Origin of the sequence: Flavobacterium aquidurense (assembly GCF_031458035.1) — a bacterium.
GTDB lineage: Bacteria > Bacteroidota > Bacteroidia > Flavobacteriales > Flavobacteriaceae > Flavobacterium > Flavobacterium aquidurense_C.
This window is the reverse complement of record NZ_JAVDXR010000010.1, coordinates 115,344-173,014: the sequence shown is the minus strand read 5'-3', so window position 1 is coordinate 173,014 and position 57,671 is coordinate 115,344. Positions and strand designations below refer to the sequence as shown.

The following is a 57,671-nucleotide window of genomic DNA, read 5'->3' as shown; positions in this document are numbered from 1 at the left end:
ACAAGTAAAAAAAATGGGACAACTTGGATTTATGGGAATGATGGTTGATCCGAAATATGGAGGAAGTGGATTAGATGCTATTTCATATGTAATTGCTATGGAAGAAATCTCAAAAATTGACGCATCTGCTTCTGTAGTAATGTCTGTAAATAACTCTTTAGTTTGTTGGGGTTTACAAGAGTACGGGACCGAAGAACAAAAACAAAAATATTTACCAGGTCTGGCTTCAGGAGAAATTCACGGTGCTTTTTGTTTAAGCGAGCCTGAGGCGGGAAGTGATGCAACTTCACAAAAAACAACAGCGATTGATATGGGTGACCATTATTTGGTAAACGGAACAAAAAACTGGATTACAAATGGTAACACGGCTTCTGTTTATTTGGTAATTGCGCAAACGCATCCGGAAAAAAAGCATAAAGGAATTAATGCTTTGATTATGACTAAAGATATGCCAGGGTTTTCGATCGGGCCAAAAGAACAAAAAATGGGAATCCGTGGTTCTGATACGCACTCTTTGATGTTTAGTGATGTAAAAGTTCCAAAAGAAAACAGAATTGGAGAAGATGGTTTCGGATTTAAATTTGCGATGAAAACTCTTGCAGGCGGCCGTATCGGAATTGCTTCTCAGGCTTTAGGAATTGCTTCCGGAGCTTATGAATTGGCTTTGAAATATTCGAGAGAACGTAAAGCTTTCGGAACAGAAATATGCAATCATCAGGCTATCGCTTTTAAATTGGCAGATATGGCTGTGAATATCGAAGCAGCTCGTCATTTATGTATGAAAGCAGCTTGGGATAAAGATCAGGGTAAAAATTACGACGTAAGTGGGGCAATGGCGAAATTATTTGCTTCGCAAGTTGCCATGGATACTGCAGTTGAGGCTGTTCAGATTCACGGTGGTAACGGTTACGTAAAAGAATATCATGTAGAACGTTTCATGCGTGATGCAAAAATTACTCAAATTTATGAAGGAACATCTGAAATTCAGAAGATTGTAATTTCTAGATCAGTTATTGCAGGATAATTATTATGCTGTTTTTATAATTAAAACCCTTTCAGCTTTTTTAGCTTTGAAAGGGTTTTTTTACGATTATTTTTTTTACTTTTCAGAGGTTTATGCTTTAAATCAATCATTTACTTCTTGAAGATTATTAACGCAATTCTATTCTTATGAAAAAACTTTATTTTCTCCTTCCATTTTTTTTATTGGCTTGCAAATCGAATACTTCGCCAGTAAACAATAAGAATGCTTCGTCACCAGAAAAAACAGTATCGATTAGTTATAAGGTAGAGCAATCTGAAGTTTCCGATTTTCTGAAGTATCTTTCTTCTGATGAATTAGAAGGTAGGGATACAGGAAGTAAAGGCATTGAAAAAGCGGCTGTTTTTTTAGAAGATTTTTTCAAGAAGAATCATGTAAAACCTTATTTTAAATCCTATCGCGATACACTTACTAATTTCAAAACATCAGCTTATAACATTGTTGGTGTATTAGAAGGAACAGATCCGGATCTTAAAAAGGAGTTTGTTGTTTTAAGTGCGCATTATGATCATATTGGTTTAGAAAAAAAAGAACAGCCTGACGTTATTTTTAATGGAGCCAATGATGATGCTTCTGGTGTTACGGTTGTGGCACAAATGGCAAAATATTTTGCCGAAACTAAATCGAACAAACGCAGTATTCTTTTTGTGTTTTTTGCCGGAGAAGAAAAAGGTTTATTAGGTTCTAAAAGTTTAGTTCCGAAACTTCAAAAGCTTAATTTCAATTTATATACCCAATTGAATATTGAAATGGTTGGTGTGCCAATGAAAAGAGATTTTCTGGCCTACGTAACAGGTTTTGATAAGTCGAATATGGCTGAGAAAATTAATGAGTATACAGGTAAAAACACTATTGGGTTTTTACCTAAAGAAGCCGAATATAAATTATTCTACAGATCTGATAATTATTCTTTTTACGAAGCCTTCAAAAAGCCTTGCCAGTCTATAAGTACTTTTGATTTTGAAAATTATGATTTCTATCATCATGTTTCTGACGAATTTAAAGTAATGGATATTCCACATATGACTTCATTTATTCAAGAATTATTGCCGGCTGTAACGCAAATTTCATCGACGCCGACTGAAGAAATTACGATGAAATAATAATCTTTCTTTTTATTGGATTTGCTTATTTTTGCGTCATGAAAAATATTATTGTTACAGGAACGAGTAGAGGAATCGGATATGAATTGGCTTTGCAATTCGCAAATGCCGGTCATCAGGTTTTGGCTATTTCAAGAAAAATACCTCAGGCACTTTTAGAACATCGAAATGTGACTTGCCTCTCAGTTGATTTGGCAGATGAAAGTAGTTTGGATGTTGTAAGTGATTTTCTTTCATCAACATGGAAAAAAGTTGATGCAGTAGTGCATAATGCCGGTGCGTTATTGTTGAAACCTTTTGCAGAAACTACTCAGGCCGATTTTGAAAGTATTTATAAAGTGAATGTTTTTGCTGTTGCGAATCTTACCAGAATTTGTTTGCCATATCTTCAAAAAGGGAGTCATGTTGTAACAATCAGTTCGATTGGCGGCGTAAGAGGAAGTCTTAAATTTGCTGGATTGGCGGCTTACAGTTCAAGTAAAGGAGCTGTTATTACATTGACTGAATTACTTGCAGAAGAATATAAAGAAAAAGGAATATCATTTAACGTTCTGGCATTAGGTTCTGTTCAGACAGAGATGTTAAATGAAGCGTTCCCGGGTTATCAGGCACCAATTTCAGCTGAAGGAATGGCGACTTATATTTATGATTTTACTTTGAATGGGAATAAATATTTTAATGGAAAAGTATTAGAGGTATCTTCTACAAACCCTTAATTAATAATTATCTTGAGCGATACATTAGCTAAATATATACCTGAACATGCTGTAAAGCCTGTTTTTGATTTGATTGTTGCCAATCAGGTTCATCTTAAAATCGTCAATGAGCGCCAGACGCGCCATGGCGATTACAGGCGTGGGCATACTGGTAAGCATGAAATTACGGTAAATGCAAGTTTAAATAAGTATCGGTTTTTGATGACTTTAATTCATGAGATTGCACATTTGGTTGCTTTTGAAAAGTTTGGACGAAACATAAAACCGCATGGAGATGAATGGAAATTTACTTTTCAACGTTTGATGGTTCCGTTTATCAGACCTGAGATTTTCCCCGGGCAGCTACTTCCATTATTAGCGAGACATTTTAAGAATCCATCTGCAAGTAGCGATACTGATACGACTTTGTCCTTAGCGCTGAAGCAATACGATGCGCAAAACGATAAAAACTACGTCTTTGAGATTCCATACGGAAGTGTTTTCAGAATTAAAAATGGCAAAATATTTAAGAAATTGGCCGTCCGAACAAAACGTTTCGAATGTATCGAAATAAGTTCCGGCAAAACCTATCTTTTTAATCCAAATGCTGAAGTGGAATTGATTAATATTAATGAGAAATTCTAATAAAAGGAAATTCCAATCTTTTAAAAACTCCAAATTCCAACTTTAAAAAAACATAAAAAGTAAATTCCAAATACCAACCTTTGCAGTTTGGAATTTGGAATTCTTTTATTGGAATTTAAAAAGCTTCTAGCCTTTCAAATAAGCTTCTCTTACTTTTTTAAACAGATTTGAAGAGTAAACAAATTTAACGATGTCTTTGTTATCAGTTCTAAAGATTTCCTCTTTAGTTCCCTGCCAGGCTTTTACACCTTTTTTTAGAAATACAATATTCTCACCAATTTCCATTACCGAATTCATATCGTGAGTATTGATTACAGTCGTAATATTATATTCTTCCGTAATTTCCTTAATCAGGTTATCTATTAGGGTAGAAGTATTTGGGTCTAAACCAGAGTTAGGTTCATCACAAAACAAATACTTGGGATTATTTACAATAGCACGGGCAATAGCCACACGTTTTTGCATTCCTCCAGAGATTTCTGAAGGCAGTTTTTTATGCGCATCAACTAAGTTTACTCTTTCCAGAACAAAGTCAACACGTTCTTTAATTTTGGCTCTATTGTCGTTGGTAAACATTTTTAAAGGAAAAGCCACATTTTCTTCAACAGTCATTGAATCGAATAAAGCACTTCCCTGAAACACCATTCCGATTTCAGTTCGTAGTTCTCTTTTTTCATCCGGATTTAAATCAGAATAAACGCGTCCGTCAAATTCAATAGTTCCTGAATCAGGAGTATGAATTCCTAATAGACTTTTTAATAAAACTGTTTTTCCAGATCCACTTTGTCCAATAATCAAATTGGTTTTTCCAGTTTCAAAAACGGTCGAAACGCCTTTTAAAACTTTACTGTCGCCAAATGATTTTTCTAAGTTTTTTACTTCGATCATTATCCTAATAATAATTGAGTTAATATATAATTAAAAAGAATAATACAAACAGATGTCCACACAAATGATACTGTACTTGCTTTACCCACTTCAAGTGCGCCACCTTTCATATAATATCCGTGAAAAGATGGAATCGTTGCCAATAACATTGCGAAAATTAAAGTTTTGATGAAAGCGTATGTAATATGAAAAGGAATAAAATCCATTTGGGCACCCTGAATAAAATCCTGGCTAGTCGAAAACCCACCATATGCACAAGCAAGCCATCCGCCAAAAACGCCCAAAAACATACTAATCCCGATGACAAAAGGATACATTAATAAGGCTACTATTTTTGGGAAAACAAGATAGTTTAATGAATTAACACCCATAACTTCTAAAGCATCAATTTGTTCTGTAACGCGCATTGTTCCAATACTTGAAGTGATGTAAGATCCCATTTTTCCGGCCATAATTACCGAAATAAAAGTAGGGGCAAACTCCAGGATTACAGATTGACGTGTAGCAAAACCAATTAAATATTTTGGAATTAAAGGATTTGTTAAGTTAAGTGCTGTTTGAATGGCTACAACTCCTCCGATAAAAAAAGAGATAAAGCAAACGATGCCAAGAGAGTCGATTATTAAATCATCGATTTCTTTGAAAATTAATTTTTTCATAACAGACCATTTTGTCTGTTTATTGAAAATTTCTTTCAACATTAAAAAATATCTTCCTATTTGAGATAAATAACGAATTAGCATCATAATTTTTGAAATATTGGCTAAGGTAAAAAGAAGTTATGAGTTTTGGGTTATGAGTTATTGATTTTCGGCTGTTTTCCGAATCAAATTAACTTTTCTTTCATTTTCTGAAAACGATAATTTCTAATGAATTTCGCTTGTTCAGGTGTAACTAACAAAGGTGTTTTTGCTTTTTTAGCTTTCCAGAATCCTCTGATATAATCTAAAAACAAAAAAGGTTTTTTCTTCATCATGGCAAGTTTTGCCGAAGCAATTGCTGTAATCCAGAAACCGTAACCTAAGGTGTAAAAAGCTTCTCCTTGTTTGTAACGTGCTGTTTTGTTGTAATTTGCACCAGTTGGTTTAAGGTGTTTTACGTGTAACGATTCGTCTGTAACTATTTTCCAGTCGTAATATTTACAGAGTAATTCGTCAACGGTGTCCCAGCCCATGGCAGGTTTTAATCCTCCAATTTGCTTGAAAGTTTCGGCACGGTAAGCTTTTAATGCACCACGAATATGGTCTTTATCGGTTAAGTTTTCTAAAACCCAATCACCATTTTTTTCGATATAACAAAATCCTCCTGCCATTCCGACTTTTGGATCGGCTTGAAAATGTTTGATAATCGTTTCGAAATAGTTTGGAGGGAAAATTAAATCGCCGTCAATTTTAACCATAATATCGTAATCAGCATCTAAAGTTTCAAAACCTTTCTGAAAAGCCTGAATTACTTTGCTTCCCGGCATATGAATCGCGTCTGAAGTTTTGTTTACAACAGAAATATACGGATTGTCTTTAGCAAAACTCAACACGACGTCTTCAGTTTTATCCGTAGAATTGTCATTTACAACCACAATTTTTGAAGGCAAAACAGTTTGCGAAACTAAAGATTGTAAAGTCAGGCCAATTAAATCCTGTTCGTTGTGAGCCGGTATAACAATATAGTACTTCATGATTTTTAATTTAAATTCCAATTATTTAAAAGAAATTCGAATCTTTTAAAATCCCAAATTCCAATTTTTACCGATAGGGTTTAAATTGGAATTTGGAATTTGTTTTTTGAGATTTTCCAAATAATTGGAATTTGGAATTTATTTTTTTTGGAATTTGCCTTTAGGCTTTTTCCGCGTAGACAATATAATAACGGTTGGTAAAACTTCTTAAAAAAGGACGTAATCCAAACTTTTTAACCGGGTTTGTCCATTTTTGTCTGTCGATAATTTTCCAGCCTGTTTTTTCTAAAAGCCAGTCTAATTGCCAATCTTCAAATTCGTGGTAATGTCTGTCCCACATATCAGTTTTAGAACGATATGCCGGTGAAAACCATAAACGCATTGGAATTGAAATTAAAAGTTTGCCTGATTTAATTTCGTTTAAAATCGTAAACGGATTTAATAAATGTTCGAATATTTCGAAAGCAGTTACGACATCTTGATCATCAGACTTAAGAACATTCTGGTCTAAGTCTAAATCTTCGCCAGTGGTATTTTTTACTGAATAACCAGCCTCTTTCATAATTTTTGAAAAAGGATTTTCAACTCCTAAATCAAGAATAGTTTCAGAAGTTTTAATGTGTTTTTGTAAAAATTCTAAGGTAAGTTTGAATCTTTTATTTGGAAACGTTTTTTCGTACATAGCTATTTCGAGGAACGAGGCAATCTCTCGTTCTTGATTTTATATTAGGTCGCAAATATACAAAGATTACTTCTTTTTTACGTTTTTTAATTTGAATGAAAAAATGAAAAGTCCGCATTTAAAATGTTGTTTTTAAATGCGGACTTGTATGATTTTATGTGATTTAATTATAGCTCTGGAAGAGCGTAATATTTATAGCCAATTTGAGTACCAATTTTATAGCTCCATCGGAGCGATATTTTTTAGCAAACTAAGAGATGCCGCCCCGATGGGGCTTTTTAAAACTTAATCGTGTATTCTATAAATATAACGTCCCAATGGGACTTATTAATTATGGATTAATGGCGGTATACAAAAGCGTTAACGTTCATTCCGGCTCCAACTGAAGCAAAAATGATAACATCGCCTTTGTTGATTTCGTGACCTTCGATTTTTCCTTTTAGAATCAAATCGTATAAAGTGGGAACTGTGGCAACACTGCTGTTTCCTAAATCATGAATACTCATTGGCATAATATCTTGAGGGGCAGTCTTGTCGTATAATTTGTAGAAACGCTCGATAATCGCTTCATCCATTTTTTCGTTTGCCTGATGAATTAAGATTTTCTTCACTTCGTCAATTCCGATACCGCTTTTGTCTAAACAGCTTTTCATCGCACATGGAACCTGGCTTAATGCAAACTCGTAAATTTTACGACCGTACATTTTAATGTATTTGATATCCGGATCCAAATCTTGATTGTATGATTTTCCGAAGTAAAGGAAATTAGCTTCTTCATTTGCGAAAGTAGCGCTTTCGTACGATAATAATCCGGATTCGCCTTCTGTACCTTCTAAGATTGACGCACCTGCACCATCAGAATAAATCATTGAGTCACGATCGTGATCGTCAACTACTCTTGATAAAGTTTCTGCTCCGATTACCAGAACTCTTTTTGCCATTCCGGATTTGATGAAGGCATTGGCTTGAAGAACACCTTCGATCCAGCCTGGGCATCCGAAAAGAATGTCGTAAGCCACACATTTTGGGTTTTTAATAGCCAGTTTGTTTTTTACACGAGTTGCTAAACTTGGTAAAATATCAGTTTGGTGGGTTCCGGATTTTACATCTCCAAAGTTGTGGGCAAAAATGATGTAATCTAAAGTTTCACGGTCGATTCCAGCGTTTTCAATTGCTTTTTCAGCAGCAAAAAAGGCTAAATCTGAGGCGTTATGGTGAGTTTCGGCGTAGCGGCGGTTTTCGATTCCGGTAATGCCTTTAAATTTTTTTATAACAACTTCGTTCGGGTAAACAAAAGGAGTACCGTCTTCATTTAAAAAAACATGTTTATCAAAATCCGTATTTTTAACTTCTTTTTGCGGAATATAACTTCCGATACCTATAATTTTTATTTTCATTTTCCTTGATTGTCCAATAAATTTATTGCTAAATTATAAATAAATTAATGATAACCATCATAAAAAATACTATGCACGCATATAATTATGAAATAATAAATTTTTAAGGAAAATAATGTTTATTTTTTAATGAAAATTCATTTTTGTCGAGATTTCAAACGTTTGAGATTATTAGTTGCTTTGATTTTTTTTGTTTCAGGTTTCAAGTTTCAAGTTTTTGCATTGCGGGAATTTCACAAAGTATGTCATTCCGACGAACGAGGAATCCCCGCGAGAAGCTCGACAAGGATTGGCGAATTACTATGCGTAGAATAGATTGATCCCGAAGCTTCGGGACATCCCTGCAATATCTTTTGTTCCTCTGGAACAGCCCCAAAAAAAACTTAAGGATGATTTTACAAGTAAAGTATGTCATTCCGACGGAGGAGGAATCCCCGCAAGAAACTCGACAAAGATTGGCTATTAGCAACGGAGCTACTTGCGGGGGTTCCTCCTCCGTCGGAATGACAAACTTACTGTTTTCTTTGATTAGACCATTTGAGTATTTGATGAAAATATAAACGATATTCTTCTTTAAAACCTGTCGCTTCTTCCGCGTGAGGGATAGGAGTAAGCTACCGAAGTAGCATGGATAGCCCGACAGTCCCGAAGTCTCGGGATAAGAAAAGGCCTCATAAGCGCAAAGTTAATTAGGCCTTTTTTTAAATACTGGCACGCCCCGATAATTTTAGATTTTTAGATTTTAGATTTTAGATTTTAGATTTTAGATTTTTGGAATTTGGAATTTGGAATTTTAAAATTGGGATTTAAAGCACAAAACCCGACAAGTTTTGAGACCTGTCGGGTTTTGATGTAGTATAGAAAACTTATTTCAGTTTTACATGTAAGCTTCGATAGGAGCGCAGCTGCAAACTAAATTTCTGTCACCGTATGCGTCATCTACACGACGAACTGATGGCCAGAATTTATTTTCAGCAATGTATTCTAATGGATAAGCTGCTTTTTCTCTAGAGTAAGGGAAAGCCCAGTTATCAGTAGTTAACATTGCCAATGTATGAGGTGCATTTTTCAATACGTTGTTTTTATCGTCGGCTGTTGCAGCTTCAATCTCTTTTCTGATTGAAATAAGAGCATCACAAAAACGATCTAATTCTGCTAAATCTTCAGATTCTGTAGGTTCGATCATTAAAGTTCCTGCTACCGGGAAAGAAACTGTTGGTGCGTGGAAACCGTAATCCATCAAACGTTTCGCGATATCACCAACTTCGATTCCGTTTTCTTTAAACGAACGACAGTCTAAAATCATTTCGTGAGCAGCTCTTCCGCATTCTCCTGTATAAAGAATTGGGTAGTGTCCTTCGAAACGCGCTTTCATGTAATTCGCATTTAAAATAGCATGTTCTGTAGCACTTTTTAATCCTTCAGCACCCATCATTGTGATGTAACCGTAAGAGATTAAACATACCAAAGCTGATCCGTAAGGTGCAGATGAAATAGCTGTAATCGCTTGTTTACCACCAACTTTTAAGATTGGGTTTGTTGGTAAAAATGGAACTAGTTTTTCGTTCACACAGATTGGTCCAACTCCAGGTCCACCACCTCCGTGAGGAATAGCAAATGTTTTGTGTAAGTTTAAGTGACAAACGTCAGCGCCAATTGTAGCAGGATTTGTTAATCCAACTTGCGCGTTCATATTAGCACCGTCCATATATACTAATCCGCCATTGTCGTGGATTAATTTTGTGATTTCAATAATTGAAGATTCGAAAACTCCGTGAGTAGAAGGATATGTTACCATTAAACAAGATAAATCATCTTTATGTTCAATAGCTTTTTCTCTTAAATCTTCTACATCAATGTTTCCTTCCGGAGTTGTTTTTGTAACGATGATTTTCATTCCAGCCATCGCTGCAGAAGCAGGATTTGTTCCGTGCGCTGATGAAGGAATTAAACATACATTACGGTGACCTTCGTTTCTTGATAAATGGTAAGCACGAATCGCCATTAAACCTGCATATTCTCCCTGAGCTCCAGAGTTAGGCTGTAATGTTGTTCCGGCAAATCCAGTAATTACATTTAATTGCTCCTCTAATTTTTTAAGCAACGTGATATAACCTTCCGCTTGCTCTACTGGTGCAAACGGGTGAATGCTGTTCCAGTTTGGCATTGATAAAGGCAACATTTCTGAAGCTGCGTTTAATTTCATTGTACAAGAACCTAATGAAATCATCGAATGATTCAATGATAAGTCTTTACGCTCTAATTTTTTGATGTAACGCATTAACTGACTTTCTGAATGATGGTTGTTGAATACATCATGCGTTAAGAAAGAAGATGTTCTTTCTAATGAAGCAGGTAATTGACTTGAAGCAGTTAATTCAGAAACAGTGAAAGTTTCTTTTCCTAAAGCCTCAGCAAAAATTGCGATAATTTGATTGACATCGGCAATTGAAGTTGTTTCGTTGAATGAGATAGAAATGGTATCGGCATCAACATAGAAGAAGTTTACTTCGTTTTTCTCCGCTACAGCTTTTACTTTTTGAGCATCTGCTTTTACTAAAATAGTATCAAAGTAAGCAGTGTTAGTTTGGTAAACGCCTAATTTATTTAAAGCTTCAGCAGTAGTAACTGCCGATGCGTGAACTTTTCCTGCAATATATTGTAATCCTTTTGGTCCGTGGTAAACTGCATACATTCCGGCCATAACCGCTAATAAAACCTGAGCAGTACAAATATTTGAAGTTGCTTTTTCGCGTTTAATATGTTGTTCACGAGTTCCTAAAGCCATACGTAAAGCGCGATTTCCATTTACATCAATAGAAACTCCGATAATACGACCTGGCATAGATCGTTTGTATTCATCTTTAGTTGCAAAAAAAGCAGCGTGAGGACCACCATAACCCATTGGTACACCAAAACGTTGAGTTGTTCCAACAACTACAGCAGCTCCCATTTCTCCCGGAGAAGTTAAAGTCGCTAACGATAAAATATCAGCAGCAAAAGCAACCTTGATTTCATTTTCTTTTGCTTTAGCAACAAAAGCAGTATAATCGTTTACCTGACCATATTTTCCAGGATATTGTAAAATGGCTCCGAAGAACTCATTTGAAAAATCAAAAGTTTCGTGGTTTCCAACAACTAATTCAATTCCAACAGGAGTCGAACGTGTTTGTAATATTGATAAAGTTTGTGGTAAAATTTCTTCAGAAACGAAGAATTTGTTTGTATTGTTTTTCTTTTGATCACGTGTACGAACGTCAAAAAGCAAAGCCATAGCTTCTGCTGCAGCTGTACCTTCATCTAATAAAGAGGCATTGGCAATTTCCATTCCTGATAACTCAATAACAGTAGTCTGGAAATTTAAAATAGCTTCTAAACGACCTTGAGCAATTTCTGCCTGATAAGGTGTGTAAGCTGTATACCATCCTGGATTTTCGAAGATATTTCTTTGAATTGGAGCCGGAACAATAGTTGGATGATAACCCAAACCAATATACGATTTGAATACTTTATTTTTCTTTCCTAGTTCCTGAATATGATTTGCGAATTCGTACTCTGTCATTGCAGGATCTAAATTCAAAGGTGCTTTTAAACGAATGTCATCCGGAAGGGTTTCATAAACAAGTTGTTCAATCGATTCCACTCCAATGGTTTTTAACATGTGTGGAAGATCTGTTTCTCTTGGGCCAATGTGTCTTAAAGCAAAAGCATCTGTTCTCATTTGTAGCTATCTAGTTTTTTAAAGTGAATGTAATTAGCTCGGTAAATTCCCAATTAATCAGGAATTACAAAGGTTTATTACATTTTATAGTAAATGTGTTGTTTTTTTGTCGCGCAAAATTAAGTATTATTAATAATTTAATGGGTATTTTTAACTTCAATTTTTATGAAATTTATAACCAAAGAGTTGATTTGTTAACAATTGATTAGATTTGAGCTATGAAATTTTTAAAACAGATATTAGATTTTTACCTCAATAGCAGTATTCATGTGGCTTTATCGTGTTACGCTTTGGTCAGGGTTACGTTTCATGTGTTTAATATTCAGTATGATGAAGCAATGGCTTTGTTCGTTTTTTTTGGAACAATTGTAGGATATAATTTTGTTAAATATGATGCTTTGGTTCGGGTTAAAAAGAAACCGATAGGAGTTCAGTTAAAAATTATAGCCTTTTTGAGTTTTATTTCACTCGTTTTAGTGGGCTATTATTTTTTCCATTTAAAGCGAATTACTCAAATTGTTTCTGTTGGAATATTTTTAATAACAGCACTTTATACCTTGCCGTTTTTCCCAAATCGAAAAAATGCCAGAAACTGGGCAGGCGTAAAAATTTATATTGTAGCACTTTGCTGGGTGGGAGCGACGCTGGTTTTACCTTTAATAAATGCCGAAATTCCGTTTACAGCAAATTTCTTTATCAAATGTATTCAGCGTTTTGTATTGGTTTTTGTCCTGATATTAGTCTTTGAAATTTTAGATCTGGCGAATGATGATCCGCATTTGCAAACGGTTCCACAAACTATTGGAGTTAAGAAAACTAAGGTTTTAGGCTTTTCACTTTTGGTTCCGTTTTGGGTGGTTGGGATATTGTCATTTGATTTTCATGATTTGATCATCAATCTCATAATGGTGATTATGCTCATGTTATTTATTCTGTTTGCAAACCCAAATCGCTCTAAATATTATACGTCTTTCTGGGTGGAGAGTGTTCCGGTTTTTTGGTGGTTGATGATTGAGTTTCTTTAAATTAATTTTGGGCGTGCCACTATTTAAGAAAAGGCCTAATCAACTTTGAGTTCATTAGGCCTTTTCTTAAATAGTGTCGGGCTATCCGTTCCGCCGCGGCGGATTACTCCTATCCCTCATGCAAACCGTACAACGAGAAAATTCACGTTACTCAATTAAATATTTCCGTTACCAATGTTTTCAGAAACTTTTTTTAAAATTTTATTTCGTTCTAAAAGAAATTGAATTAAATGTTTTTTCAAAAATAAGAAATCAAATAATCTTCCGAAAATTCCAAACGGAGTTTCGTATTGTATTTTATCTTTCATAATTGTGAAGCCATTTTCTTCTTCAAAAAAATGTTCGTGTTTGAATGTTTTGAATTTTCCACGTTCCATTTCATCTACAAAATAATCGTGCAAATTCATTGTTGTGATTCGGCTTTGGTGAGTCAAATAAAAACGAAAATGTTTTCCCCGCCAGGTAACCGTTTCATTTAAATTGATTAATCCTGAAGTTACTCCCGCAATTGCTTTTTCATTTGATTTACTTGCAGATTTTTGATGGATATCTATATTTCTTGAAGCGTCAAAAACGAGTTGTTTTGATGCTTTTATTTTTGTTGTTAGGTTTATGGTTGTCATGATTTATTTTCTGCTTTTTAATATTAATCTGCGCATTTTTGTCATTCCGACGGAGGAGGAATCCCCGCAAGTAACTCCGCAACGGAAATCTAATCTTTGTCGAGCTACTTGCGGGGATTCCTCCTCCGTCGGAATGACAATCGTTGTGGTTATTTTTCGAGAAAGATTTTTACTTTAATAAATTCTGAAAAGCCTCATTAATAGCTCCAAACTTAAATTTAAAACCATTTTCTAAAAGTCGCTTCGGAATCACATTTCTACTTTTCAAAACCAATTCAGTTTCTGTGCGAATAAAGAAAGATCCAATTTCAAGAAAAAAGCTGCTCATTGGAATTCCGAAAGGAAAACCAACTGCTTTTCGAAGTTTTTTCATAAAATCAGAATTACGAATTGGTTCCGGAGAAACAATATTAATTACTCCGTTGATTTCTTTTTCAATTATAAAATCAATAGCATTGGCAAAATCTTCTTCGTGAATCCAACTTATAAATTGATTTCCTTTTCCTTGTTTTCCTCCAAAACCAATTTTTGCTAAGGTCTTTAACGGAATAAAAGCACCTCCATTTTTTCCTAAAACAATTGATGTTCGCAAAGCGGTTTTTAAAGTATTGGGAGTTTCAGTTTTAAAGAATGCTTTTTCCCATGAAAGTGCGACGTTGATAGAAAGGTCATTTCCAATTTCGCCATCAATTTCATCCATTTGTTTATCTAAAGAAAAACGATAAATAGTTGAAGTTGATGAATTCAGCCAATGTTTCGGCGGATTTTGACAGTTTAAAACGGCTTTATTTAAAATCTTTGTGCTTTCAATTCGAGATAACAGAATCTCTTTTTTGTTTTCTTTAGTATAACGGCAATCTACAGATTTTCCGGCAAAATTAATTAAAACGGTGGCATTTTCTAATTCTTTTTCCCAACCAGAAAAAGTTCTGGCATTCCAGTTTACATATTTAATTCCGTCTATTGTCTGCGATTTTCCTCGGGTCAGAATTACAATTTCTTCAAATTTATTTTTGAAATGGTTTACTAAAACCTGTCCTAAAAATCCTGTTCCGGCTGCTATTATTAATTTTTTCATTTGACTATATTTTTTAATCTCACTTCTTATTAAACCCGACAGGTTTTTAAAACCTGCCGGGCTTTGTTATGAGAATTTACGCTTTAAAAACTAATCGTTCTTCTTCCTGAGCTTCTTTGGCTTTTCTTTTTCCTCTGAAGAAGAAATATAAATTGAAGAATAACATGATGCCAAGATAAATAGAAAATCCTCCAATTTTGTAGCTTAATCGTTCAATTAATTCCTGATAACTGTCTTGGTATATTTGCAATTTTAAAATCATTAAAGCAAAGCCAATATTTAAAAGATAAAATCCGGTTTCGAAAAGTTTATTAGTTGCGGCCGCTATTTCTTCTCTTCCTCTGAAAATATCAAGCATAAAGATTTTTCCGTTTTTGAAAAGTGTTTTAGAAACATAATAAGTAAGAAATAAAGCGATTGGTAAATAAATGCTGTAACCGATTAAAATTTTTGTAGTTTCCATGATATTTAATTTAAAGTGCTATTTAATTAATTTGTGAATGTATTTCGTTAGAATAATGATATTGAGATAATGTAATATCGAAATAATGAAAATGATGATAGCCGTTTTTATTCCGATAGTTTCAATCAGTTGTGTTGACGATGAAATTTTTTGCCACGAAATTAAAGTCATTGCACAATATCCAATGTTGAGAAGATAATATGCTAAAAGCAAAACCTGATTTATTTTTTGACAGATATCAGCATGATTCGGAATTAGTTCTGCGACATAAATATTTCCATTGTTATAGCATATTTTTCCAACTTTCAGAATAATGAATGCCGTAATGCTGAGGTAGATAAAATACCCAATGATGTTGAGATTCATAATTATTGTTTTTTGTAAATAATAATTGAAAGATAAATTGCCAGCATTAATGGACTGGGAAATAATAAATATGTTATAATGTCATTGTAATCAATCAAATGATTAACTAGCCATAGGAGAAAGAACAATACAACTCCGATCATATAAATTTGAAGACTTAATCGTTGTGGGTTATCAACTAACATTTTTACTCCAATAGAAAACTGCAGAAATCCAGTAAGCATAGTTGATAATAGGGCAAACAGGAATGCATTTTCTTTGATAACAGGATAAGTTATAAGAATTGCAAAAGGCAGGGCAATTGCAAAAGTGTTTAGCATTTTTATAGTTTTCATAGTTATTGTTTGTTTTAAACTTTCAGAAAAAAATGAAAGTTTTAATTAAATTTTTTTACTTCATGATTTTTAGAACCAAGCGCCCTAACCAGTTTTCATTGAATTCTGTCATTTTATCTAACATATTATCTGCTTTTAAAACAAAGTCATATAGTTTAGAAGTTTGATCTACAAAGTGTTTTTCTTCTGCAGAAGATTCATTTGCTTCAATAGTCGAAACTTCTTTTAATATTTTTAAGGCAGGTTTGATTTCTCTTTTGCTTCTTTCTCTTGCAATTTTGGAAGCTAATTCATCTAAATCTTTTTCGGCTGTAAAAAACTCTCTTCTTTCTCCGGCTTTGTATTCTTTATAGACAATTCCCCAATCCATTAAAGCTCTCAGGTTCATACTTGCGTTTCCGCGCGAAATCTGCAATTCATCCATAATGTTTTCCATCGAAACAGCTTCGTTCGAGACCATTAATAAAGCATGGATTTGCGCCATGGTTTTATTAATTCCCCATTGAGAACCTAATGCTCCCCATGTTTGTACGAACTTATTTTTTGCTTCCTTGAATTCCATAGATCAAATGTAAGTAAAAGTTTTTAAACTTTCAAAAATAAATGAAAGTTTATTTTGAAAATTATTTATTTAAAGTTTTTTCTTACTTTTGTCGAACGAATTAATTTTTGTAACTAATATTTAGTTGCAAGCAAAAATAAAAAATTATAAATTTGTATGAGCAAGATTGAAAAGCTTATTGAAAAACTAAAAACCAAGCCAAAAGATTTTACTTGGGATGAGCTAATAAAAATATTAAATTATTTTGGATATGAGCTAATTCCCCAAGGAAGGACAGGAGGTTCGAGAAGAAAATTTGTGAATGAATACAATCAAATTATAAGTTTGCATGAACCTCATCCTCACAAGGTTTTAAAAGGATATCAATTAGATATTATTATTGATTATTTAAAATTATAGAATGAAAAATTATTTAGAATATAACGGGTATATAGGTACAGTAGAATTTTCAGCTGAAGATAAAATTTTTTTTGGGAAAATTCATGGTATAAATGATTTAGTAACTTTTGAAGGAACGTCTGTAACTGATTTGGAAAAATCTTTTCAAGATAGTGTTTTGGATTATTTGGAAACATGTAAAACTTTGAATAAAGTTCCAGACAAAGTTTTTAAAGGTTCTTTTAACGTGAGAGTTTCTCAGGAATTACATCAGAAAACGGCCCTTTTAGCATCAAAAAGAGGATTGAATTTAAACGAAGTTGTAAAAGAAGCTTTGTCTTATCTTGTAAATCACGAGGAAGTTTTAAACTAAAAAACCGAAGCAAATCTGCCTCGGTTTCCAATATCTAATAGTCTAACAATCTTAAAGAAGTCCCGCTCTCTTCAACAAAGCTTCCGGTTTTGGTTCCTGACCTCTAAAACGTTTGTACAAAATCATCGGATGTTCTGTTCCTCCTTTTGAAAGTACATTGTCTTTAAATTTTGTCGCTACTTCTTTATTGAAAATTCCTTTTTCTTGGAAATATTCAAAAGCGTCAGCGTCTAAAACTTCTGCCCATTTATAACTGTAATATCCGGAAGAATATCCTCCCTGAAAAATGTGTGAAAAAGCCGTACTCATTGCGTTTTCTTTTACATCAGGATACAATTGTGTATTAGCAAATTGTTCTGTTTCGAAAGCTTTTAGATTCGTAATGTTTGTCGGATCTTGTCCGTGCCACGCCATATCTAAAAGTCCAAAACTTAACTGGCGTAAAGTGGCCAATCCTTCTTGGAAACTCGCACTTTCTTTAATTTTCTGTACATATTCAATCGGAATAATTTCTCCGGTTTCGTAGTGGTTTGCAAACAAAGCCAAAGCTTCCGGCTCGTAACACCAGTTTTCCATAATCTGACTTGGTAATTCTACAAAATCCCAGAAAACAGAAGTTCCTGATAGACTCGGATACGTTGTGTTGGCTAACATTCCGTGTAAGCCGTGACCAAACTCGTGGAATAAAGTCGTAACTTCATTAAAAGTCAATAACGAAGGTTTTGTTTCTGTTGGTTTTGTAAAGTTGCAAACGTTCGAAATATGCGGTCTTTCGTTAACGCCGTCTTTTATAGATTGATGTTTGAACGAAGTCATCCATGCACCGTTTCTTTTTCCTTTTCTCGGGAAGAAATCAGCATAGAAAATCGAAACTAAATTGTTTTCTGAATCTCTTACTTCATAAGTCGTCACTTCTTCGTGGTATTTATCGATGTCAAAAACTTCAGTAAAAGTTAAACCAAATAGTTTGTTAGCTACTGTAAAGGCTCCATCTAAAACTTTTTCTAACTGAAAATAAGGTTTCAGTTTTTCATCATCTAAATTAAAAAGCTGTTGTTTTAATTTTTCAGAATAATAAGCGCCATCCCATTTTTCCAATTGTTCGATTCCGTCTAGTTCTTTTGCGAAAGCAGTTAATTCTGCAAATTCTTTTTGGGCAGCCGGTTTAGCTTTTGCCAATAGATCATTTAAGAAAGAGAAAACTTTCTCCGGACTTTCGGCCATTCTTTCTTCCAAAACAAAATGAGCGTGTGTTTTATAACCTAATAAATTGGCTCTTTCAAAACGTAATTTGGCAATTTTAAGAACATTTTCCTGATTGTCAAATTCGTTGTTTTGAAATGATCTTGCACCAAACGCAATTGCCATTTTTTTACGCAATTCACGATTATCCGCATACGTTAAAAACGGAACATAACTTGGATGATCTAAAGTGAAAATCCAACCTTCTTTTTCCTGGCTTTTGGCTAATAATCTTGCAGCTTCAATTGTGCCTTCAGGCAATCCTGCCAAATCTTTTTCGTCAGTTAGATGCAATTCGAAAGCATTGGTTTCTGCCAAAACATTTTCGCCAAATTGTAAACTCAGCTTCGATAATTCTTTGTCGATTTCACGTAACTGATCTTTTTTATCTTCCGGTAAATTCGCTCCGTTTCTAGAGAAACTTTTGTATTTTTTATCTAAAAGGGTAGTTTGTTCCGGACTTAAATTCAGCTTTTCTTTTTGCTCGTAAACGGCTTTTATTTTAGCAAATAAAGCAGCGTTCAACGTGATGTCATTTCCGAATTCTGAAAGTAAAGGCGAAACTTCCTGAGCAATTTTTTGCATTTCGTCACTCGTTTCAGCCGAATTCAAATTGAAGAAAATACTAGAAAGACGATCTAAAACATCTCCGGCAAAATCCATTGCAACAACGGTATTCTCAAAAGTTGGTGCATCCGGATTGTTTACGATGGCATCGATTTCGGCTTTAGCCAAAGCAATTCCTTCCTGAAAAGCAGGAACGTAATCTTCGATTTTAATTTGCGAAAAAGGTGCGGTGTTATATTTGGTGGTAAATTTTGAAAGTAAAACACTCATTATGGTATACTATTTTTTATTAATTGAAGTCAAATTTTTGAATTCCAAAGATAGTAATTTATAAAAATGTAATCATCTTATAGAATTCTATTCTTGGCATAAAATCCTCTTAAATTGTGTTAGAGTTATGTTATTTATTGCTGTATGGGATATTAAAAGCGTAAATTGACAAAATAGGTTAGCATCATAAAATTCTAATCGTAATTGTAAAAAATCAAAATATGAATTATCAAGTTGTAATTAAGAATATAGACACGGTGAATGAAGTTGAAGGATATTGGTCAGATGAAGATTTGGTTGTGTTATTACAAAAATTCAATTTTCCCGACGGAGCTACAGCAGAGAAAAGTAGTTTGCCAGAGTTATTAGAGATGGCTATTTCAGATTATGAGCCTAACGAAGCCGCACAGATTGTCTTAGAATATAAATTAGGAGATGAACTAGGTGCGGGACAAATTGAGCAGATATCCAACAATATGTTGATAGATAAAGTATGTGAGGAATATCCGGAAATACACATGCAAGGCAGATTGTTTCATGTCAATCAATTGCTTTTTAAGGCGTACAATGGGAAATTTCCAAATGCAAAAGCGTCTGTTGTTCATTTTTCTATGACACCAACTAATGGAGAAACACAAAAGTTAACAGCTGAAAATATATTGAAGTTGTTGAATAATGGTTTGTCTGACAGAAATCTTATTAAAAGATTATTCGAAGATCAAATGTCTAAAAATATTCCTTTTCCTGAAGCTGAAAGTATTATTTGGGAATTAACAACGGAAGATGATGTTAATTACAATCTGGTTACTTCAGAAAATTGGATAAATAAGGATGATGTAACAGCATCTGAATTTGAGTCTGTTTTGGAGGAAGTTGAAGATGAAGCTTAATTTCAGAATAATTTGTTTCACAGAGACTCGCTAAAAAAGCACAGAGATTCACGAAGTTTTTTCTTTAATAATGAAATTAAAAATTTAGCGAATCTCTGTGTTTTATTTTTGTGTAACTCTGCGGAATAAAGAATCCTATTCTCATAAATTTTTCTTTCGCAAAGACTCGCTAAAAAAGCACAGAGATTCACAAAGTTTTTTCTTTAATAATAAAATTAAAAAAATCTTCGTTAATCTCTGAATTTATCTTTGTGTATCTCTGCGGAATAATTCTATTTTTTCAATCCTTCAGCTGCTTTATTAACTGCAGCTTTCAATTCTTCTTTATAAGCGATAATAGTATCAAGTACTTTTTTATCATGACTTCCAATAATTTGTGCTGCTAAAATTCCCGCATTTTTTGCTCCATTTAAAGCAACAGTTGCAACAGGAACTCCGCCCGGCATTTGTAAAATAGATAAAACTGAATCCCAGCCATCAATTGAATTGCTTGATTTTACCGGAACTCCAATTACAGGAAGCGGCGACATCGAAGCAACCATTCCCGGTAAATGCGCAGCACCTCCAGCTCCGGCAATAATAACCGAAATTCCGCGTGTATGTGCATTTTTACTGAAATCGAATAATTTTTCCGGCGTTCTGTGTGCCGAAACGATATCTACTTCAACTTCAATGTTAAATTGTTTTAATATGTCGATAGCATCCTGCATGACTGGCATGTCAGAGATACTTCCCATTATGATGGCTACTTTGCTCATTTTGTTTTATTTAAAGATTAAATGATTGAAAGATTTAAAAATTGCTATGTTAATCTTTAAATTTTCAATCTTTAAATTTTTTAATTATTGAGAAATCACTCGAATCGTATTCTTAACTTCCTCTGCAATTCTTCTGGCTTCGGCCATATCTTCATTTACGATCGTAACGTGACCCATTTTTCTGAAAGGTCTTGTTTGTTTTTTACCGTAAATATGTGGTGTAACGCCGTTCCATCCTAAAATGGTTTCGATGTTTTCATAAACTACATCTCCTGAAAAACCTTCGGCACCAACTAAATTGACCATAATACCGGCAACTTTACTGTCAGTGTTTCCTAACGGAAGATCCAGAATCGCGCGCAAATGATTTTCGAATTGCGAAGTATAACTTGCTTCAATAGAATAATGTCCTGAATTGTGTGGGCGAGGAGCAACTTCGTTTACTAAGATTTCATCATCGTTAGTTTGAAACATTTCCACTGCTAATAAACCAACGTGATTAAATTTTTCTGAAACATTCAAAGCAATTGCTCTGGCTTTTTCAGCAACTTTTTCGTCGATTCTTGCCGGACAGATTACATATTCAACTTGGTTGGCTTCTGGATGAAATTCCATTTCAACAACCGGATAGGTTTTTATTTCGCCAGATGGATTTCTGCAAACAATAACTGCCAATTCATTTTTGAATGGAATCATTGTTTCTGCAATACATTCCACATTTGGTAAACCGTCTAAATCAGAAACCTGACGAATTACTTTTACACCATTTCCATCATAACCGAATTCAGTACATTTCCACACAAAAGGTAAATTAATTGTAGATTGTTGATTAATGATTGCTGATTTTAGATTTTCGAGACTCTCAAATCTTTCAAAAGGTGCAGTTGGAATATTATGATCTGCGTAAAATTGTTTTTGGATTCCTTTATTCTGAATTCCTTTTAGGGTTTTTGGGGAAGGATACACTTTTAAGCCTTCGTTTTCTAATTGCGTTAAAGCTTCAAGATTAACCAATTCAATTTCGAAAGTCAAAACATCAACCTGTTTTCCAAAATTGTAAACCGTTTCATAATCCATCAAATCGCCCTGAAAGAATTTATTGCAGGCAATTTTACTTGGAGCTTCGTCACTCGGATCTAAAATATAAGTTTGTATGTCAAATTTTCGTGTGTCAAACAACAGCATTTTGCCCAATTGTCCTCCACCTAATATTCCTAATTTAAAATCAGAAGAAAAATAATTCATTGTAATTGTGTTTGTGCAAAGGTAAATTATAATTAATAAATGTCAATTTATTGACTATTGAATTGCTGTTTTTTTTAACTAAACTTTTTTAGACATTTATGCTGATACAGAGTTAATTGGTTTTTTTTTGTGATCTAATGTAAGAATCATTATTTTTGTGTTGTTCTTTAACCTTCATATCTCTAGGGTATTACGAGTTGTGTTGCAAATAAATTCAAACTATTCACAAGCATTTTTTTTTAAATATTGCAAACTTTATGGAGAGTTCGCAAAAATCATATTAAACAATTTACGGAAATCCTGAGATTGATAATCTTTTTGTGGATTGATTGAAACGACTAAGTCATTTTTAATAAAAAACAATTAAATAAATATTTATTTGGTAATTTTTTTAGTTATGAACCCAAGCCCCACTCACTTTAAACCTCAAAAACGATTAAATATAATAAGAAAATTGGGTGTTTTTTTTCTTTTTATATCTATACCGGGCAATGCTCAGATAAAAGATTATTCTTTTTCAACTTCAACAGGAAATCTGCTTGAAACAGGCACTTTTACAACTTTACTAGGACCTGGTTCAAATGATGAAATAGCTGCTTTAGAACTGCCGCCATCGCCTAAAGATTTTACTTTTAATTTTGGAGGAACTGATTATACTACTTTTTCGGTATATACAAATGGGGTTTTTGGACTTGGTCCTCCTGATTATGATTATGAGACATTTTTTAATGGGGTTAATGTCATTGCAGATAGTGGAGAGTACCTTGGTCCTGATTCTTTTATTTTTCCTTATTGGGATGATAGTATGACAGGTTCTAATGGAAATGTTCGATACTTTTTGAAAGGCAGTCCTGGTAATAGAAAATTGGTAATTGAATATAATGTAACTGTGGTTGATCAGGGAAATGAAACGACTGCTCCCGCTGATAAACATTTTCAAATTTGGCTGTTTGAAGCGTCTAATGCTATCATGTTTGTCTATGGTTCCGGAAATAATGTCACTGACTTTGGAGGTTTCTCGGCTGGAATATTGACAGATGGTAAAACTGATTTTCAGAGCATTACATCACCTGCGAATACATCAAGTAAGACTATACAAAATGATGCCAATACTGTTTGGCCTGGTGCTGGTCTGGCTTATATTTTTAATGGATCTGTTAACATTGTGGGGAATGGGAATGTTGTGTTAAATGGGGATACAACTCCTAGTGATGCAGATTTTACAAATTTTGGTACAAGTGCAACTTCAGTTACTACAGATCACACCTTTTTTATCAACAATCAGAAGTATGATAACATAACCTTAACTGGGACTCCGTCTGTAAAGATAGCGGGTAGTTCAGCATTTTCAATCCAGACGCAGCCGACATCGGGGACTATTCCTTTAGGAGGATTGGAAACATTTGTTGTTCGTTTTGCGCCAACTTGTGCTACTTTAGGTCCTCAAACTGCTACTGTTACTATTGAGGGCAGCAATCCTTATACATTTACTGTTAACGGGATTGGAACCGATAATGTCGCTCCAACAGTCCTAACGAAAAACATTACGGTTCAGCTTGATAGCTCAGGCAGCGCAACGATATCAGCTTCGCAAATCGATAACGGCTCTACGGACAATTGTTCGATGCCGATTCCGACTTTGGCTTTGGATAAAACTGCATTTGATTGTTCCAATATTGGAGCGAATACAGTTACTTTGACCGCGACCGATGCGGAGGGAAACAGTTCTTTCAATACGGCAACGGTAACGGTTGAGGATAAAATTCCTCCAACAGTCCTAACGAAAAATATCACGGTTCAGCTTGATAGCGCAGGCAACGCAACAATAACATCAAATCAAATCGATAACGGCTCTACGGACAATTGTTCGATTCCGATTCCGACTTTGGCATTGGATAAAACTTCTTTTGATTGTTCCAATGTTGGAGCAAATACGGTTACTTTGACCGTGACCGATGCAGGGGGAAACAGTTCTTTCAATACGGCAACGGTAACGGTTGAGGATAAAATTCCTCCAACAGTCCTAACGAAAAATATCACGGTTCAGCTTGACGGAACGGGAAGCGCAACGATATTAGCCTCGCAAATCGATAACGGCTCTACGGACAATTGTTCGATTGGGATTCCGACTTTGGCTTTGGATAAAACTGCATTTGATTGTTCCAATATTGGAGCGAATACAGTTACTTTGACCGCGACCGATGCGGAGGGAAACAGTTCTTTCAATACGGCAACGGTAACGGTTGAGGATAAAATTCCTCCAACAGTCCTAACGAAAAATATCACGGTTCAGCTTGATAGCGCAGGCAACGCAACAATAACATCAAATCAAATCGATAACGGCTCTACGGACAATTGTTCGATTCCGATTCCGACTTTGGCATTGGATAAAACTTCTTTTGATTGTTCCAATGTTGGAGCAAATACGGTTACTTTGACCGTGACCGATGCAGGGGGAAACAGTTCTTTCAATACGGCAACGGTAACGGTTGAGGATAAAATTCCTCCAACAGTCCTAACGAAAAATATCACGGTTCAGCTTGACGGAACGGGAAGCGCAACGATATTAGCCTCGCAAATCGATAACGGCTCTACGGACAATTGTTCGATTGCTACTTTGGCTTTGGATAAAACTTCTTTTGATTGTTCCAATGTTGGGTTGAATACAGTTACTTTGACCGCGACCGATGCGGCGGGAAACAGTTCTTTCAATACGGCAACGGTAACGGTTGAGGACAAAATTGCGCCAACAGTCCTAACGAAAAATATCACGGTTCAGCTTGATAGCGCAGGCAATGCAACAATAACATCAAATCAAATCGATAACGGTTCTACGGACAATTGTTCGATTGCGATTCCGACTTTGGTATTGGATAAAACTGCATTCAATTGTTCCAATGTTGGAGCGAATATGGTTACTTTGACCGCGACCGACGCAGGGGGAAACAGCTCTTCCAAAACGGCAACGGTAACGGTTGAGGATAAAATTGCGCCTACAGTCCTAACAAAAAATATCACGGTTCAGCTTGACGGAACAGGCAACGCAACGATATTAGCCTCGCAAATCGATAACGGTTCTACGGACAATTGTTCGATTGGGATTCCGACTTTGGCTTTGGATAAAACTGCATTTGATTGTTCCAATGTTGGATCGAATACAGTTACTTTGACTGCGACCGATGCAGGGGGAAACAGTTCTTTCAATACGGCAACGGTAACGGTTGAGGATAAAATTGCCCCAACTGTCCTAACAAAAAATATTACGGTACAGCTTGACGGAACAGGCAACGCAACAATAACATCAAATCAAATCGATAACGGTTCTACGGACAATTGTTCGGTTCCGATTCCGACTTTGTCTTTGGATAAAACTTCTTTTGATTGCGCCAATATTGGAGCGAATACCGTTACTTTGACCGCGACCGATGCAGGGGGAAACAGTTCTTTTAATACGGTAACGGTAACGGTTGAGGATAAAATTGCCCCGACTGTCCTAACGAAAAATATCACGGTTCAGCTTGATAGTACAGGAAGTGCAACGATATTAGCTTCGCAAATCGATAACGGCTCTACGGACAATTGTTCGATTGGGATTCCGACTTTGGCTTTGGATAAAACTGCATTCAATTGTTCCAATGTTGGAGCGAATACGGTTACTTTGACCGCGACCGATGCGGAGGGAAACAGTTCTTTCAATACGGCAACGGTAACGGTTGAGGACAAAATTCCTCCAACGGTAATAACAAAAAATATCACGGTTCAGCTTGACAGTACAGGCAACGCAACGATATCAGCTTCGCAAATCGATAACGGCTCTACGGATAATTGTTCGGTTCCGATTCCGACTTTGGCATTGAATAAAACTTCATTTGATTGTTCCAATGTTGGGTTGAATACAGTTACTTTGACTGCGACGGATGCGGGTGGCAATAGCTCTTCCAATACGGCAACGGTAACGGTTGAGGACAAAATTCCCCCAACAGTCCTAACGAAAAATATCACGGTTCAGCTTGACGGAACAGGCAACGCAACGATATCGGCTTCGCAAATCGATAACGGCTCTACGGATAATTGTTCGGTTCCGATTCCGACTTTGGCATTGAATAAAACTTCATTTGATTGTTCCAATGTTGGGTTGAATACAGTTACTTTGACTGCGACGGATGCGGGTGGCAATAGCTCTTCCAATACGGCAACGGTAACGGTTGAGGACAAAATTCCCCCAACAGTCCTAACGAAAAATATCACGGTTCAGCTTGACGGAACAGGCAACGCAACGATATCGGCTTCGCAAATCGATAACGGCTCTACGGACAATTGTTCTATTGCTACTTTGGCTTTGGATAAAACTGCATTTAACTGCGCGAATATCGGAACTAATACAGTTATTTTGACTGGAAAGGATAAAAGTGGAAATATGGTTTCATCTCATGCAGTAGTTACTGTTACAAATGCATTTGGAGATAACGATAAGGATGGGATTTTAGACAATTGTGATGACGATGATGATAATGATAATATTTTAGATGCAAATGATAATTGTCCAATTACTTATAATCCGCCTCAGGAAGATCGTAATAATAATGGTATTGGAGATGCTTGTGATCAGGATCAAATTAATATTGCCCAAGTTATTACTCCAAACGGAGATGGAATAAATGATACATGGGTAATTACTAATATCGAAACTTATACTAATTCAGTAATACGTGTTTTTAATCGTTGGGGTGCAGAGGTATTTTTTGCCAGAAATTACCAAAATGATTGGAACGGACACTCCAATGGCAACTCTCGGTCTTTGCCGGAATCAAGTTCATATTACTATCAGATTGATTTGGATGGTGATGGAAGTATTGATAAAGAAGGCTGGATTTACATTAACAGGTAATGGTAAAAAATAAATTTTTAGAAATGAAAATAATAAAAAAGACATTGACCGGAACATTACTGCTTTTTAGTACCATAGTTTTTGCCCAACAAGAGAGTCTTTTTACAACATATCGTTATCAAATGAATGTTGTAAATCCGGCCTATGCGGGAGTTGATGGAGAAACTATGTTTTCAGCTACAATTCGTCAACAATGGACTGGGATTAAAGATGCCCCTCAAACACAAGCTCTTTCTTTTGGAACAGTAGTAGGAAGTAATCTCGGATTAGGAGTTTCTATGGTGAATGATAAAACATTTATCGAAAAACAAACTCAGGTTGGAATTGATTTTTCATATAAACTGCAGGTAGGAGCACTTACTGATTTGTATTTGGGATTGAAAGCCGGAGGAAATTTTTATAATGTAAATACTTCAGGGCTTGAAACATATGTGCCACAATCAGACCCGGCCTTAACTAACATAAATCAGTTTAATCCAAATGTGGGTGTTGGAGCCTTATTAAAGAATGATAAATATTATATCTCTCTTTCTGTCCCAAGAATATTAAATACCGAAAGAGCAAAAAATAAAGATGGATATACAGCTGTTGCTACAGACAGGCCTCATGTGTATTTAAGCAGTGGTTATGATTTTGATCTTGAAGCCAGTACATTATTGGTCTTAAAGCCGTCATTTATGATGCGTTATGTTAATGGCGCTCCTCTTTCGGTAGATCTGAATTTAATGCTTCAAATAGAAGAATTTTTAGAAATTGGAGCAAGCTACAGAATCAATAATGCTTATGCAGGAATTGCTGGTATTACAATTAGTAAGCTTCTGACAGTAGGTTACGCATATGAAACAAATACAAATGAGACGATGGCAAGCGCCAAAAACTCAAACGAATTTTTTCTTCGCTTTAAATTTTAATGGCTTTCATTAAAGATTTTAAGTGAAGCTGGCATCTTTAATTATGTCCTCTTTTAAATTTTGTAAATATTAATAAAGAGAAATGTCTCAGTTTTTTTCTAGTTTCTTCAAAACTTCGCGCGCAACCGCTTTATACGCAGCAGAATGATCGCCATAATCTTTGTCCAGAATAATTTTTAGTTCAGGATGAATCCAATCGTAATAATTTCCTAAAACATACAAAGTTCTTATCGAATAGGCTTTTGTAGCTACTTTTACGTCATTAATAAGCCAGTCAAAAGAGGCTTCAATGCAATTCTGAAGATTTTCTTCGGAAAGAGAAATGCAATTCTCCGCTTTTTTATAATGTGATTTTACCAAAAGCTGAGTCACTTTTGCAATTGGCCGAATGGAACTTTCCTCTTTTAAATTTTTTAAATTGGAAAAGAAAAAATCAAGATGAGGTTGTAACCAAAGCAGTTCTTCGTAAGATACAAATTCTAAAATCCAGCAGGCTCGATGATTATTTTTGTCCGATGGCGAAAAACAAATCGAAACTAACTCCTTAAATAAAGATTGATTTTCTAAAACTTCCTGGGCAACCTTTAACCGGTTTTCTCGGGAAGCATTTACGTAATCAAGTTTTCTTTGTAATTCCGAAGACATTTTTTTTGAGTTAGATTTTATATCAATCTAAAATAAGTAATTTTTCCCAAATCTGTTCATTATTTTGCTTATGACCCAGTTTAAAGAATGTCCTTTTTAATTGGTTTTTGACAATTGATCTGTGAAATTTTCAAGATAATTAATATTTACAAAAAAGTCATCGCACCGATATAATTTTGATACTTACAATTTGGTTGTAATTCTGTATCTTTGCGCATTATTTTAAAATCAAAAATAATGATACAACTTCACGATAAACAATTTGTTCCGTTTATTTCGGCTAAAGAAATTGATTTTGCATTAACCAAAATTGTTGCACAAGTGGAAGATGATTTTGGAGATGATACTCCGATTTTTATTGGTGTTTTGAATGGTGCATTTATGGTTGTTGCCGATTTTCTGAAAAAATACAAAAGTCCCTGCGAGGTTTCATTCATCAAAATGGCATCTTATGAAGGAACCGAATCTACCAATACCGTTAAGGAATTAATTGGTATAAATCAGGATTTATCAGGCAGAACAGTTGTAATTATTGAAGATATTATTGATACCGGAAATACGATAGAAGAGTTAAAACACTTGTTCAAGGCACAAAATGTAAAACATTTTAAAATCGCGACATTGTTTTTTAAACCTGATGCGTATAAAAAGGACATTAAAATAGATTACATCGGAATTAGAATTCCAAATAAATTTATCGTTGGTTACGGTTTAGACTACGATGGTTTAGGAAGAAATCTAGCCGAAATCTACAAGTTAGCTGAATAAATTTAAACAAAACACAACTATATATTCATTTTAAACTTCTTAAATGAAAATAAGAAGTCAAAGCAACACTTACATTATGATTAACATCGTTTTATTTGGAAAGCCAGGAGCAGGAAAAGGAACTCAGGCAGAATTTTTAAAAGAGAAATACAACTTAACACATCTTTCAACAGGAGATATTTTTCGTTTTAACTTAAAAAATGATACCGAATTAGGGAAAAAAGCGAGAGTTTTTATGGACAATGGCGAATTGGTTCCCTGCGAAGTTACTACCGCAATGTTAATTGATGAGGTAAACAAACATTTAGATTCAAACGGATTTTTGTTCGACGGATACCCAAGAACTTTGGATCAGGCAGCGGCTTTAGATAAATTTTTGCCAACAATCGGGTCAAGTGTTACAGCAACAATTGCTTTAGAAGCAGATGATGAGATTTTAGTAGCACGTTTGTTAGAAAGAGGAAAAACAAGCGGAAGAGTTGATGATCAGGACGAAGAAAAAATTCGTGTAAGATATCAGGAATACAACGAGAAAACAGCTCCATTGATTGGATATTATAAAGCACAAAATAAGTTTCATGCCGTAAACGGAATCGGAACTATCGAAGAAATTACAGAGCGATTAACGTCAGTTATAGATAATTTGTAGAAGCTATTCCAGCTGTACGTTACAAGTCCTCGCTAAAAAAACTATTTTTCTATACCATAAAACGAGCTTCCTCCGGGCGCTGTTTTCTGGCAAGAAAAATTAGTTTTTTTAGCTCCGGGCTTTTCACTTCCATCTGGGCTAAAAAACATAAGAGAGATTACAAATTACATTAACGAACTATTTTATAACGAACAAGCCACAAATTGGAAATACTAATAATATTTTTTCTAATACTATTAAACGGAGTTTTCTCAATGTCAGAAATTGCATTGATTTCGGCTAGAAAAAACAGGCTCGAAACCGCCGCAAAAAAAGGGAATAAAAGTGCCAAAATTGCTTTGGATTTAGCCAATTCCCCAAACAAGTTTTTATCAACAGTACAAATCGGAATTACCTTAATCGGAATTTTGACAGGTATTTATAGTGGAGATAAAATCACGATGGATGTTGAGGCTTTCGTAAGCGGAATTGCAGTTTTAAAACCTTATGCACATTCAGTTGCAGTTGGGATTGTAGTTGTGGTTTTAACGTTTTTCTCATTGGTTTTAGGCGAATTACTGCCAAAACGAATTGGTTTGAATTACCCGGAATCTATTGCAAAAATGGTAGCAATGCCAATGAAAATAGTTTCGATAATTACAGCACCGTTCATTTGGTTGCTAACGTCATCAACAGATTTTTTATTGAATGTTTTACAAATAAAGCCTTCAGCTGACGGAAAAGTTACCGAAGAAGAAATTAAGGCGATCATCAAAGAAGGAACCGAAGGCGGAGAAGTTCAGGAAATTGAACAGGATATCGTGGAGCGTGTTTTTCATATTGGCGACAGAAAAGTAAATTCTTTAATGACACACCGCAAGTCGGTTGACATGTTGCCATTAAATGATGACAAATCTAAAATCAAAGAATTAGTTTTGCAGGATTTGCATACCGTTTATCCGGTATATAGCGACAACTACGATGATATTGTTGGGATTGTAACGCTTAAAAATATATTCGCTAACATCGAAAGTGATCATTTCGATTTGTCGGCAATAATGACAGATCCTCCTTATTTGATGGAGCAGACAACAGCTTACAAAGCGTTGGAAAATTTTAAAAGAACAGGAGTGCATTATGCTTTAGTTTCAGATGAATATGGTGTTTTTCAGGGAATAATTACTTTGAATGATATTCTGGAGGCTTTAGTTGGCGACGCATCGGATTTTTATAAAGACGAATTTAAGCTTGTGGAAAGAGAAGATGGTTCATGGCTGGTTGATGGACATTATTCATTGCACGATTTCCTAACTTATTTTGAGTTAGATGAATTAACAAACGATTACGAAGTAAACACCGTAAGCGGAATGATCATGACGGAGCTTTCGCATATTCCAAAAGAAGGTGAGAAGCTTGTCTGGCAAAAATTTGTGCTCGAAGTTATCGACATGGATGGTGTAAAGATTGACAAGGTATTAGTAAAAGCTCTTAAAGAGTAAAGAAAATTTGTTTCAAGTTTAAAGTTTCAAGTTGGCTGAACGTCAACCAACCTGAAACCTGAAACCTGAAACTCTATATAAACAAGGAAAAATGACAGAAGGAAATTTTGTAGATTACGTTAAGATATATGTTTCATCCGGAAAAGGAGGAAAAGGATCTACGCATTTACATAGAGAGAAATTTATTGAAAAAGGAGGCCCGGACGGTGGTGATGGTGGTCGCGGTGGACACGTATATTTAGTGGGGAATAAAGGTTTGTGGACATTATTTCACTTAAAATTTGCACGTCACATTAAAGCCGGTCACGGTGGAGATGGAGGAGGAGACCGTAGTACCGGTGCTGATGGAGAAGATAAATATATCGAAGTGCCTTTAGGAACTGTCGTAAAAGATAAAGAAACTGGAGAAACCTTATTCGAAATTACCGAAGACGGAGAAAAAAGAATTCTTTCAAAAGGAGGAAAAGGTGGGTTAGGAAACTGGCACTTTAGAAGTTCAACAAACCAAACGCCACGTTACGCACAACCTGGTTTACCGGGTGTAGAAATGGACGTGATTCTGGAACTTAAAGTTTTAGCTGATGTTGGATTGGTAGGTTTTCCAAATGCTGGAAAATCAACTTTATTATCTGTATTGACTTCGGCAAAACCAAAAATTGCCGATTATCCTTTTACAACCCTAAAACCAAACTTAGGAATCGTAGCTTACAGAGATTACCAGTCTTTTGTAATTGCTGATATTCCGGGAATTATTGAAGGTGCGGCGGAAGGAAAAGGTTTAGGACATTATTTCTTACGTCATATTGAGCGTAATTCAACTTTACTGTTTTTAGTTCCGGTTGATACTCCTGACATTAAAGCAGAGTATGATATTTTGGTTAATGAATTAACGAAATATAATCCTGAAATGTTGGACAAAGAACGTCTTTTAGTAATCTCAAAATGTGATATGCTGGATGATGAACTAAAAGCAGAATTGAAAGTAGAATTAGATGTTGCTTTCAAAGATATTCCATACATGTTTATTTCATCTGTTGCTCAACAAGGTTTGACCGATTTAAAAGACAAGCTTTGGAAAATGCTTAACGAATAAAAAATTAAAAAAAATACTTTTAAAGGCGTTCTGTTTTTCAGGATGCCTTTTTTTATTGGTCTCAGGAATAATTTAAAACTATTTTTTTTGAGTTTTTAAAATATTTTCAATGACAAATTGCGCAAGTTTTCTCAAATTAGAGAAGATTAATCTGTGGAAATCTGTGGAGTCTGTGGCTGTTTTTTTTGTATTGGGCACGGTTAGTCATATAATCAATTCTTAACTTAATGACATTGGCTACGCCCTCCGATAATAAATCTGAAATCAATCCCGAAGCTTCGGGACGTTACTCCTCAATCAAAAATCTCCTGTAGTGTTAAATTCGTAAAAAAAGGATAAAAACATAGTACTATATTTTATTTTAAGAGTTCTCAAGATATAATAATTGCGAAAATGCTTTATATTCGCATTACCTAAACAAAATAACATGAAAAAAATAGTTTTATTCTTAACCATGTGCCTAATGGCTTTTCCTGCAAGAGCTGACGAAGGAATGTGGTTTTTAATGTTTATCGAAAGATTGAACCATAGAGATATGGAAAAAATGGGCTTGCAATTAACAGCCGAAGAAATTTATAGTATCAATCATCATAGTTTGAAAGATGCTGTTGTTCAGTTTAATGGAGGTTGTACAGCAGAAATTGTTTCTAAAGACGGATTAGTTTTAACCAATCACCATTGCGGTTATAATGCGATTGCAGAACTTTCTACAGCTGAGCAAAACTATTTGAAAGATGGTTTTTGGGCAAAGGAAAGAAGTGCCGAAATGAAACCAAAATCTTTATACGTTCGTTTCTTCGTTCGTATGGATGACGTTTCTAAAAGAATTTTATCAAAAGTAAATGATAAAATGACAGAAACTGAAAGAAATAAAATTATTCAGCAAGAAATTGCTTTGATTGAAAAGGAAAACAACGAAGGCGGAAAATATACGGTTTCAGTTCGCCCTTTCTTTCAGGGAAATGAATATTACTATTTCGTTTATCAGGATTACACAGATGTTCGTTTAGTAGGAACGCCACCTGAAAGTGTTGGTAAATTTGGTGGAGACACTGACAACTGGGAGTGGCCTCGTCAAACAGGAGATTTTTCTATGTTCAGAGTTTATGCTGATAAAGCAGGAAATCCTGCAACGTATTCAAAAGATAATGTGCCTTTACAGCCAAAACACTATTTACCTGTAAGCATCAAAGGTGTTAAAGAAAATGATTTCGCCATGATTTTGGGTTATCCGGGAAGAACAAATCGTTGGATGCCAGCTGGCGGAATTGAGCAAAATGTAAAATTTGCTTATCCTGCTTGGGTTGAAGGGGCAAAAACGGGAATGGACCAAATGAAAAAGTATATGGACAAAGATGCAACAGTTCGTTTGCAATATGCGTCTAAATATGCTTCAACTGCCAATTACTGGAAAAACCGCCAAGGTATGATCGATGCTTTAACAAAAGCTGGAACAGCAGAACTTAAAAGTGAACAGGAAGACAAATTCTACGAATGGGCTGCTAAACCGGCTAACAAAGATAAGTATGAAAATGTAATTCCGACAATTAATGATTATTACAAGGAAACGAATTTAAAAGCGCGTCACGATAATTATTTATCTCAAGTTTTACGTACATCAGGCTATGCAACAGGACCATCTAATTTAGGAAATGCTTTGATTGCATATTATGCAGAAAATGAAGCTAAAAGAGTAGAAATGTTACCTAAGATCAACACGATGATTGATAACATTTATGGTGAATTTTATGCACCACTCGAAAAAGACGTTTTGACGGCACAACTAAATTTATACGCTTCTAAAGCTGCTGAATATGGTTTAGCTCCTCAAATAGCTAAAATGAAAACAGCAAACAACGGAGACTTTACTGCAGACGTGGCTAAAGCAACTGAAATCAGTTATTTTACCTCTAAAGAAAAAGTATTGGCTTTTATGGCTGATCCAAAACCATTAGCAATTGTACACGATCCATTGTACATTATTTCAAATGATTTAATGACAAAATACCGTGCGAAAACAGATGATCAGGCGAAGGCTGATGATGGTTTTGCAATTGCTTACCGTAAATTAGTGGAAGGTTTGAGAGAATCAAAATTAAATGCGATTCAGTACCCTGATGCTAACTCAACTTTGAGACTGACTTACGGAAAAGTTCGCGCTTTACCTGCTGACCCTCGTAACGACGCTAAAATCAACAATTATACTACCATGGAAAGTATGGTGAAAAAGTATAAAGCAGGTGATCAGGAATTTGATTTGCCAAAACGTTTGTTAGAATTAAATAAAGCAAAAGATTTTGGTCAATATGCTGATAAAGCTGGTTATATGCCAGTAAACTTTTTAACGGATAATGATATTACAGGTGGAAATTCTGGTTCACCGGTTCTTAACGGAAAAGGAGAATTAATCGGAATTGCTTTTGATGGAAATATCGAAGCTATGGCTGGTGATGTTATTTTTGATCCAAAATTGCAAAGAACAATCAACGTAGATATTCGTTATGTACTTTGGATTATTGATAAATACGCAGGAGCAAAAAATATTATTGATGAAATGACGATTATAAAATAATCAGAACTTTAATATGAATTTAAACCATCTTGTTTAACAAGATGGTTTTTTTTTGATTATTAATTTTTGAATAAAACTAAATACCACATTCCATATTTCCTTATTTTTGAAATATGAAAAAGCTACTACTTCTTTTTTTGCTTTCGCCAATTTTGATTTGGTCACAGACTAATTTTGAGAAAGGGGAAAAGTTAATTCATGCCAAAAAATATGAAGAAGCACAAGTTGTATTTGAAGGAATTTTAAAAACTAAACCTTCAGATATAAAGACTCTTGAATATTTAGGAGACATTGCGTCTCATCAAAAATTATGGGTAAAAGGTGCTGAGTATTACAAAAAACTTAAAGAGTTAAAACCTACAGAAGCGGATTATTTTTATAAATATGGAGGATGTCTGGCGATGCGGGCCATGGAAGTGAATAAACTTAAAGCTTTAGGAATGGTCGATGACATGAAAGAAGCATTTGAGAAAGCAATTGCTATAAATCCGAAACATATTCCAGCGCGTTGGGCTCTTATTGAAATCTATTTACAGTTACCTGGGTTTTTAGGAGGAAGTGAATCAAGAGCACTGGAATATTCGAATGAATTAATGCAAATTTCATCGGTCGATGGATACTTGTCAAGAGGAAGAATAGACGAATATTTTAAACGTTATGCGTCAGCAGAAAAAAATTATTTGAAGGCGAATGAAATTGGCAAATCAAAAGTTACATTTCAAAAATTATATAATTTATATTTGAACAAATTAAAAGACCCTAAAAAGGCACAGGAATTGAAACGAAAATTTGAAGCATAATTAACTACTTCAATATTAAATTCCATTGAAATTGAACTAAAAAAATTTGATTTTTAAATGAAAACACATTTCATCGCAATAGGCGGAAGTGCCATGCACAACTTAGCGTTAGCATTACATAACAAAGGATATCTGGTTACAGGAAGTGACGATGCTATTTTTGAACCTTCAAAATCAAGATTAGAGAAAAAAGGTATTTTGCCTGCAGAATTAGGTTGGTTTCCTGAAAAAATTACCGCTGATATTGACGCCATTATTCTTGGAATGCATGCAAAAGCTGATAATCCGGAATTACTAAAAGCACAGGAATTAGGATTGAAGATTTACTCCTATCCTGAATTTTTATACGAGCAGTCTAAAAATAAAACCCGTGTTGTCATTGGTGGTTCGCACGGAAAAACCACTATTACTTCGATGATTTTGCATGTTATGCATTATCATAATATTGAAGTTGATTATATGGTAGGCGCCCAATTAGAAGGTTTTGATACAATGGTGCATCTAACTGAAGAAAATGATTTTATGGTTTTGGAGGGTGATGAATATTTGTCTTCTCCTATCGACAGACGTCCAAAATTTCATTTGTATCAGCCAAATATCGCTTTGATTTCAGGAATTGCCTGGGATCACATTAATGTTTTTCCAACTTATGAAAATTATGTCGAGCAATTCGAGATTTTCATCGGCAAAATTACAAATGGCGGAATTTTAGTTTACAACGAAAATGATCCGGAAGTAAAACGCGTTTCTGAAGCAGCGACAAATCCAATTCGTAAATTAGCTTATCATACTCCGGAATATACAGTTAGCGACGGTGTTACTTTGTTAAAAACTCCTGAAGGTGATATGCCAATTGAAGTATTTGGAGCGCACAATTTAAATAATCTTGCGGGAGCAAAATGGATCTGCCAAAACATGGGCGTTGACGAAGCCGACTTTTATGAAGCAATTGCAAGTTTTAAAGGTGCTTCAAAAAGACTGGAAAAAATAGCAGAAGGTAAAGGAAAAGTGGCTTATAAAGATTTTGCGCATTCACCAAGTAAAGTCGCGGCGACAACAAAAGCAGTAAAAGAGCAATATCCGAACAGAACTTTAGTGGCTTGCCTTGAACTTCATACATACAGTAGTTTAAATGCTGAATTTCTTAAGGAATACGAAGGTGCGTTGGAGTATGCAGATGTCGCTGTAGTTTTTTATTCTCCCGATGCAGTAAAAATTAAACAACTGGAAGAGGTAACATACGAACAAATCGCAAGTTCTTTTAACCGTAAAGATTTGATTATTTATACAAATCCTATTGAATTCAAAGAATATTTATTCAAATTAAATCTTGAAAATTCTGCATTATTACTAATGAGTTCTGGTAATTATGGAGGTTTGAATTTTGATGAGGTTAAAGGTCTCATTAATTAGATAATTTGAAAATTAGATAATGTGCCAATTGCAAAACTGCAGTTGGCATTTTTTTTTGGATTAAAATGAATGATTTTTCCTATTTTTATAAATTATTTTATATTTTAAAAAATGGAGACAACTCATTTTCCTATTACAAATTGGTCAGAAGACGATCGTCCTCGCGAAAAGTTAATGCTAAAAGGTAAAAGCGCTCTCAGTGATGCAGAATTAATTGCAATTTTAATTGGTTCAGGAAGTCGAAGTGAATCTGCGGTTGCTTTAAGCAAAAGAATTTTGGCAAGTGCCGATAATCTAAATTCGTTAGGAAAAATGTCAATTTCGCAACTTATAAATTTTAAGGGAATAGGAGAGGCAAAGGCTATTGCGATTATTGCGGCCTTGGAATTGGGCCGACGCCGAAGAGCTGAGGATGTTGTTGAACTGGTAAAAATCACATCAAGTAAACTGGTTTTCGAGATCATGCAGCCTATTATAGGAGAACTCCCTCACGAAGAATTTTGGGTGCTTTTTCTGAATAATTCTAATAAAGTAATTTCTAAGTCACAATTGAGTAAAGGTGGTATTTCGGGAACAATTGTTGATGTTAGACTGGTTTTTAAATTGGCACTAGAAAGTGGTGCTACTTCTTTGATCCTGTGCCATAATCATCCATCCGGAAACGTACAGCCCAGTGATGCTGATAAGCAAATTACCAAGAAATTAAAAGTGGCAGGTGATAGTTTAGATGTTAAAGTTTTGGATCATTTGATTATTACTGAAACAAAATATTATAGTTTTGTAGATGAAGGAATTTTTTAGCTTATGAGTACCCATATTACAGATGTTTTTTTTGATTTAGATCACACGCTTTGGGATTTTGATAAAAATTCGGAGATGGCTTTTGATCGAATATTTAAAAGTAAATTTCCCGATATTAGAATCCAGGATTTCATTGAGAAATATGCGCCTATAAATCAAGCTTGTTGGAAGTTATATCAAAATGATCAAATAACACATGTCGAACTTCGTTATAACAGATTGAAGTTTTCTTTTGATGCTTTAAATGTTGAAATCTCAGACGATGATATCAACGAAATTGCCAACGATTATATTGAGTTTTTAACCGATAATAATCACCTGTTTGATGGTGCAATAGAAGTTTTGGACTATCTTAAGCCAAAATACAAATTACACATAATAACGAATGGTTTTGCAAATGTTCAGGAAAAAAAGATCAATAATGCTTCACTTTCTGGATATTTCAGTACAATAACAAATTCGGAATTAGCAGGTGTAAAAAAACCAAATAGTATTATCTTTGATTATGCTGTGAGTTTGGCTCAGGCTTCGAAAGAAAATAGTATCATGATCGGAGACTGTCTTGATGCTGATGTTAACGGAGCTTTGAACGCAGGTTTGGATGCTATTTTTTTTAATGAAAAAAACGTACAAGCTCCGCAGAATATTAAACAAATCAACCATTTATTAGAACTTAAAAAATATTTATAATGATGAAAATTAAATTGTTATTGGTTGCGCTTTTTATTTCGGTTATCGGGTTTTCGCAATCTGTAAATGATTATAAAGCTGTAATTGTGCCTTTGAAATATGATTTCCTAAAATCTGATAATCAATATAGATTGGCAACAATTACTAAATCTAATTTAAAGAAAGCTGGTTTTGAAGCTTTTTATGCAAATGAAGAAATTCCTGCCGAGTATAGTGATCGTTGTCAGCTTTTATATATTGATGTAAAAAAGGACAATGCTTTTTTAGTAACTAAACTTTTTATAGAGCTAAAAGATTGTTACGGTAAAGTTGTTTTCACTTCTGAAGTTGGGAAAAGTAAAGAAAAAGAATTTGAGACCGCTTATATAGAATGTCTTAATGCTGCATTTGTTTCTGTAAACGCATTGCATTATAAATATAGTGGAAAAGCTATTATACCTACTGCCAATACCGGAAGAGGAGCAATGAATCCCGCCGCGGTAGCAGTTATGGTTCCTACAGTAACAGCAGCTGTGGCAACACCTGCACCAACAGTTGCAGCAGTATCTACTCCAGTTGCAGATACTTCTGATCCAAACTTACTATATGCTCAGCCAACGGAAACTGGATTTCAATTAATAGATAAGACACCAAAAGTGGTTATGAAATTGCTAAAAACATCACGTCCAGATTCATTTATCGCTATAAAAGATGGTGTTCAGGGTTCGCTAAATGCAAAAGATAATCAATGGTTTTTTGAATATTATCAAAACGACAAATTAGTTTCTGAAAAAATTTCGGTTAAATTTTAAACATAAAGCCCGGTTTTAATAGCCATATTTATTTTTCCAACGGTTCTTTAAAAATTCGCGGTTACTGTTCTCTCTAGAATTGTTTCCCGGATTGTAAAGAACCGTTTCTTTTATTGCATCCGGAAGAAATTCCTGTTCAGCAAAATTGTTGGCGTAATCGTGCGAATATTTATAATCATCACCATAACCTAATTCTTTCATAAGTTTCGTTGGTGCATTTCTTAAATGAATTGGAACAGGTAAATCACCAGTCTGTTTTACTAATTGCTGTGCATTTCCAATTGCCATATATGAAGCATTGCTTTTTGGAGAAGTAGCAAGATAAATAGCACATTGACTTAGAATAATTCGGCTTTCCGGATAACCAATAGTGGTAACTGCCTGAAAGGTATTATTAGCCATAATAAACGCCGTCGGATTTGCATTTCCGATATCTTCACTTGATAAAATCAGCATTCTTCGGGCAATGAATTTCACATCTTCACCACCTTCGATCATTCTTGCAAGCCAATAAACCGCTCCGTTTGGATCACTGCCACGAATCGATTTAATAAAGGCAGAGACAATATCATAATGTTGTTCACCACTTTTGTCATATAAAACCGTGTTTTGCTGTACTAACTCAAAAACACGATCATTGGTGATAATAATTTCGTCTCCTGCAGAAGCGTTTACTACTAATTCAAATATGTTTAAAAGCTTTCGTCCATCTCCCCCAGAAAGACGCAATAAAGCCTCGGTTTCTTTAAGAATAATATTTTTGGAAGCTAAATAGGCATCGGTTTTCATCGCACGATGTAATAAGGCTTCGAGATCGGCCTTTGTGAAAGCATTTAGTATATAAACCTGACAACGGGATAATAACGCGGGAATAACTTCAAAACTTGGGTTTTCAGTTGTGGCGCCAATCAGTGTTATCCAGCCTTTTTCGACGGCTGCCAAAAGGGAATCTTGTTGCGATTTGCTAAATCGGTGAATCTCATCAATAAATAAGATTGGATTTTTGGCCGTAAATAATCCGCCGCTTTGTTTTGCTTTATCAATGACATCACGAATGTCTTTAACTCCGGAATTAATGGCGCTCAAAATGTAGAACGGACGTTTAGATTCCTGCGCAATAATTTGTGCCAAAGTTGTTTTGCCGGTTCCCGGAGGTCCCCAGAAGATTAGAGAAGGAATAATTCCTTTTGAAATTTGTTGTGTCAGTGATCCGTTTGGTCCAACCAAATGATTTTGACTAATATAGTCTTCTAGTTTCTGTGGGCGTATACGCTCGGCTAACGGTGCTTCCATTTTGTAAAATTACTATTTTCAATTTTAATTATAAATTTTTAAAAGTTAATTACTCGTGAAAGTGTGTAAGGTGATTTTTCATTTAGCTGACAAATTATCAGTAAATTGTATTTGGATAGTTTTTTGATGACTTTCAAATGAATGTATTTCTAAAAATATGAATGATAACGACTTTAAATTTTCAAATGCCGTAATAGGACTTCCAGTATTTTTTGTCCTTTTTCTATGGATTATTTATTGGATTCAAATTCGCTTTGATTTTGATTTTTATCAAAACGGAATTTATCCAAGGGATTTTTCAGGTTTGCAGGGCGTTTTATTTAGTCCTTTTATTCATGAAAATTTGGGGCATTTGTATAATAACTCTATCCCGCTTTTAGTTTTATTGGCTGCTTTACAATTCTTTTATCCCAAACAAACTTTTCAGGTTATTGCCTATGGTATTTTGTTTTCCGGATTAATTACATGGGTAATTGGCCGTGAAAATTATCATATTGGCGCAAGCGGCTTGATTTATGTTTTAGTGAGTTTTATTTTTTTCAAAGGAATTCAAACCGGTTATTACAGGTTAGTGGCACTTTCACTTGCTGTAATTTTATTATATGGCGGAATGATTTGGTACGTTTTTCCAGATGTTGATGCCACAATTTCCTGGGAAGGTCATTTGGCCGGTTTCGTTACCGGATTTGTACTCTCGTTCCTTTATAAAACACCAGAGTATAAGAAAAATATAGTTTATGATTGGCAAAAACCTGATTTTGATCCCGAAGACGATGCTTTTATGCGGCATTTTGATGAATACGGTAATTTCGTGAATTTTGAAAAATCAGAAGAAGACCCTGAATATATTGCTACATATTTTAATTCGGATATGATTGTGAATTATACTGTAACCAAAACCGAATCGGAAGATAAGTTGTAAGTGTAAATATTTTGTATTGATTTAAAAGAATATTTTTAATTATTCTTATTTCATTTACATTAAAAGAATATGGTTTATAGCATTGCCTTGTTAATTCGGTCAGCACAAAAGTGATGAGTAGATGTGACAGAAAAACTTATCCTTGCTGATCGAACGACGATCGATTGTATAAAACAAAAAATGCCGTAATTATACAGCATGTTTTTATAAATGATATGTTTTTGAGCAGATTTGGAAGACATCAATTAATAATTAGAATATTACTTTGTCAACTTATATTTCTCTCAAAGATTTTAACTTCTTTGACGCACAGCTTCGTATAAAAATGCGCCACAAGCTACAGAAACATTCAATGATCCTATAGTTCCAAACATTGGTAATTTTGCTTTTTCATCAACAATTTTTAAAACAGACGGATTAATACCTCTGTCTTCCGATCCCATGATAATGGCGACAGGTTCGTTTAAGGTTAAATCAAAAATGTTTTGATCAGTTTTTTCGGTTGCAGCAACCGTTTTTATTCCTGATCCCTGAAGGTAAAATATAGCATCTTTAATATGCTCAACTTTACATATTGGAACATTAAATACTGCTCCGGCAGAAGTTTTTACAGTGTCACCGTTTACTGGTGCGGATCCTGCTTTTTGTACAATGATTCCATTTACTCCGGTACATTCGGCAGTTCTGATAATTGCACCAAAATTTCTTGCGTCTGAAATCTGGTCTAATATTAAAAATAAAGGTTTAGAACCGGATGCAATTGTTGATTCAACAAGATGTTCTAAGTCAATAAACCCAATAGGGGAGATCGTTGCCACTGCACCTTGATGGTTATTTGGTGTTAGACGGTTTAATTTTTCAACAGGTACATAAGAAAAATTGATGTTGGCGCGTTTCATCACCTTCATTAAATCTTTCATTAATTCTCCTGAAATTTCTTTTTGAATAAATACTTTGTCTACTTCTTTCCCAGCCTGAATTGCTTCAATGATGGCTCTAATTCCAAATATTTGATGTTCTTTTTCCATAGGGCAAATATAGGTATAATGTTTATATAAAAAAAAGCCGCTCATTACTGAGCGGCTTTAAGTTTATTTCTGGTTTAATTAGAATTTATCCCAGAAAAGTTTTTTAACAGCTGTATCGCCACCAATTTTTCCAGACGCAGCTGTATAATTAGTTTTGTTTAATGTTTGTTCGATTCCTGGATACGTATAACGTTTAGGAACTTCTTTAATATCGTTAAAGGTTACAGGAGGAGCAAGTAAGATAGGGAAATCCAATCTTCTGTAAGTTGTCCAAGCTTCAAAACCTCTATTATATAAAGCGATCCATGATTGTTCAGCAATTTTTTGTTTCCAAGTTCCAGTAGCTGTAGCATAAGCAACAGTTGGTTGAGCTAGGTAAGTAGTGATGTCAGCAGGCGCTACACCCCAATCAGTCATAGAAGCAGTGATTGCGGCGTTATAGTGACTTTCAGCAGTACCTCCTACAGCAATTCCTCTTTCTACAGCTTCTGCTAATAAAAATTCTACTTCAGAATTTGTAAGCAATACCCCTGGGTATTTTTCATCTTTAATTGTTTCTGTAAAATTAGAGTGATCTTTGTAAACGTTAAGCTCTCCTTGTTTACCACCATCATATTTACCAGAATCTTTAGGATATTCTGTGAAGAATTTAGCTCTTCTAGGATCAACAAGAGCATTCATTTTGTTAACGAATGTATTTGCTGGAATAAAGTCAAAACGTCCACTAGCTACTAAATCAACATAAAGTGGATTTGTGTTAGGTTGTAAATCTGCGTATTGTAAGTAAGCACTATCAGCACTTGTTAAAATCACACCATCACTTAGAGCAGCTAAAACTTGAGCACTAGCGTATGCATGATCAACATCATCAAGGTTGATTGCCATTCTTAAACGAAGTGTATTGGCAAATTTAGCCCATTTTTGAGTGTTACCACCATAAACTAAATCAGCATCACCAAAGCTACCTTGACTTTTATCTAATGCTTTTGAAGCAGTAGTTAATTTTGCAATAAGATCTTTGTAGATTGTTAAACCATCGTCATATTTTGGTAGTGGAAAGTCAGCAATGTTTAAAGCTTCTGAATATGGAATATCTCCAAAAGTATCCACAAGAACATTATAAGAGTAAGCACTTAAAATGTCTATGATACTAATTTTGTTATTCAATTCTACTAACTGAGCTGGAGTTCCAACAAAATTTGCTTTTTGCTTGTTTAACAAATCTTTAGATTCTTTAAAGTCTCTAAGTACATCACGGTAGTAAACAGCCCAGTGTGTATCTGGAATTTTACGACCTGTCAAGTCATATTGGCTTTCTTGAGGATATTGCACCTCTGCCCATTGTTGTACGTATAATCTGAAAACATTTCTGTTTACAGATGTACTCGTAACCTGATCCATCATTGCATGCTCAGCATTGGTAAACAAGTATTCAGGAGTAGTTGTAGTAGGACGTTTAGTGTCCTGATTTAATCCTGTAATGTCATCACTACATGATGCAAACAAGGATAAAATAGGGATTAATATAAGCAGTCTATTTTTCATAGCTTAGAATTTTATTGTTAAGTTACAACCAATATTTCTGGTTGTTGGTAAAGATCCGATAGATAGTCCTAATGATTGTGCATTAGATCCTACACCACTTTCTGGATCAGCATCTGGAAGATTTTTGTCAATTATCCATAAGTTAGATCCGATAAGTGATATTTTAGCGTCAACTAAATGAATTTGTTGTACTAATGAAGTTGGTAAAGTATATGTAATATTTACTTCTCTTAATTTTACAAAACTTGCATCATAAACATATCCTTTTCCAGCACCGCCTGAGTAAGAGTTTGTAATTGCTCCAGCACCTGGTCTGAAATAATCAGTTCTGATAGTGTTTGGTGTTCCGTTTGCAAGAACTCCGTCAAAAATCACACCACCGCCACTAACAGCAGGGTTTCTGATAGGGTTTCCTAAATCGTTAGTTCCAGCAGTTTGTACTCCTAGTCCAGTTCCTACACCATACCATTGATCTGTAGAGAAAATATCTCCACCATGTTTCATGTCAATTAAGAAGCTGAAAGATAGGTTTTTGTAAGCAAGTTTGTTACGGATACCACCAATCCAGTCAGGATTCACATCACCAATAATGTTGTTTGTGTTAGTATTAATTACGTATCTACCTGTTGCAGCAACTACTCTTGGTCCTTTTTTGTTAACCTCACCTGGATAGCTAGGTACAAAGTTTGGATCGTAATAAGTATAATCTGTTCCTTTTAATACTCCAAAAGGTTTCCCTACTTCAGCATTTAAAGTTACGTTCCCAACAAAAGAACTAAGTTGTAAGTTCTCAATACCAGGAGCTAATGCAGTTACCATGTTCTCGTTTTTAGACCAGTTAACATTGATATCCCAAGAGAAATCTGCTGTTTTTACCGGAGTAAGATTGAATTGAACCTCGATACCTTTGTTTTCAATTGTAGCAGCGTTAATGTAACGGCTAGTATATCCTGTAGAAGTAGAATAAGGAACATTTACAGCTTCACCGTCATTTACGTTTTTGTATAAACTCACATCAAATCCAACTCTTTTGTTTAAGAATTGCATCTCAAGTCCAATCTCTTGTGTTTTAGTTTTAATTGGTTCTAAGTTAGGATTGTTTTTGACACTGTTTACAGAATATTGTTGTTGACCATTGAAAGCATCAGTTTTAGAATAAGTATCAATTAATGCCAAACCTGGAGTACCAAGTGGGCTTTCAGAATAACCTGCTCTCAATTTACCAAAACTTAACCAGCTAGCCTCAAAGTTATTTGAGAACACCCAGCTACCAGAAACAGAGTTACTGAAAAGAGAGTTGTCATCTGCCGGAAGGTTTGAGAATGCATCTCTTCTTGAAGTAGCGTCTACATATAAGAAATCTTTGTATCCTAAAGAAGCAGAAACATAATAACTGTTTACACCACTTTTAGTTGCTCTTTCGTAAGCGTAAGGGCTCGTGTCAACTGAGTTTGCTAAAGAATATAATCCAGGTACAATTAAACCTCCTTGAGTTGAAGCGGTAATTGAGTTAAATGAATTTCTTTTGATGGTACCCCCAGCAATTCCTGTTAAGTTGAAGTCTTCACCAAAGTTCTTTTTGAATGTTAAGATCAAATCGTAGTTTTGCTCAGAAAAGTTTCCGTTATATCTTTGGTATCCAGATTTTTCGTCTAAACCGTTGATTCCGAAAGTTTTAGCTACAGAACCAACCGCAACTCTTTCTTCACGAATTTCGTCGTAAGTATCTGTAGATATTTTACCAGTAGCTGATAACCAGTCTGCAATTTTGTAAGTTAAATTGGCATATCCAACAAAACGATTTCTTTCGTCATTTTGATAGTTTTGGTAACGCTCAAAATATGGGTTGTTCCAGTATGCAGCACTTCCATCGTCTGTACCATTTCTATTCCATGTAAGGTTTTGTCCGCCTGAAGCATTGTAAGCTTGCTCTAATTGTTTGATATCTACGTTAGTTTGCCACCATTGACGGAAACCTGCAATTAAGTTATCACTATATCCAGTCATGTTTCTACCTACTGTAGTTTGATTAGAGAAGTTAGCGAAAGTTGCAAGAGATAATTTGTCAGTAAACTGATGATTTAATTTTACACTAAAGTTATTTTTGTTTAATTCACTATTTGGTAAAGTACCAGTTTGTTTAGTGTTAGTGTAGTTGAAAACAACGTTACTTTTGTCATTAGCATCTTCAAAAGAGATTCCATTTACTAATGAAAGGGAATTTTTGAAGAATGAAGTTGGATCGTTTTTAGCGCCTACCCATGGAGTTGCTTTACCATAGTTTGCGTTTCCTGGATATGATGAAAAAGCATCCCATTGGTAAACGTTCAATGATGGATTAAATGCATCCCCTGCAGAAGCATCATCTCCCATTGCAACAACTTGATTTCCTACACCGTCACCATCAAGATCAATTGTTGCTGGCGCGAATGAAGTACCGTAACCTGCACCATATTCTTTTTGATATTTTACAAAAGTACTTTTGTCGATAGATCCAGTTACAACTTCAGAAGAAACTGTGATTCCAAGACCTTTTTTAGCTTTTCCTTTTTTAGTAGTAATCATCAAAACTCCATTTCCAGCTAAGTATCCGTATAATGCAGATGCAGCAGCACCTTTAAGTACGTTTACGCTTTCAATGTCATCAGGATTAATGTCCATACCATTGTTACCATAGTCATAACCTTGTCTACCTTGAGCTTGAGAAGTTGTTCCGTCAACACTAGTGTTACTGTTGTTAATCGGCATACCATCAACTACGATAAGCATTTCATTACTTTGTCCGATAGATTTAATACCACGAGATATTGCACTTGTAGAACCACCAAAGTTAGTGTTTCTTACGATGTTAACACCGGCAACTTTTCCAGAAAGTTCATTTAAGAAGTTTCCACTTGAAGTACCTGCTTTTAAATCTCCACCTTTTACTTCCTGAGTGGCATAACCAAGAGATTTTTTCTCTCTTTTAACACCTAAAGCTGTTGTTACAACAACACCTTCAAGTTCTTGTGCATCTCCAGCTAACTTAATGTTAACTACAGATGAACTTGCAGCTACTTCTTGGGTTTTCATCCCAATGTAGCTAAAAACCAAAACTTGGCTTGATGATGCTTTGATAGAATATTTACCATCAAAATCAGTTTGTGTCCCAGATTTAGTTCCTTTAATTAATACTGATACACCCGGTAAAGGCATTCCTGTATTATCAGAAACAGTTCCTGAAACAGCTCTTTCTTGCGCAAAAGTTAGTTGCGCCACTAGTACTAGTAATAGTACTAAGAATCCATTGAACTTTAGTTTCATTTTTAAATATTTTGAATTAGTATCGCAAAACTCTTAATAATTTGTTAACTTTCCTAGTGATTTTTTTTTTTTTTTAATTAAAGATTAAAATTTAACATTATAACATATGTTTATGATAGTGTTATATAATTGCATGTCTTGTAAATCTGTACTTCCATTTGTGAGAGTTATCTTAAGTAGTCCGTTCGGTGTTTGAAGTACAGATCCAATTCCAAATCCTATTAATTTTTTAATCTTGTTAGGGTTGATTGTTGCTGTTAAGTCTTGGTATAACCCGTAATCGGCAATTGTGTTTGCGTACATGTTTTTTGAAAATTTATAACGATACTCTGTAAGAATAAGTAAATTGAAATTTGATTGTAAGCTGTTTTCTAAAAAGCCTCTTATGGAGTTCATTCCGCCAAAATGAAATAATTCGTTAGAAAAGTAGTTTTTGCTATCGAGATAAAAATTTTGTGAATTTATGTTAATGAAATTTTTCTCATTTAGCTCGAAATTATAAGATGCATTGAGGTTGATGTAAAATTGTTTAACGGACCCTGCTGTTTCTGAATTGTTATTTGTGTTTCTTTTCCCGTAGCCAATCGTGCAGTTTATATTTGCCTTTTTTGGAAGTAGATTGTTAAAGTTGTCTATTTTTTTAAATTCGTAATTTGAAGTTATGTACGAGTTTTTAAAATCGGAAATTGTTGCATTATTGATGTTTTGAATATCACTTGATTCTGTAGATTGATATCCTGCATAAATTTTTGAATTGTAATTTATGTAATAGCCTAGGTCGATTCCTGTTTTTGTATTTTGAAAAGTGCTATCCTGTTTAAAAATATTTAATTGAGCTTTTACTCCTAATGGTGATTTGAATATGTATGGTATTTCAAGTTTTGTATTGAAGGTCTTTTGTTGATTGCCATCACTTTTCCAATACAATGAAAATTGCTCTCCTGAATGTAGTATGTTGATTAATGAGACGTCTAAGTATCCGTTAAGAATTACTTTTTTATTTTCGTCGTTAGAAAATCCGATATATCCGTCAAAGGTGTTGGCTTTTCTTTTGTCAAGATAGATGTAAATTTTAGTAGAATCGTTGGTGAATAATATTTCCGGGAATTTAGTTTGAGTTACAAATTCAAAGTTGTTAATTTCATTATATAATTCTGTGGTTATTTCCTGATTGAAAGTTTTGTTGATGTATTTTTTGTTGAGCTGTTTTAAATGGCTTTTTGGGAAATTTTTCTTTTCACTGTTATTTGCGTAATTTAGAATAATGGAATTTACCTGTCGTTTTTTTTCTGATTTGAAATTTAGATCGGCAAAAATTATCAAATTCTCTCTTCGGATGTTTTCCAGTTTTATCTTGCTTAACGCGTAACCTTGTTTTTCTGCCTCAATTATTTTTTGATTTAAATAGTTTTCAGTGTCTTCGTACGGGATAATTATCGTGTCATTTTTTGCATCAGCTGAATTACAAAACGGATTTTTTATACCTATATATATATGTATCTTTTTGATTCTTGTTTCTAGGCTGATAATTGATTGGTAGGTGCTGTCATTTATCTTATTGATTTCTATGATTTTATTATCTAAATAGCCTTTTTTTGAGAGCTTTTGAGAGGCGTTGTTTATTTCGTTATATAATGATTTGATGTTTGGGTGTTTTGTCTTGTATTTTATCGAGTCAATGATTTGATTTTCATTATCATTTATCCCGTTTATTTTTAAGTGAAAATTTTGGGCATAACAACCCAAACATGTGCTAAGAAAAAATATGTAAAATAACTGTTTCAAATGCAATTGTTTCGTTTATTAAATGTATTGCAAATATCTATTGTTTGTTTGTAAAATCATAAGCTTAAATAATGTTATTGAAAATTAATGAATTAACGTTTGTATAGTGAAAAATATTTTATACATTTGCAACCCCGTAAAAAGCGGGAATTTAATATACATAATAAATTTTTAGTATTAATTATGCCAACAATTCAACAATTAGTAAGAACAGGAAGAACTCAGATAACTAAGAAGAGTAAATCGGTTGCTTTAGATTCTTGTCCTCAAAGAAGAGGGGTTTGTACGCGTGTTTACACTACTACACCAAAAAAACCAAACTCTGCAATGCGTAAAGTTGCGCGTGTACGTTTGACAAATGGTAATGAAGTGAATGCTTACATCCCTGGAGAAGGACACAATTTACAAGAGCACTCGATAGTATTAGTTAGAGGCGGAAGGGTAAAAGATTTACCAGGTGTTAGATATCATATCGTTCGTGGAGCGCTTGACACGTCAGGAGTTGCAGGAAGAACGCAAAGAAGATCTAAGTACGGTGCTAAACGCCCAAAAGAAGCAAAAAAGTAATTTAAAACGTTAAGAGTTGGAGGTTAGGAGTTGAGGGTTAGATTGAGGCGAAAGTTTTAATTCTATAACAAAACATTTAACGGATAACCTATAACTTTTTATTAAAAAAAAGACATGAGAAAAAGAGCGGCAAAGAAAAGACCACTTTTACCAGATCCGAGGTTTAACGACCAATTGGTAACACGTTTTGTGAACAACTTAATGTGGGATGGTAAGAAATCTACAGCTTTCAAAGTATTTTATGATGCTATTGACATCATTGAGTCTAAAAAGCAAGATTCAGAAAAATCTTCATTAGAAATTTGGAAAGATGCTTTAACAAACGTTATGCCTCACGTAGAAGTACGTAGTCGTAGAGTAGGTGGAGCTACATTTCAAATTCCAATGCAAATTAGACCAGACAGAAAAATTTCTATGGCAATGAAGTGGTTAATACTTTATTCTAGAAGAAGAAATGAAAAATCTATGGCACAACGTTTAGCGTCAGAATGTTTAGCTGCTGCTAAAGAAGAAGGTGCTGCGGTTAAGAAAAGAATGGATACTCACAAGATGGCAGAAGCTAATAAAGCTTTCTCTCACTTTAGATTTTAATTCGTAAGAAATGGCTAGAGATTTAAAATATACAAGAAATATCGGAATTGCTGCTCACATTGATGCTGGTAAAACAACAACAACTGAGCGTATCCTTTTTTATACTGGAAAATCACATAAAATTGGTGAAGTACACGATGGTGCTGCAACAATGGACTGGATGGCGCAAGAGCAAGAAAGAGGTATTACAATTACTTCTGCTGCTACAACTTGTGAGTGGAATTTCCCAACTGAGCAAGGTAAGCTTTTGCCAAACTCATTGCCTTACCACTTTAATATTATTGATACTCCTGGACACGTTGACTTTACTGTAGAGGTAAACCGTTCTTTACGTGTACTTGATGGATTAGTTTTCTTGTTTAGTGCTGTTGATGGTGTTGAGCCACAATCAGAAACTAACTGGAGACTTGCAGATCAATATAGAGTTCCACGTATGGGATTCGTTAACAAGATGGACCGTCAAGGATCTAACTTTTTGGCAGTTTGTCAACAAGTTCGTGATATGTTGAAATCAAATGCTGTTGCGATCACTTTGCCAATTGGTGAAGAAAATGATTTCAAAGGTGTTGTGGATTTAGTAAAAAACCAAGCTATCATTTGGCATGATGCAACTCAAGGGGCAACTTTTGATATTGTTGAGATTCCTGCTGATATGGTTGCTGAAGTTAAAGAGTATAGAGATATTCTTATTGAAGCAGTTGCTGATTACGATGAGAACTTGCTTGATAAGTATATGGAAGATCCAGATTCTATCACAGAGGAAGAAATTAACAATGCTCTTAGAGCTGCAACTATGGATATGGCTATCATCCCGATGATTGCTGGTTCTTCTTTCAAAAACAAAGGAGTTCAGTTCATGTTAGATGCAGTTTGTAAATATTTACCTTCTCCAATGGATAAGGAAGGTATCGAAGGAATTCATCCTGATGATGCTGAATTATTAGAAGAAGATCAAACTAAAATTTTACGTCGTCCAGATGTAAAAGAGCCGTTCGCTGCTTTAGCATTTAAAATTGCTACTGACCCATTTGTAGGTCGTTTAGCTTTCTTCCGTGCTTACTCAGGACGTTTAGATGCTGGTTCTTATGTTTTGAACACTCGTTCAGGAAGTAAAGAAAGAATTTCTCGTATCTACCAAATGCACGCTAACAAACAAAATCCAATCGAATATATTGAGGCTGGAGATATTGGAGCTGCTGTTGGATTTAAAGATATCAAAACTGGAGATACATTGTGTGATGAAAAACACCCAATTATTCTTGAGTCTATGAAATTCCCTGCACCGGTAATTGGTATTGCAATTGAGCCTAAAACTAAAGCTGACGTTGATAAAATGGGTATGGCTTTGGCTAAATTAGCTGAAGAAGATCCAACATTTACTGTTAGAACAGATGAGGCTTCAGGGCAAACTATTATCTCAGGTATGGGTGAGCTTCACTTAGATATCCTTGTAGATCGTATGAAACGTGAATTTAAAGTTGAAGTAAACCAAGGTGAGCCTCAGGTTGAATATAAAGAAGCGTTTACAAGAACTGCTACACACAGAGAAACTTACAAGAAACAATCAGGAGGTCGTGGTAAATTCGGTGATATCGTATTTACACTAGAGCCAGCTGACGAAGTTGACGGTAAAGTTCCTGTTGGATTACAGTTTATTAATGCAGTAAAAGGTGGTAACGTTCCTAAAGAATATATCCCTTCTGTAGAAAAAGGTTTCCGTGAAGCTATGAAAACTGGTCCATTGGCAGGTTACCAAGTGGATAGTTTAAAAGTAACTTTGACGGACGGATCTTTCCACCCTGTCGATTCTGATGCGCTTTCTTTTGAGTTAGCTGCTAGAATGGGTTATAGAGAAGTAGCTAAAGCTGCTGGTGCGATTATTTTGGAGCCAATCATGAAAATGGAAGTTATTACTCCTGAAGAAAACATGGGAGATATCGTTGGTGATATCAACCGTCGTAGAGGTCAGGTAAATGACATGGGTGACAGAAACGGTGCTAAAACTATTAAAGCTGATGTGCCTTTATCAGAAATGTTTGGATATGTAACAACATTAAGAACATTATCTTCTGGTAGAGCAACTTCAACAATGGAGTTTTCTCACTATGCAGAAACACCTTCTAATATTTCAGAAGCTGTAATTAAAAAAGCAAAAGGTAACGCTTAATTCTTAAGAAAATGAGTCAAAAAATCAGAATAAAACTAAAATCTTACGATCACATGTTGGTAGATAAATCTGCTGAAAAGATCGTAAAAACAGTAAAAACTACTGGAGCAGTTGTAACAGGTCCAATTCCGTTGCCAACTCACAAAAAACTTTTCACTGTGTTACGTTCTCCGCACGTTAACAAAAAAGCGAGAGAGCAATTTGAAGTAATGTCATACAAGAGATTGATTGATATTTATTCATCTTCATCTAAAACTATTGATGCATTAATGAAACTTGAATTGCCAAGTGGAGTTGAAGTAGAGATAAAAGTATAATTTTTTGTTATATTTTATAAAAAAAAGCGAGACAGAAATGTCTCGCTTTTTTGTTTCTATTGGAGTCTGGGTTTTTGTTTTCGCGGTGTTTTATTTTTGAGGTTTGGTGTAAGCGTTTTAAGTGAAATGTCTTTTATTTAGGGTGTTGCCGATGTTTTTTCTATTGTCAGTTATGTAAATGTTAAGAAAGATATCGCTCGAGATTAAGAAACGTAAATTTATTTTTTCGTATAAATTTTAATCTGAAGAGGGTTATGGTGATCGTTTGATTTTGATAATGAGCAATTTAATTTTTGTAACTGTTTGGTATATTCGATTTTAATGTCTACTTTTGCACTCCCTGTTTGGAAATTTCTGTTATTTTCAAATTGAAGGGAATTTTAGTAATTAATAATTAATATTTATGTCTGGGTTAATTGGTAAAAAAATCGGCATGACTAGTATTTTCGACGAAAACGGGAAAAACATTCCTTGTACAGTAATCGAGGCTGGGCCGTGTGTTGTTACCCAAGTCAGAACCAAAGGTGTTGACGGGTACGAAGCGTTGCAACTAGGTTTCGATGACAAAAACGAGAAACATTCTACTAAAGCGGCTGTAGGTCACTTTAAAAAAGCTGGAACTGTTGCTAAGAAAAAAGTCGTTGAATTCCAAGATTTCGCAACTGAACAAAAATTAGGAGATCTTATTGATGTTTCTATTTTTGCTGAAGGAGAATTTGTAGATGTACAAGGTGTATCTAAAGGTAAAGGTTTTCAAGGTGTTGTAAAACGTCACGGATTTGGTGGTGTTGGTCAAGCAACTCATGGTCAACATAACCGTTTAAGAGCGCCAGGTTCTGTGGGAGCTTCTTCTTATCCATCTAGAGTATTCAAAGGAATGCGTATGGCTGGAAGAATGGGAGGAGATAATGTAAAAGTACAAAACCTTAGAGTTTTAAAAGTAGTTGCTGAAAAGAACCTACTTGTTATTAAAGGATGTGTTCCTGGACATAAAAACTCTTATGTAATCATTCAGAAGTAATGGAAGTAAAAGTATTAGATTTCAACGGAAAAGATACTGGAAGAAAAGTTCAACTTTCTGATTCAGTATTCGCAATTGAACCAAACAATCACGCTGTATACCTTGATGTTAAGCAATATCTTGCTAATCAAAGACAAGGTACTCACAAAGCTAAAGAAAGAGCTGAAGTGACAGGAAGTACACGTAAGATTAAAAAACAAAAAGGAACTGGTACTGCTCGTGCGGGAAGTATTAAGAATCCATTGTTTAAAGGTGGTGGAACAGTTTTCGGACCAAGACCAAGAAGTTATTCATTCAAATTGAATAAATCTTTGAAAAGATTGGCTAGAAAATCAGCTTTCTCAATCAAAGCAAAAGAGGCGAATATCATCGTTCTTGAAGACTTTAATTTTGAAGCGCCAAACACTAAAAATTTCATTAACGTTTTGAAAGCTTTAGGGTTAGAAAATAAAAAATCTCTATTTGTGTTGGGAGAGTCGAATAAAAATGTATATTTGTCCTCACGCAATTTAAAGGCTTCTAATGTCGTAACTAGCTCAGAATTAAGCACTTACGCTATTTTAAACACTAACAATTTAGTGCTTTTAGAAGGTTCTTTGGAGTTAATTGAAGAAAATTTAAGCAAATAATAGGAATATGAGTATCATAATTAGACCTATAGTAACAGAAAAAGTAACCAAAGAAAGTGAAGTTTTAAACCGCTTCGGATTCGTTGTTGACAAAAAAGCAAACAAAGTTCAAATTAAGAAAGCTATTGAAGCTGCTTATGGAGTAACTATCGTTTCAGTTAACACGATGAACGTAAGACCGGATAGAACTACAAAATACACTAAAAGTGGTTTGATCAGTGGAAAGACAAATGCAATTAAGAAAGCGATTGTTCAAGTACAAGAAGGAGAAACAATTGATTTTTACAACAATATCTAAGATAGAAAAATGTCAGTAAGAAAATTAAAACCTATTACCCCAGGTCAGCGATTTAGAGTTGTGAATGGTTATGACGCCATTACAACTGATAAGCCGGAACGCTCTTTGATAGCGCCGATAAAAAACTCTGGAGGTAGAAATAGTCAAGGAAAGATGACCATGCGTTATACGGGTGGTGGTCACAAGCAGAGATATCGTATTATTGATTTCAAAAGAACTAAAGACGGAATTCCGGCTACAGTGAAATCAATCGAATACGATCCAAATCGTACTGCATTTATCGCTTTATTAGCTTATGCTGATGGTGAGAAAACTTATGTAATTGCTCAAAACGGATTGAAGGTTGGTCAGAAATTAGTTTCTGGTCCAGAATCTCAACCGGAAATTGGTAATACATTGCCTTTAAGCAGAATTCCTTTAGGAACTGTAATCTCTTGTATTGAGTTACGTCCAGGTCAAGGAGCAGTAATCGCTCGTTCGGCTGGTACATTTGCTCAATTAATGGCAAGAGATGGAAAATATGCTACAATTAAAATGCCATCTGGTGAAACAAGATTGATCTTGTTAACTTGTTCGGCTACAATTGGAGCTGTTTCTAATTCAGACCACCAATTAGTTGTATCAGGAAAAGCTGGTAGAACAAGATGGTTAGGAAGAAGACCTAGAACAAGACCTGTTGCAATGAACCCTGTTGATCACCCAATGGGTGGTGGAGAAGGACGTTCTTCTGGTGGACATCCACGTTCAAGAAATGGAATACCAGCAAAAGGTTATAGAACTCGTTCTAAGAAAAACCCGAGTAACAAGTATATCGTAGAACGTAGAAAGAAATAATAAGATATGGCACGTTCATTAAAAAAAGGACCTTTCGTTCATTATAAGTTAGACAAGAAAGTTCAGGAAAACGTAGAAAGTGGTAAAAATAGTGTAGTAAAGACTTGGTCTAGAGCTTCTATGATTACTCCGGATTTCGTTGGACAAACAATCGCAGTTCATAACGGTCGTCAATTTGTACCAGTTTACGTAACAGAAAACATGGTAGGTCACAAATTAGGAGAGTTTTCACCAACTAGATCTTTTAGAGGTCATGCTGGAGCAAAAAATAAAGGTAAAAAATAAGAAGCAATGGGAGTTCGTAAAAGAGAAACAGCAGATGCGAGAAAAGAGGCTAATAAGTCTATTGCTTTCGCAAAATTGAATAACTGCCCTACTTCACCTAGAAAAATGCGCTTAGTAGCGGACTTGGTAAGAGGTCAGAAGGTAGAAAGAGCACTTAACATCTTAAGATTCAGTTCTAAAGAAGCTTCAAGAAAATTAGAGAAACTATTATTATCTGCAATCAACAACTGGGAGCAAAAAAATAGTGAAGGTAATTTAGAAGAAGCTGGATTATTTGTTAAAGAGATCAGAGTAGATGGTGGAATGATGTTGAAAAGACTTCGTCCAGCTCCACAAGGTCGTGCACACAGAATAAGAAAACGTTCTAATCACGTAACAATCGTGCTTGGAGCTATCAATAACACACAAAGCAATTCTTAAGCAGCATGGGACAAAAGACAAATCCAATTGGAAATAGACTTGGTATCATCAGAGGGTGGGACTCAAACTGGTATGGTGGAAATGATTACGGTGATAAACTTGCCGAAGATCACAAAATCAGAAAGTATATCCACGCTCGTTTATCAAAAGCTAGTGTATCAAAAGTAATCATCGAGAGAACTTTGAAACTTGTAACCGTTACTATCACTACTGCTAGACCTGGTATCATTATCGGAAAAGGCGGACAAGAGGTAGACAAGTTAAAAGAAGAACTTAAGAAAGTTACTGACAAAGAGGTTCAAATCAACATCTTTGAAATTAAAAGACCTGAATTAGATGCTTATCTTGTGGCGACAAGCATCGCTCGTCAAATCGAAAGCCGTATCTCTTACAGACGTGCAATCAAAATGGCTATTGCTGCTTCTATGCGTATGAACGCTGAAGGTATCAAAGTTTTGATTTCTGGTCGTTTGAATGGTGCTGAGATGGCGCGTTCAGAAGGTTTCAAAGAAGGTAGAATTCCTCTATCAACTTTCAGAGCTGATATTGATTATGCTTTGGCTGAAGCTCACACTACTTACGGTAGAATGGGTATCAAAGTATGGATCATGAAAGGTGAAGTTTATGGAAAGAGAGATCTTTCTCCACTTGCAGGAATGGATAAAAAACAATCTGGAACTGGTGGTGGTAAAGGTGGCGATTCTCCGAGAGGAGACAGAAAGCCTTTTAATAAAGGTGGAAAACCAGACGCTCGTAAAAGAAAGTAAATTTTTAAACTAAAGAAAAATGTTACAGCCTAAAAGAACAAAATACCGTAAGGTACAGAAAGGTAAAATGAAAGGTAACTCTCAAAGAGGGCATGAACTTTCTAATGGAATGTTTGGTATTAAATCTGTACATGAAGATGGAATGTTCTTAACGTCTCGTCAAATCGAAGCTGCGCGTATTGCTGCAACTCGTTTCATGAAGAGAGAAGGACAATTATGGATCAAAATATTTCCAGACAAACCAATTACTAAGAAGCCTCTTGAGGTACGTATGGGTAAAGGTAAAGGTGCCGTTGAATATTGGGCTGCCGTTGTTAAACCCGGAAGAATTATGTTTGAAGTTGGAGGAGTTCCTTTATCAGTTGCAAAAGAGGCGT

54 protein-coding genes (2 of these 54 cut by a window edge) are annotated in these 57,671 nt (G+C 34.8%); 33 read left to right on the top strand and 21 right to left on the bottom strand.

Annotated features, from left to right (window positions below; genetic code table 11):
- From J2X17_RS16030 to J2X17_RS16015, 4 genes are all read left to right on the top strand, one after another.
- A protein-coding gene (locus J2X17_RS16030; RefSeq protein ID WP_310300148.1) for an acyl-CoA dehydrogenase crosses the window boundary here: on the top strand, positions 1-1,024 show its 3' portion. Its footprint begins 119 nt before the window's first position; 1,024 of the gene's 1,143 nt are visible here — the last part of the coding sequence; its start codon lies off the left edge, out of view; it ends in the stop codon at positions 1,022-1,024.
- 146 nt (positions 1,025-1,170) lie between these two features.
- Positions 1,171-2,145, top strand: a complete 975-nt coding sequence (locus J2X17_RS16025; RefSeq protein ID WP_310300145.1) for a M28 family peptidase — start codon at positions 1,171-1,173, stop codon at positions 2,143-2,145.
- Positions 2,146-2,183: 38 nt separating this feature from the next.
- On the top strand, positions 2,184-2,861 hold the full coding sequence (locus tag J2X17_RS16020) for an SDR family NAD(P)-dependent oxidoreductase (protein ID WP_310300142.1): 678 nt from the start codon (positions 2,184-2,186) through the stop codon (positions 2,859-2,861).
- Positions 2,862-2,873: 12 nt separating this feature from the next.
- Positions 2,874-3,485: a SprT-like domain-containing protein gene (locus J2X17_RS16015; protein ID WP_310300138.1), complete on the top strand. Its 612-nt coding sequence runs from the start codon at positions 2,874-2,876 to the stop codon at positions 3,483-3,485.
- A gap of 126 nt (positions 3,486-3,611) precedes the next feature.
- Here the strand turns inward: J2X17_RS16015 and J2X17_RS16010 are convergent, their stop codons facing one another.
- The 6 genes from J2X17_RS16010 to gcvP form a co-directional block, all read right to left on the bottom strand.
- Positions 3,612-4,373 carry an ABC transporter ATP-binding protein gene (locus tag J2X17_RS16010; protein ID WP_310300135.1) on the bottom strand — a complete coding sequence of 254 codons (762 nt, stop codon included), beginning with the start codon at positions 4,371-4,373 and terminating at the stop codon, positions 3,612-3,614.
- A complete protein-coding gene (locus J2X17_RS16005; RefSeq protein ID WP_310300133.1) occupies positions 4,373-5,119 on the bottom strand; it encodes an MlaE family ABC transporter permease in 747 nt (248 codons plus the stop codon). Before J2X17_RS16005 ends, J2X17_RS16010 begins: the two co-directional genes overlap by 1 nt.
- An 80-nt stretch (positions 5,120-5,199) precedes the next feature.
- A complete protein-coding gene (locus tag J2X17_RS16000; protein ID WP_310300130.1) occupies positions 5,200-6,048 on the bottom strand; it encodes a glycosyltransferase family 2 protein in 849 nt (282 codons plus the stop codon).
- 160 nt (positions 6,049-6,208) lie between these two features.
- On the bottom strand, positions 6,209-6,730 hold the full coding sequence (locus tag J2X17_RS15995) for a class I SAM-dependent methyltransferase (RefSeq protein WP_310300126.1): 522 nt from the start codon (positions 6,728-6,730) through the stop codon (positions 6,209-6,211).
- 338 nt (positions 6,731-7,068) lie between these two features.
- The gene (locus J2X17_RS15990) at positions 7,069-8,127 is read right to left on the bottom strand and encodes a 3-oxoacyl-ACP synthase III family protein (RefSeq protein WP_310300124.1); all 1,059 of its coding nucleotides are present in this window, start codon (positions 8,125-8,127) and stop codon (positions 7,069-7,071) included.
- An 877-nt stretch (positions 8,128-9,004) separates the two neighbouring features.
- Positions 9,005-11,848, bottom strand: coding sequence for an aminomethyl-transferring glycine dehydrogenase (gene gcvP, locus J2X17_RS15985; protein WP_310300121.1), 2,844 nt, complete (start codon positions 11,846-11,848; stop codon positions 9,005-9,007).
- A gap of 218 nt (positions 11,849-12,066) precedes the next feature.
- Here gcvP and J2X17_RS15980 point away from each other — a divergent pair, with 218 nt between their 5' ends.
- Complete coding sequence (locus J2X17_RS15980) at positions 12,067-12,873, top strand: hypothetical protein (protein WP_310300119.1); 807 nt, start codon at positions 12,067-12,069, stop codon at positions 12,871-12,873.
- A gap of 155 nt (positions 12,874-13,028) precedes the next feature.
- On the opposite strand, the gene J2X17_RS15975 is transcribed toward J2X17_RS15980, so the two are convergent.
- The 6 genes from J2X17_RS15975 to J2X17_RS15950 form a co-directional block, all read right to left on the bottom strand.
- Complete coding sequence (locus J2X17_RS15975; protein ID WP_310300116.1) at positions 13,029-13,496, bottom strand: SRPBCC family protein; 468 nt, start codon at positions 13,494-13,496, stop codon at positions 13,029-13,031.
- A gap of 169 nt (positions 13,497-13,665) precedes the next feature.
- Complete coding sequence (locus J2X17_RS15970; protein WP_310300114.1) at positions 13,666-14,574, bottom strand: TIGR01777 family oxidoreductase; 909 nt, start codon at positions 14,572-14,574, stop codon at positions 13,666-13,668.
- 76 nt (positions 14,575-14,650) lie between these two features.
- A complete protein-coding gene (locus J2X17_RS15965) occupies positions 14,651-15,037 on the bottom strand; it encodes a hypothetical protein (RefSeq protein WP_310300112.1) in 387 nt (128 codons plus the stop codon).
- An 18-nt stretch (positions 15,038-15,055) separates the two neighbouring features.
- Positions 15,056-15,403, bottom strand: coding sequence for a hypothetical protein (locus tag J2X17_RS15960; RefSeq protein WP_310300110.1), 348 nt, complete (start codon positions 15,401-15,403; stop codon positions 15,056-15,058).
- Positions 15,404-15,405: 2 nt separating this feature from the next.
- On the bottom strand, positions 15,406-15,738 hold the full coding sequence (locus tag J2X17_RS15955) for a hypothetical protein (RefSeq protein WP_310300109.1): 333 nt from the start codon (positions 15,736-15,738) through the stop codon (positions 15,406-15,408).
- A 55-nt stretch (positions 15,739-15,793) separates the two neighbouring features.
- Positions 15,794-16,300, bottom strand: coding sequence for a GbsR/MarR family transcriptional regulator (locus J2X17_RS15950; protein WP_310300108.1), 507 nt, complete (start codon positions 16,298-16,300; stop codon positions 15,794-15,796).
- Between the two features lie 156 nt (positions 16,301-16,456).
- Here J2X17_RS15950 and J2X17_RS15945 point away from each other — a divergent pair, with 156 nt between their 5' ends.
- Together J2X17_RS15945 and J2X17_RS15940 are read left to right on the top strand one after the other, a co-directional pair.
- Complete coding sequence (locus J2X17_RS15945; protein WP_310300107.1) at positions 16,457-16,699, top strand: type II toxin-antitoxin system HicA family toxin; 243 nt, start codon at positions 16,457-16,459, stop codon at positions 16,697-16,699.
- 1 nt (position 16,700) lies between these two features.
- Entirely contained in the window at positions 16,701-17,051 is a 351-nt protein-coding gene (locus J2X17_RS15940) for a type II toxin-antitoxin system HicB family antitoxin (RefSeq protein WP_310300104.1), read from the top strand.
- A gap of 51 nt (positions 17,052-17,102) precedes the next feature.
- Here the strand turns inward: J2X17_RS15940 and J2X17_RS15935 are convergent, their stop codons facing one another.
- Entirely contained in the window at positions 17,103-19,130 is a 2,028-nt protein-coding gene (locus J2X17_RS15935) for a M3 family metallopeptidase (RefSeq protein ID WP_310300101.1), read from the bottom strand.
- A gap of 221 nt (positions 19,131-19,351) precedes the next feature.
- On the opposite strand from J2X17_RS15935, the gene J2X17_RS15930 reads away from it, so the two are divergent.
- Positions 19,352-20,020, top strand: coding sequence for a hypothetical protein (locus J2X17_RS15930; RefSeq protein WP_310300098.1), 669 nt, complete (start codon positions 19,352-19,354; stop codon positions 20,018-20,020).
- 272 nt (positions 20,021-20,292) lie between these two features.
- Here J2X17_RS15930 and purE read toward each other — a convergent pair whose 3' ends face one another.
- Together purE and J2X17_RS15920 are read right to left on the bottom strand one after the other, a co-directional pair.
- Positions 20,293-20,778, bottom strand: a complete 486-nt coding sequence (gene purE, locus J2X17_RS15925; RefSeq protein WP_039117314.1) for a 5-(carboxyamino)imidazole ribonucleotide mutase — start codon at positions 20,776-20,778, stop codon at positions 20,293-20,295.
- An 84-nt stretch (positions 20,779-20,862) separates the two neighbouring features.
- Positions 20,863-22,023: a 5-(carboxyamino)imidazole ribonucleotide synthase gene (locus J2X17_RS15920; protein WP_310300093.1), complete on the bottom strand. Its 1,161-nt coding sequence runs from the start codon at positions 22,021-22,023 to the stop codon at positions 20,863-20,865.
- Positions 22,024-22,420: 397 nt separating this feature from the next.
- Here J2X17_RS15920 and J2X17_RS15915 point away from each other — a divergent pair, with 397 nt between their 5' ends.
- Positions 22,421-26,911 (top strand): T9SS type B sorting domain-containing protein, encoded by a 4,491-nt coding sequence (locus tag J2X17_RS15915; RefSeq protein WP_310300090.1) that lies wholly within the window; start codon positions 22,421-22,423, stop codon positions 26,909-26,911.
- A gap of 23 nt (positions 26,912-26,934) precedes the next feature.
- A complete protein-coding gene (locus J2X17_RS15910) occupies positions 26,935-27,822 on the top strand; it encodes a PorP/SprF family type IX secretion system membrane protein (RefSeq protein ID WP_310300088.1) in 888 nt (295 codons plus the stop codon).
- Between the two features lie 87 nt (positions 27,823-27,909).
- On the opposite strand, the gene J2X17_RS15905 is transcribed toward J2X17_RS15910, so the two are convergent.
- The gene (locus tag J2X17_RS15905; RefSeq protein WP_310300085.1) at positions 27,910-28,467 is read right to left on the bottom strand and encodes a hypothetical protein; all 558 of its coding nucleotides are present in this window, start codon (positions 28,465-28,467) and stop codon (positions 27,910-27,912) included.
- A 237-nt stretch (positions 28,468-28,704) separates the two neighbouring features.
- Between J2X17_RS15905 and hpt the strand changes: the two genes are divergently transcribed.
- The 10 genes from hpt to J2X17_RS15855 all read left to right on the top strand — a co-directional run bounded on the left by hpt (position 28,705) and on the right by J2X17_RS15855 (position 39,522).
- Entirely contained in the window at positions 28,705-29,235 is a 531-nt protein-coding gene (hpt, locus tag J2X17_RS15900) for a hypoxanthine phosphoribosyltransferase (protein WP_310300082.1), read from the top strand.
- 76 nt (positions 29,236-29,311) lie between these two features.
- Complete coding sequence (locus J2X17_RS15895) at positions 29,312-29,884, top strand: adenylate kinase (RefSeq protein WP_310300177.1); 573 nt, start codon at positions 29,312-29,314, stop codon at positions 29,882-29,884.
- Between the two features lie 203 nt (positions 29,885-30,087).
- Positions 30,088-31,362 carry a hemolysin family protein gene (locus J2X17_RS15890; RefSeq protein WP_310300079.1) on the top strand — a complete coding sequence of 425 codons (1,275 nt, stop codon included), beginning with the start codon at positions 30,088-30,090 and terminating at the stop codon, positions 31,360-31,362.
- A 91-nt stretch (positions 31,363-31,453) separates the two neighbouring features.
- Complete coding sequence (obgE, locus tag J2X17_RS15885) at positions 31,454-32,455, top strand: GTPase ObgE (protein ID WP_310300077.1); 1,002 nt, start codon at positions 31,454-31,456, stop codon at positions 32,453-32,455.
- Positions 32,456-32,882: 427 nt separating this feature from the next.
- A complete protein-coding gene (locus tag J2X17_RS15880; protein ID WP_310300074.1) occupies positions 32,883-35,027 on the top strand; it encodes a S46 family peptidase in 2,145 nt (714 codons plus the stop codon).
- A gap of 113 nt (positions 35,028-35,140) precedes the next feature.
- Complete coding sequence (locus J2X17_RS15875; RefSeq protein ID WP_310300071.1) at positions 35,141-35,827, top strand: tetratricopeptide repeat protein; 687 nt, start codon at positions 35,141-35,143, stop codon at positions 35,825-35,827.
- 57 nt (positions 35,828-35,884) lie between these two features.
- Entirely contained in the window at positions 35,885-37,240 is a 1,356-nt protein-coding gene (locus J2X17_RS15870) for a UDP-N-acetylmuramate--L-alanine ligase (RefSeq protein ID WP_310300068.1), read from the top strand.
- Between the two features lie 111 nt (positions 37,241-37,351).
- Entirely contained in the window at positions 37,352-38,041 is a 690-nt protein-coding gene (radC, locus tag J2X17_RS15865) for a RadC family protein (protein ID WP_310300065.1), read from the top strand.
- A 3-nt stretch (positions 38,042-38,044) separates the two neighbouring features.
- Positions 38,045-38,731, top strand: coding sequence for a YjjG family noncanonical pyrimidine nucleotidase (locus tag J2X17_RS15860; protein WP_310300062.1), 687 nt, complete (start codon positions 38,045-38,047; stop codon positions 38,729-38,731).
- Positions 38,732-38,733: 2 nt separating this feature from the next.
- On the top strand, positions 38,734-39,522 hold the full coding sequence (locus J2X17_RS15855) for a hypothetical protein (protein WP_409025264.1): 789 nt from the start codon (positions 38,734-38,736) through the stop codon (positions 39,520-39,522).
- Between the two features lie 15 nt (positions 39,523-39,537).
- On the opposite strand, the gene J2X17_RS15850 is transcribed toward J2X17_RS15855, so the two are convergent.
- The gene (locus J2X17_RS15850; RefSeq protein ID WP_310300058.1) at positions 39,538-40,815 is read right to left on the bottom strand and encodes a replication-associated recombination protein A; all 1,278 of its coding nucleotides are present in this window, start codon (positions 40,813-40,815) and stop codon (positions 39,538-39,540) included.
- Between the two features lie 157 nt (positions 40,816-40,972).
- Here J2X17_RS15850 and J2X17_RS15845 point away from each other — a divergent pair, with 157 nt between their 5' ends.
- The gene (locus tag J2X17_RS15845; RefSeq protein ID WP_310300055.1) at positions 40,973-41,737 is read left to right on the top strand and encodes a rhomboid family intramembrane serine protease; all 765 of its coding nucleotides are present in this window, start codon (positions 40,973-40,975) and stop codon (positions 41,735-41,737) included.
- Positions 41,738-42,030: 293 nt separating this feature from the next.
- On the opposite strand, the gene rlmB is transcribed toward J2X17_RS15845, so the two are convergent.
- The 4 genes from rlmB to J2X17_RS15825 form a co-directional block, all read right to left on the bottom strand.
- On the bottom strand, positions 42,031-42,765 hold the full coding sequence (rlmB, locus tag J2X17_RS15840; protein WP_310300174.1) for a 23S rRNA (guanosine(2251)-2'-O)-methyltransferase RlmB: 735 nt from the start codon (positions 42,763-42,765) through the stop codon (positions 42,031-42,033).
- A gap of 78 nt (positions 42,766-42,843) precedes the next feature.
- Complete coding sequence (locus tag J2X17_RS15835) at positions 42,844-44,310, bottom strand: SusD/RagB family nutrient-binding outer membrane lipoprotein (RefSeq protein ID WP_310300052.1); 1,467 nt, start codon at positions 44,308-44,310, stop codon at positions 42,844-42,846.
- A 3-nt stretch (positions 44,311-44,313) separates the two neighbouring features.
- Positions 44,314-47,613 (bottom strand): SusC/RagA family TonB-linked outer membrane protein, encoded by a 3,300-nt coding sequence (locus tag J2X17_RS15830; RefSeq protein WP_310300049.1) that lies wholly within the window; start codon positions 47,611-47,613, stop codon positions 44,314-44,316.
- Positions 47,614-47,697: 84 nt separating this feature from the next.
- Positions 47,698-49,398 carry a BamA/TamA family outer membrane protein gene (locus tag J2X17_RS15825; RefSeq protein ID WP_310300046.1) on the bottom strand — a complete coding sequence of 567 codons (1,701 nt, stop codon included), beginning with the start codon at positions 49,396-49,398 and terminating at the stop codon, positions 47,698-47,700.
- A gap of 183 nt (positions 49,399-49,581) precedes the next feature.
- Here J2X17_RS15825 and rpsL point away from each other — a divergent pair, with 183 nt between their 5' ends.
- From rpsL to rplP, 12 genes are all read left to right on the top strand, one after another.
- On the top strand, positions 49,582-49,965 hold the full coding sequence (gene rpsL / locus J2X17_RS15820) for a 30S ribosomal protein S12 (RefSeq protein ID WP_007136570.1): 384 nt from the start codon (positions 49,582-49,584) through the stop codon (positions 49,963-49,965).
- 114 nt (positions 49,966-50,079) lie between these two features.
- On the top strand, positions 50,080-50,556 hold the full coding sequence (rpsG, locus tag J2X17_RS15815) for a 30S ribosomal protein S7 (protein WP_007803600.1): 477 nt from the start codon (positions 50,080-50,082) through the stop codon (positions 50,554-50,556).
- Positions 50,557-50,566: 10 nt separating this feature from the next.
- Positions 50,567-52,723: an elongation factor G gene (gene fusA / locus J2X17_RS15810; RefSeq protein ID WP_026982959.1), complete on the top strand. Its 2,157-nt coding sequence runs from the start codon at positions 50,567-50,569 to the stop codon at positions 52,721-52,723.
- Positions 52,724-52,734: 11 nt separating this feature from the next.
- Positions 52,735-53,040, top strand: coding sequence for a 30S ribosomal protein S10 (gene rpsJ, locus J2X17_RS15805; protein WP_007803605.1), 306 nt, complete (start codon positions 52,735-52,737; stop codon positions 53,038-53,040).
- A 403-nt stretch (positions 53,041-53,443) separates the two neighbouring features.
- Entirely contained in the window at positions 53,444-54,061 is a 618-nt protein-coding gene (gene rplC, locus J2X17_RS15800; RefSeq protein ID WP_026982958.1) for a 50S ribosomal protein L3, read from the top strand.
- Positions 54,061-54,690, top strand: a complete 630-nt coding sequence (gene rplD / locus J2X17_RS15795) for a 50S ribosomal protein L4 (RefSeq protein WP_026982957.1) — start codon at positions 54,061-54,063, stop codon at positions 54,688-54,690. The genes rplC and rplD overlap by 1 nt, the downstream gene beginning before the upstream one ends.
- Before the next feature lie 7 nt (positions 54,691-54,697).
- A complete protein-coding gene (gene rplW, locus J2X17_RS15790; protein ID WP_007803621.1) occupies positions 54,698-54,988 on the top strand; it encodes a 50S ribosomal protein L23 in 291 nt (96 codons plus the stop codon).
- Positions 54,989-54,997: 9 nt separating this feature from the next.
- The gene (gene rplB, locus J2X17_RS15785; protein WP_007803623.1) at positions 54,998-55,822 is read left to right on the top strand and encodes a 50S ribosomal protein L2; all 825 of its coding nucleotides are present in this window, start codon (positions 54,998-55,000) and stop codon (positions 55,820-55,822) included.
- Between the two features lie 6 nt (positions 55,823-55,828).
- Positions 55,829-56,107 carry a 30S ribosomal protein S19 gene (gene rpsS, locus J2X17_RS15780; protein WP_012022488.1) on the top strand — a complete coding sequence of 93 codons (279 nt, stop codon included), beginning with the start codon at positions 55,829-55,831 and terminating at the stop codon, positions 56,105-56,107.
- 6 nt (positions 56,108-56,113) lie between these two features.
- A complete protein-coding gene (rplV, locus tag J2X17_RS15775; RefSeq protein ID WP_007803631.1) occupies positions 56,114-56,527 on the top strand; it encodes a 50S ribosomal protein L22 in 414 nt (137 codons plus the stop codon).
- Positions 56,528-56,532: 5 nt separating this feature from the next.
- On the top strand, positions 56,533-57,294 hold the full coding sequence (gene rpsC / locus J2X17_RS15770; RefSeq protein ID WP_007803635.1) for a 30S ribosomal protein S3: 762 nt from the start codon (positions 56,533-56,535) through the stop codon (positions 57,292-57,294).
- A 19-nt stretch (positions 57,295-57,313) separates the two neighbouring features.
- Positions 57,314-57,671: the 5' portion of a 50S ribosomal protein L16 gene (rplP, locus tag J2X17_RS15765; protein WP_007803637.1), read on the top strand. 68 nt of this gene lie beyond the right edge of the window; only the first 358 of its 426 coding nucleotides appear in the window; it begins with the start codon at positions 57,314-57,316; its stop codon lies beyond the right edge, outside the window.

Bases quoted from the DNA above. Each gene is read 5' to 3' on its own strand.
- rpsG (WP_007803600.1), top strand. From the start codon at position 50,080: ATGAGAAAAAGAGCGGCAAAGAAAAGACCACTTTTACCAGATCCGAGG.
- rlmB (WP_310300174.1), bottom strand. From the start codon at position 42,765: ATGGAAAAAGAACATCAAATATTTGGAATTAGAGCCATCATTGAAGCA.
- J2X17_RS15965 (WP_310300112.1), bottom strand. From the start codon at position 15,037: ATGGAAACTACAAAAATTTTAATCGGTTACAGCATTTATTTACCAATC.
- J2X17_RS15855 (WP_409025264.1), top strand. From the start codon at position 38,734: ATGAAAATTAAATTGTTATTGGTTGCGCTTTTTATTTCGGTTATCGGG.
- J2X17_RS15905 (WP_310300085.1), bottom strand. From the start codon at position 28,467: ATGTCTTCGGAATTACAAAGAAAACTTGATTACGTAAATGCTTCCCGA.
- J2X17_RS15950 (WP_310300108.1), bottom strand. From the start codon at position 16,300: ATGGAATTCAAGGAAGCAAAAAATAAGTTCGTACAAACATGGGGAGCA.
- obgE (WP_310300077.1), top strand. From the start codon at position 31,454: ATGACAGAAGGAAATTTTGTAGATTACGTTAAGATATATGTTTCATCC.
- J2X17_RS15915 (WP_310300090.1), top strand. From the start codon at position 22,421: ATGAACCCAAGCCCCACTCACTTTAAACCTCAAAAACGATTAAATATA.
- rpsL (WP_007136570.1), top strand. From the start codon at position 49,582: ATGCCAACAATTCAACAATTAGTAAGAACAGGAAGAACTCAGATAACT.
- J2X17_RS15845 (WP_310300055.1), top strand. From the start codon at position 40,973: ATGAATGATAACGACTTTAAATTTTCAAATGCCGTAATAGGACTTCCA.
- J2X17_RS15835 (WP_310300052.1), bottom strand. From the start codon at position 44,310: ATGAAAAATAGACTGCTTATATTAATCCCTATTTTATCCTTGTTTGCA.
- J2X17_RS16005 (WP_310300133.1), bottom strand. From the start codon at position 5,119: ATGATGCTAATTCGTTATTTATCTCAAATAGGAAGATATTTTTTAATG.
- rplC (WP_026982958.1), top strand. From the start codon at position 53,444: ATGTCTGGGTTAATTGGTAAAAAAATCGGCATGACTAGTATTTTCGAC.
- J2X17_RS15940 (WP_310300104.1), top strand. From the start codon at position 16,701: ATGAAAAATTATTTAGAATATAACGGGTATATAGGTACAGTAGAATTT.
- J2X17_RS16010 (WP_310300135.1), bottom strand. From the start codon at position 4,373: ATGATCGAAGTAAAAAACTTAGAAAAATCATTTGGCGACAGTAAAGTT.
- J2X17_RS15850 (WP_310300058.1), bottom strand. From the start codon at position 40,815: ATGGAAGCACCGTTAGCCGAGCGTATACGCCCACAGAAACTAGAAGAC.
- J2X17_RS15975 (WP_310300116.1), bottom strand. From the start codon at position 13,496: ATGACAACCATAAACCTAACAACAAAAATAAAAGCATCAAAACAACTC.
- hpt (WP_310300082.1), top strand. From the start codon at position 28,705: ATGATACAACTTCACGATAAACAATTTGTTCCGTTTATTTCGGCTAAA.
- gcvP (WP_310300121.1), bottom strand. From the start codon at position 11,848: ATGAGAACAGATGCTTTTGCTTTAAGACACATTGGCCCAAGAGAAACA.
- rplV (WP_007803631.1), top strand. From the start codon at position 56,114: ATGGGAGTTCGTAAAAGAGAAACAGCAGATGCGAGAAAAGAGGCTAAT.
- purE (WP_039117314.1), bottom strand. From the start codon at position 20,778: ATGAGCAAAGTAGCCATCATAATGGGAAGTATCTCTGACATGCCAGTC.
- rpsS (WP_012022488.1), top strand. From the start codon at position 55,829: ATGGCACGTTCATTAAAAAAAGGACCTTTCGTTCATTATAAGTTAGAC.
- rplB (WP_007803623.1), top strand. From the start codon at position 54,998: ATGTCAGTAAGAAAATTAAAACCTATTACCCCAGGTCAGCGATTTAGA.
- rplD (WP_026982957.1), top strand. From the start codon at position 54,061: ATGGAAGTAAAAGTATTAGATTTCAACGGAAAAGATACTGGAAGAAAA.
- J2X17_RS15860 (WP_310300062.1), top strand. From the start codon at position 38,045: ATGAGTACCCATATTACAGATGTTTTTTTTGATTTAGATCACACGCTT.
- J2X17_RS15995 (WP_310300126.1), bottom strand. From the start codon at position 6,730: ATGTACGAAAAAACGTTTCCAAATAAAAGATTCAAACTTACCTTAGAA.
- fusA (WP_026982959.1), top strand. From the start codon at position 50,567: ATGGCTAGAGATTTAAAATATACAAGAAATATCGGAATTGCTGCTCAC.
- J2X17_RS15980 (WP_310300119.1), top strand. From the start codon at position 12,067: ATGAAATTTTTAAAACAGATATTAGATTTTTACCTCAATAGCAGTATT.
- J2X17_RS15875 (WP_310300071.1), top strand. From the start codon at position 35,141: ATGAAAAAGCTACTACTTCTTTTTTTGCTTTCGCCAATTTTGATTTGG.
- J2X17_RS16000 (WP_310300130.1), bottom strand. From the start codon at position 6,048: ATGAAGTACTATATTGTTATACCGGCTCACAACGAACAGGATTTAATT.
- J2X17_RS15870 (WP_310300068.1), top strand. From the start codon at position 35,885: ATGAAAACACATTTCATCGCAATAGGCGGAAGTGCCATGCACAACTTA.
- J2X17_RS15930 (WP_310300098.1), top strand. From the start codon at position 19,352: ATGAATTATCAAGTTGTAATTAAGAATATAGACACGGTGAATGAAGTT.
- J2X17_RS15960 (WP_310300110.1), bottom strand. From the start codon at position 15,403: ATGAATCTCAACATCATTGGGTATTTTATCTACCTCAGCATTACGGCA.
- J2X17_RS15970 (WP_310300114.1), bottom strand. From the start codon at position 14,574: ATGAAAAAATTAATAATAGCAGCCGGAACAGGATTTTTAGGACAGGTT.
- J2X17_RS16020 (WP_310300142.1), top strand. From the start codon at position 2,184: ATGAAAAATATTATTGTTACAGGAACGAGTAGAGGAATCGGATATGAA.
- radC (WP_310300065.1), top strand. From the start codon at position 37,352: ATGGAGACAACTCATTTTCCTATTACAAATTGGTCAGAAGACGATCGT.
- J2X17_RS15935 (WP_310300101.1), bottom strand. From the start codon at position 19,130: ATGAGTGTTTTACTTTCAAAATTTACCACCAAATATAACACCGCACCT.
- rplW (WP_007803621.1), top strand. From the start codon at position 54,698: ATGAGTATCATAATTAGACCTATAGTAACAGAAAAAGTAACCAAAGAA.
- J2X17_RS16025 (WP_310300145.1), top strand. From the start codon at position 1,171: ATGAAAAAACTTTATTTTCTCCTTCCATTTTTTTTATTGGCTTGCAAA.
- J2X17_RS15910 (WP_310300088.1), top strand. From the start codon at position 26,935: ATGAAAATAATAAAAAAGACATTGACCGGAACATTACTGCTTTTTAGT.
- J2X17_RS15955 (WP_310300109.1), bottom strand. From the start codon at position 15,738: ATGAAAACTATAAAAATGCTAAACACTTTTGCAATTGCCCTGCCTTTT.
- J2X17_RS15920 (WP_310300093.1), bottom strand. From the start codon at position 22,023: ATGAATTATTTTTCTTCTGATTTTAAATTAGGAATATTAGGTGGAGGA.
- J2X17_RS15895 (WP_310300177.1), top strand. From the start codon at position 29,312: ATGATTAACATCGTTTTATTTGGAAAGCCAGGAGCAGGAAAAGGAACT.
- rpsJ (WP_007803605.1), top strand. From the start codon at position 52,735: ATGAGTCAAAAAATCAGAATAAAACTAAAATCTTACGATCACATGTTG.
- J2X17_RS15830 (WP_310300049.1), bottom strand. From the start codon at position 47,613: ATGAAACTAAAGTTCAATGGATTCTTAGTACTATTACTAGTACTAGTG.
- rpsC (WP_007803635.1), top strand. From the start codon at position 56,533: ATGGGACAAAAGACAAATCCAATTGGAAATAGACTTGGTATCATCAGA.
- J2X17_RS15945 (WP_310300107.1), top strand. From the start codon at position 16,457: ATGAGCAAGATTGAAAAGCTTATTGAAAAACTAAAAACCAAGCCAAAA.
- J2X17_RS15990 (WP_310300124.1), bottom strand. From the start codon at position 8,127: ATGAAAATAAAAATTATAGGTATCGGAAGTTATATTCCGCAAAAAGAA.
- J2X17_RS15880 (WP_310300074.1), top strand. From the start codon at position 32,883: ATGAAAAAAATAGTTTTATTCTTAACCATGTGCCTAATGGCTTTTCCT.